Genomic DNA, 50277 nt, shown 5'->3' on the forward strand with positions numbered 1-50277 from the left:
ACTGGCGCGGAACTTGACGTTGGGCATGGCACTGTCTGGGTGAATGGCGATATTCGCTATATTGCCATGCAGTTCAGTAGGTTAGAAGCATTCCTGGGGGCCGGTCTCACGGATTCAGGTTGAATTGCAGTAAACAGTGCTAAAGCAGACACAATGCGTGCTTTTGGCAATGCCTCTTCAGCCTAGCTGGTTTAAATAGATTTACCGGGATAAGTGAGGTAGTGATTACAGCTCAGGAGGAATTTCCGTCGGTTCCATTTCCACATTTAACTCGAACAAACCGCTACCGGTAGCGCTAAAACCGCTTGCGCTTACTGTGTAAATACCAGGCAGTAATTGCTCTTGAAGACGGGAATCGGTGCCCCCTGCGCCATCGTCGTCGCTGGCTGCAACGCCTTGACCACTAATTTCAATCAATGTATCGAAATCAGCGGAGCGCATTTCTAGGGTAACCAACGAGCTCTCTTCCAGCTCCAACTGATAGATCAGTGGTTCACCGCTGTACCAACCACTGAGCGATCCATCGGCAGTGAGTGACCCATCGTTGCGCAGCTCGCCATCGCCCGGTAATTCGTGAGGCGCCACGAAAAGGGTATAAACACCATTGCCATCGTCATAAGCACTGCGCGCGGTCAGTGTGTATTCACCGGGCTCAAAGAAATCGGCAATGCGAGCGTCTAAATCACCGGCGCTGTCATCATCTTCACGGGTATAGCCATTGGGTCCTTCTATGGCTAAATAGGGGTCAAAATCATCAGAGCGCATTTCAAGCTGGTAAAGACCCGCCTCTTCTATGTTCAGCGCTATTTCATCGGCATCGCCCTGCAACCAGCTGTCGAATGGTTCGCCTATTGTTACCGTGTCAGCATCGGTGAGCTCTACGCTGCGGCTATCAATGGTAAATGGGCCATAGCTATAAGCATCGGCACCACTCACCACCACCACATAATCACCGCTTTCTTCGATACGGTGGCGCACCACAGGCGCATTATCGAGCAACTGGAGCTGGTCATCGTAAAGAGCCACGACGCCCTGCAAGGCACCGTCGAGAGAGATTTCGACAATCTCACCCGCATCTAAGGCGATGGCATAGCGCATAAAGCGGCTGCCATCGTTACCGTTCAGTTCGCTCGCCGAGGTTATTTCTCCGCGTGTGCGCTCCGCTAGAGCGAGCCTTTCCAAACCTACAATAGCCTCGGCGGCCGCTGGCTGATCAGTCGTTTCGGCGTTTTCGGTGGGCGCCTTTTCCGCCATCTCCTCAGTTAGAGGCAACGCCTGAGCGATGAAAAAGCCGACGGCAGCGCCCCCAAAAGCCACTAATATAAACGCTAGCGAAGCTGATTTAGCCATGAACGATCCCTTGTTAAGTTGTAATGACAATCATTAATAAATTAAGCAAACGTGATTATAAGATGCTTAACGAAATCAAGTGAGCGTTTGATAAAAAATACTGCATTGCAAAAAACTGACTTTTTACTAACTTAACCCTTGGGTTGATAAGTCACTGAAACGCAAGGGCACGAACATTGCGATTAAAAAATCTTGAAATTGAACCTAATTGCGTCGATCTTCTCAAAGCTTGCTGACCCGCAACGACAAGGGTACTATCGCAAGGCCTACTCGGCACCTCATCAAAGAATGCGGGATCCGTAATACGCAAAACTGAGGTACTCCTATGGGAGCCCAAAAACGACTGATCCGAACGATTTGTTTGGCAGCGGTAGTAGTTGGTAGCGCTGCTAATAGTGCTTTCGCACACGAAACAGATACACAGGAAGGCGTCGCCTCCTTTTACAGTGACCGCTTTCAAGGAGCCACCACAGCGAGTGGAGAGCCCTTTGACCAGCAGGCACTGACAGCCGCCCACCCTAGTTTGCCGTTTGGCACGAAGGTGTTGGTGACGCGCCCGGACACGGGGCAAGAGGTAGAAGTATTGATCAATGACCGCGGCCCCTTCGTTAAAGGGCGCATTATTGATTTATCCAAACGCGCGGCAGTGAAGCTTGGCATGCTACGCCGCGGTACAGCACCGGTTATGGTAACGCTGTTGGATTAACGGATAACACATTCTTGGTTGGTGTGTGATACCCCTTAGCCTAATTAATGCGACAGTAAACCAGTCAAAATAGTGCCACTCTATAAATACAGGGCGACCAGCAATGGTCGCCCTGTTTCTTTTGAGGTGCTTTATCTCTTACCGCTTTCTCATGCATGGCGAACTTGCAAGCAAGCTAATGGTCTCTATGCTGCAAGGAGTTTAACGCGCGTAGCTGAAACAGATAGCTCAAAGCGCCATTTATTCGCAGGAGGCATTTATGCAGTCACAGTTTTATACGCTCACCGATTATCCCCGCGGCCTACCCGATCGCGCTCTGTTTAAACTGGAGACGCAGACGCTGCCTGAGCTAGCCGACGGCGAAGTGCGAATTCGTAATCGCTGGCTCTCTGTAGACCCTTATATGCGGGGCCGCATGAATGGCGTTCGCACTTATGTAGACCCCTTTGAACTCGGCAAACCCATGGAAGGCGGTGCCATTGGTGAAGTGATCGAGTCCAATGATCCAAGCTTAAAAGTAGGTGACAACGTCAGCCACATGGGCGGCTGGCGTGATATTGCCCAACTGCCTGCCCAAGGGGTGACGCCATTACCCGACCTTGATGTTCCTGAACAGGCTTACCTGGGTGTGTTAGGCATGCCGGGCATGACCGCCTGGACCGGTCTTAATTTGATTGCAGAGTGCAAACCGGGCGATAACGTTCTGGTCAGTGCGGCCAGCGGTGCGGTTGGTTCGTTGGCGGTTCAGTTAGCCAAAGCAAAAGGATGTCATGTAGTGGGCATTGCGGGTGCTGCTCATAAGCTCGCTTGGCTTGAATCACTGGGTGTCGAACCGGTCAGCTATCGCGATCGCAATGCGCATGAATTAAGCGACGCCATTAAGCTCGCAAGCCCCAACGGTATTGATGTGTATTATGAAAATGTGGGTGGCATTTGCCTGGAAGCTGCCCTCAGCCAGTTAAATGAAGGCGCCAGAATCGCGGTGTGCGGTATGATCGACGATTACAACGCCGCAGAGCCCACTCCCGGCCCCAGCAACCTTTCGCAACTGGTGATACGAAAAGCCAAGATGCAGGGTTTTATCGTGGCAGATCACTGGTCGAGCTATCCCTACTTCCTAAACGAAGTGGCCCCGCAAGTCGCCGCTGGCAAACTGGCTTATAAAGAAACCGTGAAAGAGGGTTTAGAGAGCACCCCAGAGGCTTTCTTGGCACTGTTTGAGGGCGGTAATACCGGTAAGATGCTGGTCAAACTAGACAGCTAATCGTTGCGTTAGATTAAACTTACAGGTGCTCACTACCCCACACCCCAAAAGCCGCGCTACGTTGATAGTGCGGCTTTTTTATTGATCACTGTTCATGCTTACCTACCAGAAATCATTAGACCAAAAGCGAATTGATTATTAAAATCGATTAGCTGTTGAGATGTGTTTTAACCCATCGGCATTGCTGATGGGTTAAGGCTCACTGCTGAATCGCCGCTTAGCAGCCACTACTAAGCGGCATTAACTCGTTGTTAAATAGGGGTTACCTCATGGATGAACACTTACGTACGCACAGCAGATGGCCGCTATTACTGCTTGGCCTTTTGCTAGTGGCGGCGGGACTTGCCTTGGCCATTGGCGGCGGCAAGCTGCTTAGCGTAGGCGGCAGTGCTTATTACTTAATTACCGGCATAGGCGTTATCGCCAGCGGTGTTTTACTGGCAATACGCCGGGGAGCAGCGCTCTGGCTGTATGCGCTTATCTTGTTTGCGACGCTTGTATGGGCGTTATGGGAAGTCGGATTAGACTGGTGGCAGTTGGTGCCACGCGTTGCGATCCTCTGTCTAATCGGAATTATTCTACTGCTTCCCTGGTGGCGTAAACCGTTACATTCACGGGGCGGCAGCTTGGCATTGGTAGGTAGCATTATTGCTGCCATCTTGGTGGCTATTGCGAGCCAGTTAAGCGACCCAGGCAGAATCGAAGGGACGATTTCCAACCCCAACGAAGCGGCTAGCACCGTTAACCCTGCGCAAGTAGCGGGAGACGACTGGCCCGCCTATGGCGGCACCAACGCAGGCACTCACTACTCCTCGCTTGAACAGATTACGCCTGACAACATCGGCGAACTGGAAGAGGTATGGCGCATTCAAACCGGCGATGTGGCGGGGCCCAGCGCGCCGCCCGAAATCACCAACCAGAATACCCCGCTTAAAGTAAACGACAGCCTATATATTTGTACCTCGCACAGCCGCGCGATGGCGCTCTCCCCGGAAACAGGGGAAACATTGTGGGAGTTTGACCCCGAGGTGAGCACGCTGGGTGCCGAGGATTTCTCGCTCTGGGCGCATATGACCTGCCGCGGCCTCGCCTACTACGATGCGGCTAATTACGCCGCTGGTTCAGACACTAGCGAAACAGCGGATGACAGCGAGGCCGGCAACAATAGCGCCGCGACGAGTGACACAGCGCTCTCTTTCGACATCTTCGATAACAATGATATTTTCAGCCTCGACCTCTCTTTCCTATCCTTGATGTTTGGCGCTGAAAATGAAGGCAACTCGCAGCCCATGCTTAGCGAAACGGATGTCATGTGCCCACGCAGGCTTTACCTGCCCACCGCTGATGCGCGTTTAATTGCACTGAATGCTGACACCGGTGAACGGTGCGCCAACTTTGGCGAGAATGGTGAAGTCGACTTGACCAACAATATTGGCGACTTCGACCCTGGTGGTTACTACTCCACCTCGCCTGCGACAGTAACTGAAAATCTGGTTATTCTTGGTGGACACGTTACCGACAACAGCTCCACTGATGAGCCTTCTGGCGTCATTCGCGCTTTTGACGTGCATACCGGCGAGTTGGTGTGGAACTGGGATAGCGGTAACCCCGATGACACCGAACCACTAGCTGAAGGCGAAACCTACACCCGTAACTCGCCTAACGTATGGGCGCCGATTAGCGTAGATGAAGAACTCGGCATGGTTTACCTGCCCATGGGCAACGCGACGCCTGACCAGTATGGCGCTAACCGTAGCGAAAACGATGAAACCTATAGCGCAGGCTTGGTGGCACTTAACTTGGCAGATGGCCAAGTGGAATGGGTTTATCAGTTTGTCCATCACGACTTATGGGATATGGACACACCCGCCCAACCGGTGCTGATTGACCTGGCCACAAATGAAGGCACCCAGCCCGCGGTGATTCAGCCGACCAAGCAAGGCAGCCTTTACGTTTTGAACCGTGAAACCGGTGAGCCGATTGTGCCCATCGAAGAGGTGCCTGCTCCGCAAGGCGCTGTTGAAGGCGACTGGACAGCGGAAACACAGCCGCGCTCAGCGCTAAACCTGCTGCCTCCCCCGCTCACCGAACGCGATATGTGGGGTGCGTCACCGTTTGACCAAATGATGTGCCGCATTCAGTTCAACTCGTTGCGTTATGAAGGCCAGTACACGCCGCCTTCGCTGGAAGGCAGTATTGTTTATCCGGGCAATGTCGGGGTAATGAACTGGGGTGGCGTCGCTGTTGATCCTGAGCGTCAAGCGTTGTTTACCGGTGCTAAATACCTGGCATTCGTCTCCACCCTGGTACCTCGCGAAGAGGTAGAAGAAGGCCAAGGCTCGGCCAGCGAACAGGGGTTGCAGCCTAATGCAGGCGCCCCCTATGCCGTTGAGCTTGGCCCACTGCTTTCCGTGCTAGGGCTGCCCTGCCAAGCACCCTCCTGGGGTGATGTGGCCGGTATCGATCTACAAAGCGCAGAAGTGGTATGGAAACACCGTAATGGCACGACACGCGACAGCATGCCGTTCGACCTGCCGATTGGGCTGAATGTCGGTGTTCCCGCACTCGGCGGCCCGATCACCACTGCGGGCGGTGTATCGTTTCTGAGCGGCACGCTAGATCAGTACCTGCGTGGCTACGACATCACCTCTGGCGAGGAAGTGTATAAAGCGCGCCTGCCAGCAGGTGGTCAAGCCACACCCATGACCTACACCGGCGAAGATGGTCGTCAGTACGTCGTGGTCACGGCAGGGGGTCACGGCACCTTTGGCACCAAAATGGGTGACTATGTGATTGGCTACGCGCTGCCTGAATAACCGATCGAACTAATAGACCCACCAACGAAAACGGGCGACCCAATGGGCCGCCCGTTTTTATTTATGCAGCGTTTAGAAACGCACTTCTAATCCGCCATAAACGCTGCGTCCAGGAGCAGATTCATAGAAACGACCAAAAGTGCCGTTCAAGCGCACATTGGAATAATGCTCTTCATCTAATAGGTTGCGCACGCCCACATAGGCATTTAGCCGCGTATCGCTGCCCAACTGCCAACCATCTCCCACACGCAGATTGACCAGCCAGTAGCTATCGACCTCGGTTTCATTGGCATTGTCCGCCACCAAGTCACCCACGTATTGGGTTTCCAGGGTCGCAAAGCGTTCATCAACTCCTTCCCAGGTTAGCTGGTTGAACCAGGTCTGTTCAGGTAAGCCGGGGATGCGGTTGCCGCCAAAGCTTTCCGTTGGTGTGGCAAATTGATCAAATTCATAGCGCGCCAGCGTCAGGGCGCTATCCAACCGCCACTGGTCGGCTAACTGCCAACCGAGCGCCAACTCGATACCGTCACGATCAGTATCACCCGCGTTCTGGTAGAGCGTGCGCCCCCCATTTTCCTCTTCGTAAGGGACTAGCTCATCGCGCACGCGTACTGAAAACAGCGCCAAGTCATAATCCATTGCGAGTGGCCCCACATAGCCACGCAACCCCACCTCGCGGTTCCACGCTTTTTGTGGCTCAACCGCCGGGTTAAAACCGCCGCCCGCTGGGTTAGCAAACTCTGAGAACGTTGGGGTTTCAAAGGCGGTGCCGGTGTTGATATACGCCTGATGCTGTGGGCGATAGCGGTAGCTAAGCCCCGCCGAGCCGCTCCACTCATTAAAGGTTTGCTCGCCGCTTTGATCACCATCGCTCTGATAGCGATCATCTACTTCCAACTCCACCCGATCAAAGCGAGCGCCAAGCGAAAGCGTGACCTGCTCGGTTAAAGCCAAATCACCTTGAGCAAACACCCCAGCCGAGGTTGCCGTTTGGGTCTCTTCCGCCAGTTGCTCACCAACAACACCCTGCGGATTGACATCGTTCCTAAAGCGCTCGTCGTCTTGGCGAGCCACATCCACACCGGTGATATAGCTCAGCGGTAGGCTGCCCAGGCTGACCTCATGGTGATACTCGGCGCTCGCGCCCAGGTAATCACGCTGGTAGCCGATGCGGCTGTCACCTACGTAGGGCAGTTGCTGCTCAAAATCGCGTTGGGAGATAAAGCCTTTTAAGTAGAACTCGCCAGGGCCTGCGGACAAATCTTCGTACTGTAAGCCGAGGAGCTGTTGATCAACGTTCTGACCGGCATCCAGCGCCAGGGAGTTCGGCGCTGCCTGATCGCGGCCACTCGCCACCTCACTTGCATTCAGCGCACCGGGATCTTCAGAGCGGGGGTTATCGAGCAGATTGATAATCGCGGTTAACGCACGGTCGCTGCCTAACTCGCGGCGTAGTTTGGCATTCAACAGGTACTTTTCCGTGGAGCTCTGCTCTCGATAGCCATCGACATTAAGCGCTGAAAAGCTCACATGGTGCGACCAATCCCCTTGGGCGCCACCGGTTTGCACGACCGCCTTACGGTAGCCATCGCTTCCCACCTCGGTACGCACGCTCGAACCAGGGTTATCGCGCCCATTTGCGGTGGTGATATCAATCACCCCGCCCGCCGCATTGCCATAAAGCACCGAAGAAGGCCCACGGATGACTTCAATACGCTCAGCGCTGTCCAGATCAATGGCATCTAACTGCGCCTGACCGTCCGGCAGCGTGTAGGGAATACCATCGACCATCACGGTAATACCGCGCACGCCAAACGGCGCGCGAGCACCAAAACCGCGGATGGAAATGCGCTGGCCCTGGGCGAAGTTATCGCGGTTCTGCAGAAAAACACCCGGTACTCGCACCAGCGACTCATCCAATCGCGCGCGCTGCTGACCTTGCGCAATGGCTTCGCGGTCAATGGTGGAAACCGCCGCGGGCGTATCATATAGCTCACGCGCCAAACGAGGCGCGGTCACCTCCATGGTGGACAGGTTAGTGTTATTCGCTGGGCTCTCTTGAGCCCAGCTTTGACTTGCTACAAAGCAGCTCAACACCCCTAAAGATGCGGTGGTGAATTTTAATATTATGTTGGGCATGGGGTCCCTCCCAGATAGTGTTAGTGGAAATTAAAAGTGTAAATGAACGATTTTCTATTGGGTTAGTCTCAGCTTGTTCACCAAGGCCTGGATAAAACTTCCGACAGTGCCTACACTTGTACAAGTTACACCCCTGAAAGCAAAGGAGGCTTCATGGCGTTTACAGCGACTGATCCAATTAAGATGATTTTTGCCGTTATACTTCCCCCACTCGGCGTATTTTTTGAGGTCGGTTTTAAAGGGCATTTCTGGCTGAACATTATCCTAACGCTATTTGGCTTCATTCCGGGCATCATTCATGCGTTTTATGTGATATTGAAGCACTAGCATTTAATGAAGCTGTTTGTTGAGTATGACGCCGCCTAAGCTAACGCTTAGGCGGCTTTTTTGTGACATTAACTAAGGCGTGTCGACGCTGATGCAATGCATGCACGCTCTCATCAAGCTCTGGAATAGGGCCTTCTACCTTCAGCCCGGGTACCACCTTTTGAATAGGCAAAGTGGCAACAGGTGGCGGCCCAACCCCTAAATCCGCTAGCCATTCACTTAGCTGCTCTGATGAGCTCGCATAAACAATGCGCCCCAGCCCTACCCAGCCATGAGCAGCAGCGCACATGGGGCAATGTTCGCCTGAAGTATAGACAGACGCCGCTGCTCGCGCTTCTGGCGTCATATGCTGTGCTGCCCAGCGTGCCAGAGCAAACTCCGGGTGTTGGGTGGAGTCACCACCGGCAATGCGGTTACGGTCCTCTGCCAACACGTCACCGTCAGCACTTACTAGCACACTCCCAAAGGGCTCATCGCCCGCCTCAAGGGCCTCTTCAGCCAGTTCAATGGCACGTCTCAGATAGATGAGTTCTCGATCATTCATCGCGAGTTCTCCTTTAAATCAACAGCGCTGACTTACTACCCCTTTCTTACTACACCTTTGCCGTTGCAGGCGTATCTTCCAGAGGCGTCTCTTTCAACGCTTCGCCTTCGCTTTGAGCGATAACGGAGGTACCCACTAAATCGCCTGTCACGTTAAGCGCCGTAGCTCCCATTCCCACCAGTGCATCGATAGCGGTAAGCAGCGCAACCGTCTCTATTGGCAGCCCCACTTGAGCAAACACCGTGGCGATCATAATGATTCCCGCGCCTGGCACGCCTGCGGTACCCACCGACACCAACGTGCCAATCAGCACTATCTGCACCATGCTAATGAAATCCAGCGGTGCGCCAATCACATTGGCCGCAAAGACCGCCGAAATGGCGATACGAATCGCCGCACCATCCATATTTAACGTAGCGCCTAATGGCAGACTGAAGCCGTAGATACTTTTGGAAATCCCTAAACGGTGGGCCGCATTAATGGTGAGTGGTAATGTTCCCGAACTACTTTGGGTCGCAAATGCTGTCGCCATCGGCGTGCGGGCCTCACGAAAGAAAGTGCGTAACTTCACACCAAACAGCCGCATGATGCCGCAATAAATCAGCAAATGAGCGGCGAGTGCGATATACAGCACCACCACCATATCGCCCAACGATAGCAACGTTTCCAACCCCTGCTGGCTTACCGTTTCGGCGACAATCGCAAACACGCCGATGGGCACGTAGTGCAAGACGCCAGACATCACTTTTAAGGTGACCTCATTGAGCGCTTCAATCACCTCATACAAACGTTCGCCCATCGCCTGCTGGTGTTCCGATTGACGCATTTTTAACAAGGCGATGCCGAACACCAGCGCCGTAAAAATAATACCCAGCATATTGAGCTCGGCGAATGCACCAATGATGTTATTAGGCACGATATTAAGTAGCGTATCGACCACACCGGGGTTGTCGGGCACCGAGAAACTAGCCTGTTCGTCCAGCCTCATTCCGCTACCTGGGTTAAACAGGGTAGCGATGATTAAACCCACCGTGATCGCTAATGCTGATGACGCTAAATAGTAGCCGAATACCTTGCCGCCAATACGTCCTGCACTGCCTTCCCTTGACTGATTCACCCCCACCATCAGCGTAAACAGCACAATCGGAACAATCAGAAAAGTAAGCAGCCGAAGTAGTATATCGCCCAGTGGCGCCAACCAGACCGCTACCGGCTCACCACCCATCAACCCGACCAAAACGCCCAGCACCAGTGCGATGGTGACGCGTAAAATCAACGACGCCTGTGAATAGGCTTTCCATATGCGAGTCATTTAAGTCCCTATAGGTTTGCATGTGTGAGCAGGTCTAATTTGAGAAGCATGTACCCCACTTATACATCTCATTCTATTAGTGTGGCACAGCGATATCGACAAGAGAGGAAGGCGGGAGAAACAGCCCCTATCACTGTCGAAGGCCCGTTGGCTTTTTATAGAGTGCAGCCTCCTCAAACACGCACAGCCTTGTGCATGTTTGTTAATTTAGCGATTACTTTATGGAAACCGATGGCGTTAAATACCCTCATTCAAGCATTGAGGTATTGCTGGCACTAATGAAGCCCTTTGCAACTAACGTATCAAGTCAGATTATCTTTACAAGAAAAGGAGTTTTCGCATGCGATTTTCTATCACCTGTTTAACGGTATCCACATTGGCGCTAATGACAGCGGGCTGCGCGCAACATTCCGCCACGACCAGCGAAAATAGCCTAGCTGAAATCCGTTATGAAGTAGGCCCTTGCTACGGTACCTGCCCTGTCTATAGCGTTACGGTTGAGGCGGATGGTACAACCCGCTACACAGGTGGACGTCACACTGCCGTGGAAGGTGAGCACACTCAGGCAGGCAATATGACTGTTTTTCATTCGCTACAAGAGCGACTAGCTGCCATGCAACCCGACATGGGCACAACGCAGCAAACTCTTGATTGCGAACCCCGCGCCTCCGACCTGCCACACTACACAGTGACCTGGGTTAACCAGGATGGCGCACAAGCGGTGCTTGAACACGATACGGGCTGTCACTCTGAAAACGGTCGCGAACGAACTGAGATTCTAAGGAGCCTCAATGCAGAGCTTGGCATTGAAAATTGGGTACAACAGTAAGTGTAATAGTCAGTGCATAATCACTGATGGCAGCTAACACGCGATATCTTTGTCAAGGAGCGCCAATGCATACGATCAATCCGAGTAAGCTACACCACAGCAAATGGACGGCTGCACAGCCAAGCAATAAAGAGAAGCACTTTATGGTTACCCAGTTGCTGCGCGATGAAGAAGAGAACGTAGTAGAGGTCGTGCTTGAGGCTATTTATACTCATCGCGAGCTCATTGTGCCGTGGCAAAGCTTAAAAGATGACAGCGTGTGGAAAGTGGGCTGGCAATAGAGGCATTATAGTAAGCGCAAAGGTAAGATAATCAACAAAGGGTTTGACACGAGCTACAATTCATGACACTGTAGCGACAGTTGGTTAGCAAGCAAGCATGGTTTCAGAAGTGTACGAAAAAGATTTAGAAATGTACGAGATAGACGTGTACAAAATCTTTCGGCAAGACTGTAATTGTATTCCTTGTTTTATCCGCTATTAATCTGGGTGATACCAGGAACTTTACAAAGCGCATTGCGCGAAAGGATTTTTACTATGTCTACTGGCACAGTTAAGTGGTTCAACGATACTAAAGGCTTCGGTTTTATTGCTCCTTCTGACGGCGGCGATGACCTGTTTGCCCATTTCTCTGAAATTCAAGCAGACGGCTTCAAAACCCTGCAAGAAGGCGCTAACGTTTCTTTTGACGTTACCCAGGGCAAGAAAGGCCTTCAAGCTTCAAACATCAAGCAAATTTCCTAAGTCCAAGCCTCTCAAGGCTTAACGCTTTAGAATTTGCTCGAACCTTCCAAGGTTCGGATAACAGGGCCCGCTTATGCGGGCCTTGTTGCGTTTGGGCATATTAAAACTGAGCGTTTAGAGCAGACGACGTCACCCCATCTTCAGATGCATCCGGGTTTAGAGTCTGAAGTTACTCTATCGTTTTTTAACGCAAGTTGCGCAGCATAGGCGGAAGGCGTTAACCCTCCCAGTCCCTTCTTCGGTCCTTCCTCGTTGTATTCCCGTCGCCACGCCTCGATGATGACCCTCGCGTGATGAAGGTTGGTGAACCAATGCTTATTTAGACATTCATCCCGAAAGCGCCCATTGAACGATTCGATGTAGGCGTTTTGGTTGGGTTTTCCAGGTTCGATTAAAAACAGGACAACGCCACGTAGATGTGCCCATGTCAGCATGGCACGCCCGCAGAATTCCTTGCCATAGTACGAATGGCGCTAGGTAGGCCACGTTGTATAGCCAGATGATCCAGTATCCGTGTTAACGACAGTCCGCCAATGGCACGGTCAGGCACGATAGCCACAGCTTCATGGGTAGCGTCGTCGATAACGGTGAGGTTCTTGATAACGCGCCCTTCCGCCGTACGGTCAAACACAAAATCCATTGACCAGACTTGATTGGCGGCACCAGGGCGGCCTAGTGGCTTACGCTCAGACGTGGGAACCGTCTTACGCTTGCGGCGTTTTACCTGCAACCGAGTAGCTGCGTAGAGGCGCTCGACGCGCTTATAACTGACCTGTTCACCGGCTTGACGCAGCTTCAGATAGATCATGCCAGCGCCGTAGCGACGATGTCGATTTGCCAAGGCAACAATGCGTTCACGCAATGGCCCATTGCGGTCAGGCGCCGATTGATAGCGCAATGCACTGGCACTCATACGAAGGACACGGAGCGCTCGGCGCTCACTCAGACCACGTGTCACCATGAAACGCACCTCATCTCGGCGTGCAGGGGCGCTCACCACTTTTTTCTCAGCGCCTCGCGTGTGACCTCCATTTCCAGTAGTAATTCGGCGAGCAGCTTTTTTAATCGCGTATTTTCAGTTTCGAGTTCTTTAAGTCGCTTGGCCTCAGGGACTCTCATGCCGCCAAACTTGCTGCGCCATAAATAGTAACTGGCTTCTGAGAAGCCGTGTCGACGGGATAGATCCTTAATGGGCAGTCCCGCTTCTGCTTCGCCCAGGAAACCAATGGTCTGCTCTTCGCTGAAACGCTTCTTCATATCCAATCTCCTTACGCATAGGATCAGACTCTAAAGTGTAGCGCTACTCAATCTGGGGGTGACGTCGGCCCTACTACCGTTACTCGGAATGCCGGCACGCGCTGTGTAATTCGCACCACGTCGCGCAACCTGCTGGAACGCCTCCAGGCTTATGAGGATGACGTGTTGCGCTTCCTCGACGCCCCTGTAGCTCCCTTCACCAACAACCTGGGGGAGCGTGATCTGCGAATGACCAAGGTTCAGCATAAAATCTCGTGCTGTTTTCGCGCCCGGGAGGCCGCCGAGATTTTATGCCGGATGCGCAGCGTCCTCTCGACTGCGGTCAAGCAAGGGGTGGCGGCGCATACCGCACTGGAGCAGCTATTTGCTGGTGAAGTGCCGGACTTCATGCGACAGGACACCCTGAATCAGGCTGCGTGAGCTGAATAGTTACGCCCTGGACAACGTTATCAATAACCCACAGCGCCCGTTGGTGGCAGTTTTCGGCGGCGCCAAAATAGCGGACAAGCTCGAAGCTATCAATGCCCTCATCGGCCGCGCCGAGCAGGTTTTGATTGGCGGTGCGATGGCCTATACGTTCCTGCGGGCCTGTGAGATTCTCGAGAAGGCCGGTGACAAACTGCTTCTGCCCACAGACCATGTCATGGGTATGGAGAAAGAGACACGTACAGGCAGAGAAATCATCGGCAACTGGATGAGGATGGACATCGGGCCGGATGGCGACTTCGACGGCAAGGTGGCCGCCATCGAGAAACTGGACCGCGCAATTCCCCGGATGATGGAACTGCAACTGGATGTCATTGTGGTAACGGGAGATCACAGCACTCCCAGCGCCATGGCATGCCACAGCTGGCATCCGGTACCGGTTCTGATCCGCGCGAACACCTGCCGGGTGGACAGCGTCGAGGTCTTCGACGAAACTGCCTGTGCTGGCGGCGGGCTTGGTCACCTGCCGGTAAAACATCTTATTACCCTGGCGCTGGCCCACGCCGGCCACTACAAAAATACGGGGCCTGAAGGCCAGCACCGAACTAGACCGGTCTTTAGAGGAAGTTTCCAGTGGGTTCGAAAAGCGGAAAGAGAAGGGACTCTCCCGAAAAAAACTCGTGGCACGCCGTCGACGTCGAAGACGCTCTGGCGGAATTCGGCGTCCGGAAGAAAAATGGATTGACGGAGGATGAGGCCCAGGAGCGATTGAAGCGCTACGGCCCGAATCAGCTACGGGTGGCCCAAAGCCAGCCCTGGTGGCGGATTCTTCTGGGACAGTTTCAGAGTATCGTTATCTACCTGCTGGGCGGCGCCGCCGTTCTGGCGTTTGCCACCGGCCGCCTGCCGGAAGGATTTGCCGTCCTGGCGGTGCTGCTGGTCAATACCACTATTGGCTTTGTAAGCGAATGGAAGGCGGTACGATCCATGGCCGCCCTGCGCCGATTGGGAGAACACATGACCCGGGTGCGCCGGGAAGGCAGCGAGCGGGAGACTGCCGCATCGGAAATCGTGCCAGGCGATATTGTACTGCTGGAGGCCGGCGACCTGGTCCCCGCCGATCTGCGGTTGCTGGAAGCGGAACACCTGAGAGTCAACGAAGCACCGCTTACCGGTGAGTCAGTTGCGGTGAGCAAACTGACCGATACCCTGGCCTCGGATACTGACCTCGCCGATCGCAACAACATGCTCTACAAGGGCACCAGCATCGCCGACGGTACTGCAGTGGGTGTTGCAGCGGCAACTGGCTCGGAGACGGAACTGGGCCGGGTGTCGGCGCTTGCGGAATCGGCTGAGGGAACCGTTACACCATTGCAGCAGCGGCTGGATCAACTGGGGCGCCGCCTCGCCATATTAACCGTTCTTATTGCCATCGTGGTCGCCGCGATAGGTTTTCTGGTGCGGGAGCAACAGGCCGCGCTGGTGATCGAGACGGCGTTGGCCCTTGGTGTGGCTGCCATTCCTGAAGGCCTTCCTATCGTCGCCACCATTGCCCTCGCCCGCGGCATGTACCTGATGGCGGCCCGCAACGCGCTGGTAAACCAACTCACTGCGGTGGAAACGCTGGGGGCAACCCGGGTGATCTTTTCGGACAAGACCGGCACGCTGACGGAAAACCGGATGTGGCTACACAAAATCGTCACCCCCAATGGCGATCTCGTGCTGGAGGAAACCGGCACTGGCGAGGCGCTGGAAGACAAGGAGGGGATTCGCCGTGTCCTGGAGGTGGGCCTGCTCTGTAATGGTGCCTCCCTCGATCAGCAACAGGGAGAGGACAATCCCCGCGGCGATCCCACTGAAGTCGCGCTGCTGGCGGGAGGAAAAGACCTGGGGCTGGAACGGGAATCGTTGCTGGAAGAGCGACCCGAGGCCCGGGTGGAACAATTCGAGCCCCGGCTCAAGAAGATGGCCACCTTTCACCGCGATGAGGGCCAGTATTACGTGGCGGTGAAAGGCGCTCCCGAGGCGGTGCTGGATGTCTGCACCGACATCATGACAGATGACGGCACCAAGCCATTGGATGACGAGACACGCAGCCAATGGGTAGAACGCGCCAGCCAACTGGCAAGCGAGGGTATGCGACTTCTGGCAATGGCCGAGAAAAGGGCGGAAACCAAGGATTCCGATCCCTATGAAGATCTGTGCTTCCTCGGCCTTACCGGGTTGCTTGACCCACCCCGCGAAAACGTCAAAAAGGCGATAGACACCTGTCAAGCGGCGGGTATCCGGGTGGAGATGGTGACCGGCGATCAAATAGAGACCGCCACAGCGATCGCCCGGGCCGTGGGGATTGTCGGGGGCAAGGATGACCCGGAGACCATCGGCATGCTGGGACGCGATATCGGTTCCCCCGACGATATCGACGAGGACCAGCAGGAGAAGATCTACCGTGCCAACATCTTTGCGAGGGTGAGCCCTGAGCAGAAGCTCGATCTGGTGACTATTTATCAGAATCGGGGCGAGATCGTGGCAATGACCGGTGACGGCGTCAATGACGCCCCCGCTCTGAAAAAGGCGGACATCGGCATTGCCATGGGCAAACGGGGCACTGAGGCGGCCAGGCAGGTCGCTGACATGGTGCTGAAAGATGACGCCTTTGAAACTATCGTGGCGGCGGTGCGACAGGGAAGGGTCATTTTCGGCAACATCCGCAAATCCGTCATATTCATGCTCACCACCAATGTGGCCGAAGTGCTGGCGGTTGCCATAGCCATCGGCGCCGGGTGGCCTCTGCCGCTGCTTCCTCTGCAGATTCTTTATCTCAATGTGCTCACCGATGTGTTTCCGGCTCTCGCTCTGGGGCTGGGGCCGGCCAGCGGAAATGAGATGGAAGACCCACCCCGCAGCCCCCGGGAATCCGTGCTGACCCGGGCCCACTGGACTGAAATCACGGGATTTGCTGCCTTGATGGCAGCGTGTGTGCTGGTCGCTCTGCTGCTGGCAGACCACTGGCTGGGGTTGACGGAACTGGAAGCGGTAACGGTTTCTTTTCTGACTCTGGCCTTCGGCAAGCTCTGGTTTACATTCGTTCTGCGGAGCCCGAAATCCCCTATTCTGCGCAATGAGATAACGCGCAATCCTTGGGTATGGGGAGCGCTGGCAATGTGCGTCGTGTTGCTGGCGGCCGCGGTATACCTACCGTTGCTATCTGGCCTGCTCCGAACCCAGCCCCTAGGCTGGCAGCCCTGGCTTCTGATTCTGGCAATGAGTGTCATTCCCCTGCTGGTGGGACAAACAGTTCGGGAGATACAGCGGCGCCGGATGTCTGGATAAAAGGTTCTTCGTCACTTCATATGGATTCCTGATTACGCATAAGGCTCAGCCATCTTCGGGAGCCGGTACGGCATCGGCAGCGTTCTCACCGCCACCGTGAGGAAGCGCGGGATCGTGGCCTTGAGGTCATAGCGCCGATTGAAGCGGTACTCGAACTCGGCTAGGTAGCGTGGGGCATGCTGCCCGCGGATGGCATGGTAAGTGCCAGTGATGGCGTTCTTGACGTTACCCAGCAGGGTGTTAACCCAGTTGAATTGCCGAGTTCTCAACATGTCGCTGACGCCGAGCTCGCGCGACATCTGCAGCGCCGAGATGCCAGTCTTGCGCTGAGTGAACAGGTAGATCGCCAGAAAGTTGACTATGATCAACATAATCTCGGCCTTGCTGAACCATACTGATCAAGAGATTTTCCGGGTACCGCTGCGTCGCGGCATGCATCAAGCGGCTGACTCCCTGCTGCCTTTTTGATGTAAAGGAACTTGCGCCGGACCGGCTGTCATTTTTTTGGCAAAGGGGTGGGCATGCAATGGCTATTCAGAGCGAGCGCAGGAATGTCTTTGTACTGGGATTCGACGAACGGCACGGCGCTGATGTGCAGAAGATTCCCGATTCAGACCAGTTTACCTTCTACCCGCTGTTGCGATCGGAAGAGCTGGTTCATCAAAAACACTATGCAATCGAAGAAATGCTGGCAAAGGCACGCGGCATTCTGCGTGACTTCGATGGTTCCATTGATGCCATCGTATGCCACTGGGATTTCCCGGCGACTCCAATAGCGGCCGTACTGTGCGAGGAATTGGGGTTGCCAGGACCGTCGTTAGAGGCCGTGCTCAAGTGTTCGCACAAGTACTGGAGCCGGCTCGAACAACAAAAGACGGCACCCGAACACACCCCTCGCTTCTGCGCTGTTGACCCCTTCGACGACGACCCATTGGAAAAGGTATCGCTCGACTATCCTTTTTGGATCAAGCCCATAAAAGGCTACGGATCCATGCTGGGGTTCCGCATCAACAATGCCCACGATTTCGAGCATGCCATCGGCATCATCCGCGAGAAGATCAGCCGTATTGGAGATTCGTTCAACACGATATTGAGCTGGATCACCCTGCCCGAAGAGGTGAGGGGCATCACCGGCAACCACCTAATAGCGGAAGAATGCATAAGCGGCCTAGAGATCGCACCGGAAGGCAGCGTCCAGCACGGTGTCTATCGTGCACATGGGATGATCGATATGGTGCGAGATCATAACCACAAGAGTTTTCTTCGCTACGAATACCCTTCGAAATCTCCCCGAAATATCCAGCAGCGAGCTATCGACCTAGCAGAGAAAATACTCAAGAAGATCGGCTTCGACAACGGCTGTTTCAATATGGAGTTCTTCTGGAATCAGGATACCGATGACCTCTGGATCATTGAGATCAATCCACGCATTTCACAATCGCATTCCTATCAGTTCGAGATGGTTGATGGCATGTCGAACCACGAGATTGCCATCCATGTCGCTCTCGGCGACCAGCCCCATTTCGAACACGGCCAAGGTCCTTATAAACACGCTGCCAAGTGCTTGCTGCGCCATTATTCACAGGACGATGCCGTGGCAACTCGAGTGCCCACCGAGCGTGACCTCCTCAAGATCAAGTCCGCACAGCCCGACACTGACGTGGTGATAACGCTGAAAAAAGGTGGCTGTCTATCAGAGTTGTTAGATCAGGATGCCTACAGCTATCTCCTGGCAGAAGTGTACGTGGCAGGCAACACAGTCCACGAGATGCTGGACAAGTATCACCAAGTGGTCGAGATGCTGCCCTTTGAATACAGGCCATTGGCCGGGGAGAAACAGGCATAGACATGCGTCATAGCACCCTGGAATCGCTACCCTGCGAGATCGAGGTCATCGAGAATGAATGGATACCGCTTGCCGACGGCGAGCGGCTCGCCGCTCGGATTTGGCGCCCGAAAGCGGCCGGGCAGTCTCCTGTGCCGGCCATTCTCGAATACATTCCCTATCGCAAGCGTGACATGACACGGGCACGTGATGCCATTACCCACCCCTATCTGGCGGCACATGGTTATGCCTGCATCCGGGTGGATCTTCGTGGTAGCGGCGAGTCTGACGGGGTCATGGTAGATCAATACCGCGAGCAAGAGCTAGATGACGGCGTACATGTCATCCGCTGGCTGGCCGAGCAGCCTTGGTGTGATGGCAATGTGGGGATGATGGGGATTTCCTGGGGCGGCTTCAACGCCCTTCAGATTGCTTCTCGCCGTCCAGCAGCGCTGAAAGCCATCATCACAGCCTGTTCGACCGATGATCTCTATGCCGACAACATGCACTACATGGGCGGCTGCCTGCTCACCGATAACCTGTCGGAATCGACCACTATGTTTTCCGCCAATAGCTGTCCGCCCGATCCGGCGCTCGTTGGCAAACGCTGGCGCGAGATGTGGCTCGCGCGGCTCTCCGGCAGCGGGCTCTGGCTGGATACCTGGCTGCGCCACCAGCGCCGCGACGCCTACTGGCGCCACGGATCAGTAGGCGAGGACTACGCGGCCATCCAGTGTCCCGTGATGGCGGTTGGTGGCTGGGCGGACGGCTACACCAACGCCATTTTCGGGCTGCTTGAGTATCTTCGGGTTCCTCGCCTGGGGATGATCGGTCCCTGGGGGCACAAATACCCCCACCAGGGGATTCCCGGACCCGCGATCGGTTTCCTTCAGGAGGCGCTACGCTGGTGGGATCACTGGCTGAAGCAACGGGATACCGGCATCATGGACGAGCCAATGCTGCGGGCCTGGATGCAAGACAGCGTGCCTCCAACGACCTATTATCACGAACGTCCCGGTCGGTGGGTGGGAGAAGCCGAATGGCCATCGTCGCGGATCCAGACGCAGCGGTTTCGACTGGGAGCTTATCGGCTCGAGAAGGATACTGGACAGGATGTCTCCCCGCCGCTACGTGACATGATCATTCAGTCGCCTCTGAGTGTCGGCTTGTTCGCCGGCAAATGGTGTTCCTACACTGCGGCGCCCGACCTGCCTCACGATCAACGCGAAGAGGACGGCGGCGCTCTGGTTTTCGAGAGCGACCCGCTCGCCACCGATGTCGAGATCCTCGGTGCGCCGACAATGGACCTTGAAATTGCCAGCAACCAGCCAGTGGCCATGGTGGCAGTGCGACTCTCTGACGTGGCAGCCGATAATAAGGCGACCCGCGTCACCTACGGGATCTTCAATCTCACCCACCGTAACGGAAACGACCGCCCCGAGGCACTGACGCCAGGAGAGTTCTTCCGCGCGCAGGTACCGCTGAACCACGTGGCACAAGTCTTCCCCAAGGGGCATCGCCTGCGCGTGAGTCTCTCCACCTCCTATTGGCCGCTTGCTTGGCCGTCTCCGGAGCCAGTGAAGTTGACTCTCCGGACGACCGGGTCGGCACTAGGACTGCCGGTACGTCCAGGACGGGAGGAGGATGTCACCATTCACTTCCAGTCACCGGAAGGTGCACCGCCGCTGACCATGACCCAACTGGAGCCACCGCATCACAACTGGCTGGTCCATCGTGACCTGGCAGAGGACACCTCCATCCTGGAAGTCATCCAGAACCAGGGAGTGTACCGCATCGATGAGATCGACCTGGTAGTCAGTAATTGCACGCGCAATTGGTATACCTACCGTGACGATGACTTTACCTCCCCCAAAGGCGAGACGAAGACGGAGCGCAACTTCCGACGCGGTGACTGGTCGGTACGTACAAGTACGCACACGACCATGACCGCTGACGTCGAGAACTTCTACATCTGGGCGGAACTTGATGCCTGGGAAGGGGAAAAACGCGTGTTTTCCCGGAATTGGGATCTGCAAATCCCTCGCGATTTCCTGTGAAGGTGCAGGCTCTCGCGGCCGTCGTCACCCCCTCGCCGCCGATTCCACCATGTAGCCGCAGTCGCAGATAGGCTCCCCCGGGCTCGGCTGCTTGGTCTTGATGTACTTGATGTAGTAGGTGCTGGGAGGGCGCCCGGCGTCCTCGAGCACGCAGGTCTTCCTTCGCGCCTCGAGCCATGTCGCCACAGCCTGCTCCCGGGGCGTCACCGGCGGCGGCGATCTCGTTGAAGATCGGCCAGATATCATCTACATCGTCTCGCATGGCTTCGCGGATAGCGGGGGCTTCGCGGTTATTCGATGAATTCAGGCATGACACCTCGCAAGACGGCTTGGCTGTGTCGGCAAAGAGCCGATTGAATTGGCAACTGCCCTTACTCATCTTCTTCACTGGACAGCTCCCTGCTGGGATGCACGAGGTCCATCGAACACTGTTCACAGTTTTTTGGCCCATTTGTCCGCCTGACGCTCGGCTTCCTCACGCGCCAAGCCATATTTCTGCTGTAACATCCCGATCAGTTGCTCACGTTTGCCAGCGATCTGGACCAACTCATTGTCCGTGAATTCGCCCCAGCTAGCGCGAGCCTTTCCGCTCAGCTCTTTCCACTTACCTTCGATCTGATCCCATTTCATGACATTACTCCTTCGATCAAGTAGAAAAAATACCTGATTACTCATGTTGATCAGCCACTATCCCGTCGCGTCAGTCTCTCCTAGACTGATGTTATCTCCAGTAGAGGAGGTGACGTCATGGCACGCAACCCTATCCAGTTCCAGTCCGGCCTGTCCTTGCCGGCATTTCTCGAGCAGTTCGGCACGGAAGCGCAATGCCAAGCAGCCCTCTTCCAGCATCGCTGTCCCGGGAGCTCGGCGTCAGCGACAACGCCGCCTGGAAGCTCAAGCACAAGCGGCTGCAGGTCATGCACAAACGCAACCAGAAAGAGAGGCTCGCCGGACGCATCGAGCTGGATGTTACCTACCTGGATGGGGAACGGCCGGGAAAGCGCGGGCGTAGCACTGAGCACAAGTTTCCGTTCGTGCCGCCGTGCAGACCGATGACGACAGCCATCCACAGCGTGTCCAGCTGCGTCGCGGTCGCTATGCGCAGCAGGCTTTGGCGCCTGGCAGCCAGGTCATCAGTGGTGGCCTGGGAGGTTTCCGAGCCTTCGACACTCCGCTCTACGTCCATTACCGACACATCACAGGGGGCGGGCCAGTGGGGGGAACCCCGAGTTCAACTGGGTCAACACCCGTCAAGAACGCGATCACCGGCACTTACCAAGCCATCCGCGGGCAGCATGCCCCACGCTACCTGGCCGAGTTCGAGTATCGGTTCAATCGACGCTATGACCTCAAGGCCATGATCCCGCGCTTTCTGACGGTGGCGGCGAGAACGCCGCCGATGCCATACCGGTTCCTGAAGTTGGCTGAGCCTTATGCGTAATCAGGAAAGACTTTGGGTGGCAGTCGGCGCACTCTGCGCCAGGCGCCATGCCAAGACGAACCGATCGTCCAGCTGCACCATACACCGGCGGGGACGCCCTATGTGCGGATTCGAGACATCCCGGAAGCGCTCCAGGATGACTTTATGCGCTATCTACGCGGTGCGACCATGCCCGTAGTCGACGGCGAGGCGGGGCCGGTAGTGTTCAAGACAGATTGGCTCGATTGGCTCCACCATCGCCGTCCAGACCGCGAGGCCGCACAACGCAGGTGAGGTTCTATGGATTCGACGGCGCGCTTTGCATGGTCCTAGCTGAACTCGCCGTGACGAATTTTCTGCAGCACTTGCCTAACCTTTTTCGTCCCGATTCTGTCTCAATCAAATCGACGGTACAGGCCGAGAGCGCGAGAATCGTAGAGCGAAACCAGCTAATAGCGGCAATAGCGGCTTTTCTATCACCGAAAATGGTTATCGCCTCGGCAATCACATCGCGGGCAAGCGGCTGGACGGCTTGTTCGGCGCGGTGGGGGGGGGTCCTTACACCTATCAAGTCATGGAGTACCGCGATGAGGTCTTCTGGCGACTACTAGACGACTATCGCGTGTTAGTCGTCTTCGACGAAATCCATCACTGCGCCGGTCATGATCCCTTGCTGAGCAACGCTTGGGGGCAACAGATCCTGCAGAGAATCCAGGATCGGGCCGTGTTCACCTTGGCGCTATCCGGCACGCCGTGGCGCTCTGACGACCGCGCCATTGCCCTGGCGCGCTACCTCTCCCCCGAGGGGCAGCTGATCTGTGACTATCGCTATGGTCTCAAGGAAGCCATCGCGGACGGGGTGTGCCGCTCGCCACGCATCCTGCTCCTGGACAACCAGCAAGTAGCGCTCACGGAAGCCGTCGAAACCGAGAACACCGTTAGGTTGTTCCCCAGTATCGTCAAGCTACTGGGGGAGTCACCTGTGACTTACGAAGATTTGCTGCGTCATGACGAGGTGATCGAACAACTGCTCGCGCGAGGAAGCGACAAGCTGGATGAGCTTAATCTGACCCAGCCAGAGACGGCAGGCCTAGTGGTCGCCACCGATATCGAGCATGCCCAGCAGATTGCCCGGGCGCTAGATGCCAGAGGGGAAGGTTGGTGCGTCGTGACCAACCGAACCCCGAATGCCCAGCAGGTCATCAATGCGTTCCGACACAGCGATTGCCGCTGGATCATCGCGGTTGGGATGATCAGCTAGGGAACCGACATCCCCCGCCTGCAGGTGTGCTGCTTTCTCAGCCGCATCCGTACCAAGCTACACTACCGGCAGGTACTGGGGAGGATACTGCGGCGCATGGGAGGAGCCGATGATCAAGCCAAGCTGTTCATGCTCGCGGAGGCGACACTACGGCGATTCGCCGAACGCATTGCCGACGACCTGCCGGAGGATCTGGCGGTGCTGAGCCAGTTACCGCTGCCTGCTGCTGCCTCTGATTCGGTGTCGAGCGGCAACGGGGCTGACAACGATGCGGATGGCAGCAATGAGGGTGAGTCTGAACAGAACCTGGAGGCTGCTTCGCCGAGCACCTACTCGCTGGGCGAGTTTACCGCTGAACCGAGCTATCACGTCAGCTTTTCGCAGCACTACCGGCAGCTTTTGCTGATTTGCTTATGAAAGGCGGCCGCATGGCAAAAGGATCATTAAAAGTAAGAATGACACTTTATGCCCAATCAGCTCGGAGACCGCCATGCCTAAAAAAAAGAAACTGGTAATTATTGCCCACGCGCCTTCCGAGAGCACCAAAAAAATGTTCGAGGCTGTAATCAATGGCGCCTCTGATTCCGAAATAGAGAATGTAGAAGTGCAGTCTCTTTCCCTGCTTGAAACTCAACCCGAAGACATTAATTCAGCCAACGCCATTATTCTAGGCACGACTGAAAACTTGGGGTACAAAGCAGGTTTAGTTAAGGACATGTTAGATAGATGCTACTACGCGTGCCTCGATAAAAATGAAGGGCTACCTTTCACCTTTTATGTTCGAGCTGGTAACGATGGCACAGGCACCTGCCGAGCGATTGAGAGTATGACCAAGGGGTTGAGTTGGAGATTAGTGCAAGCCCCTCTGATCTGCAGAGGAGACTTCCAGGCAGAATTCATCGACCAGTGTGAGAAGCTAGGATTGTCGATGGCCGCAAGCCTGGAGGCAGGAATCATCTGAGATGGTGGGTCGAGAAAATGTTGTCCACTGGTACGAATCCCTGAGTTGCGATCTTTAGAAAATTGTTGCCAGTTTGTCCACTCAACAGTCTTTTTGCTCAGGCTAACTCGCTCAGCAACATATATCGCATATTCCGTATTCGTATAACAGTCGCATTGGAAGTGAACATTGGTCTAGCAGATCTGAATGTGACCTCTTTCCTACACCAAGTTACCAATTAAGCTTTTCCCACCATTATCGACAAGTTCTTGTCGTCTTTGTATAGGACTCACTAGAGCCCGCCCTTTTTGTTTGACAGATTTTGCATCAACGTCCACCGCCACTGTCAACATTTGCATTTTTTTGGATGTCATGCACCCCCATAACCAGAGACTCACAAGCATTTGAAAATGCAGGACAATATGGCTTGTCAACATTGCTCAATCGTAGTGTGACATGCAAGGAAAGCTGCGTTTGCACTACCCTTCTATATTCGCATGTACATCACTATTCGCACATCCACCGTCACCACCAGCACCTCAAGTGCCGCTGCGCGATCACGCCCCTCAGGGCTGGCTCGGTAAAGATGCGGCGTCATCGCCAACAGATCGGCAGTTTCCTCACTTCCGTTTAGTGCAATTGAGTAGCTTACCCTCTCGCTGCCATGGTGAATAAAGCCATCGGGCACTACCGTCTTACTCGCACGTTCAGCTTTTAACGTGGGGTAGATAATCTCCCGCAGCTCCCTCAAGTGATTAGGCCCCGCTTCAACCTGCAGTAGTACGCCACCGGTTTTCAACACACGAGCAAACTCGATTAATACCGGAAAGCCAAACATACACAGCACGCTATCCAGCGTTTCCGTCTGCACCGGTATGTGCGCATTACTACCCACGACCCAGCTGCTTAGCGGTGCCTGTTTATTATCCTGTTTGGCTGCGGCCAATACCGCCCATTTAGAGATATCCAGCCCCATCAGCGAAAGTGGCTGTGTGTTAGTCACCGCATCAGCTAATTGGCGAAGGTAGTAACCTTCACCGCAGCCCGCATCCAGGCAGCTAAAAGGCTGGCTGGCTGCCTTTTGAACCTCGGCATGGCCCAACACAGCATGACTGACTGCCTCCGCAATGGGTTGGTAATGCCCAGCGTCAAGAAAGCGCTGGCGAGCGGCCACCATCGCCTTACTATCCCCCGGATCGTGAGAACGCTTTTGCTGCACTGGCAGTAAATTAACGTAGCCCTGCTTAGCAATATCAAAGCTGTGACCATCAGAGCATCGCCAAACGTTATCCGACCAACTGAGTGGTTTTCCGTCTAGCGGGCACGCCAGTGCTTGAAAAGGGGTGATGCTCATATCGGTGTCTTCGCAAAGGTAGATGGGTGCATGCGTTTAGCGAGTCACCAGAATGATGCCAACTAAAATAACGCCACCGCCGATTATAAAATTAATACTCAGCGGCTCATTGAGCAGCAGTGTACCAAACAGAATACCGAAAAGCGGCGCCAAGAAAGAAAACACGCCTAACTGCGAAGCGCGGTAGCGGCGCAGCAAGGTAAACCATAACAGCAGCGCAGCAAACGAAATGATCAGCGTCTGAAAGCCAAGGCTGGCTAACGCCATTGGGGTAAACTGCGCGCTCATTAGCTGCCCGGATATAGCCGCCACCGGCAGGAGCAACAACGCCGTCACGCTCAGTTGATAGCTCAGAGTGAGCTCTGCTGGCGCCTCAGAAAGCGAAGTCTTGCGGATCACGACGGTCGTGGCCGCCCATGAGAGGCCAGCGAGCAAGCCCAGCGTATCCCCAATAAGAATCTCGGTGCTGTAAGCACCGCTTGGCGCCATGGCAACCACCATTCCCAGAAATGCCAAGCCAACGCCCCACCACTGGCGAATGGAGAGCTGCTCGCCAGGTACCCAAAGATGCAAACCCAGGGCAGCGAAGATGGGCGCAGTATACAGAAACACCGACATGTGGGACGCCAAGGTATAGGTTAATCCCCAGGCGATAAAAGCGAACTCAGCCGCAAACCCCAGGCCCACCAGCAACCCAGGGCCCCAATGATGACCCACATCCGCCCAGCGAATACCGCGCCAAGAAGCCAGCCCGCCGACCAGACACACCGCCAAAGCTGAGCGCAGGGCCATCTGCACCACGGGTGAGATATCCTCAGCCACACCCTTGATCGCCACCTGCTGAAAACCCAACACCAGGCAAAATAGCAGCATCAACGATGCTGCCGTTGCGTCCACTGACTTTCGCTGCGATCGACCAACCATGCAGACAGTGTGGTTGTTGGAGGCTATTCTTTGATTACTCATTGCGGGCTCCTATAACATATAGGTGCCCATTGCAGCAGTAAGCGTCATTGCATACAAACGATTACTTATCGACCCTAGGCTTATGAAAACTCACTCTATGAGAATAGAAAGGCTACCGCTGAATGCATTGCGCGCGTTTGCCGAGGCCGTGCGAGAAAATAGCTTCAAAGCCGCCGCTTATCGCCTCGGGGTGACGCCTGGCGCCGTTAGCCGACAGGTCAAACAGTTGGAAGGCCACTTAGGCGTGGTGCTGTTTGAGCGTCATGCCAATGGGGTATGCGTTACCGAAGCAGGCCGGGTACTGGCTGAAGATGTGCAGGCAGGCCTTTTGCGCATCGCCAGCGGCGTACAAAACGTCACCGAGCGCTCAGAAGAGGCCTTTCGATTGTTACTGAGTGCACCGCCCTCCTTTCTACAACTCTGGCTACTCCCCCGCTTACCCCGCTTTGAAGCTAATGAACGGCAAATAGAAATCTCTCTGGATGCCGAGGCGCGCTTAACGCCACCGCTATGGTTGCCCAACAGAGCACGTTTATCATTGCGCTACGGCCAGGGCCCTTGGCCCGGTGTCACCAGCCTGCGCCTGTTTGAAGACACGTTATTTCCGGTTTGTTCGCCTTCGCTATTAGCGCAGGCAAGCATACAAACCCCCGACGATTTGCTGACACAGACACTGCTCACCGTGGATTGGTGCAGCCACGCAGGCCACCCCATTCCAAGCTGGAGCGATTGGTTTAAAAGCGCCGGGGTAGAGCTAAACAAGATGCCCAACCAGCGGCAATACTCGCTTTACAGCTTGGCTCTCGATCAGGCCATTGCCGGGCAAGGCGTGGTACTCGCCAGCTACCCATTGGTGGCTGACCGGCTAGCGAGCGGTGTTCTGGTACGCCCTTTTGCGGAGCAATACCCACTCTCTTCTCCATTCGCCTATGAACTGATTCTACCTAGTAATGGAGAAGCGCCACCGGCGGTAGCTAGATTCACGGAGTGGCTTGAATACGAAGCAGCCAGCTTTCGTGATACATCACTATAGCGGTGGCAGTCTCAACCTTTATTTCATCTACCTTCTTGTTTAACTCTCGCGCTTATAGCCTTGGAACAGTCCGTACTGCCACTGCCGTACCGCCAGCACCGAGGTCGTGCCAAACCGCTGATGGATGGGTAGCCCGCTCTCCCGTTCGCATAGCGCATGAAACTCTTTCGCCAAGCGCTGCATGGTCTGCTGCCATTCGGCATTACCCGCTGGGGATAGCAGGCCATTGAGCACTACGAGCTTTTCACGGTCACTATCAAAACGGGAACGGAAAAACTCATTGGCAATATGTTGTTGAAAGAAGCGTTGGATCGGCCCGTCCGCCCGCCAGCGGAAATTGGCGGCTACCCGCCGCCTGATGCGGTTGCCGGGAAGTAGCTCAATAAGCTTAAGCCGCTCAAGCTTGAGTAGCTGCCGGGTACACTCCGGTTCACTTAGCTGGTATTGGTGATGAATTTCGTCGAAGCTATAGCCATTGATAACGCACACAGCTACCAGAAACAGCTCTCGGTCATCGACAATGCTTTGCTCCTGGGCCTGGGTCAGCTCCTGCAGACGCTGCTCCTCTGCCTGCATGGCCTGCACCAGTTCAGCAAACTCAAGATTAAGCTGATCACAGATGCACTCTAGCCGCGCCAAGGTAAAGTGCTTTTCAGCGAACAGGCGCTTCACCGAGGCCTCGCTCAGCGCCAACCACTGAGCAACATCGACATAGGTTTTACCCTGAGCGCGAAGCTGGCGTTTTAGCATTTCAATCAGCGAATCGGCTTGGGACATAAAAACCTCATTAGGCAACGTGAAAGGGCACGACGCATAAAAGCAGCAAATACTACTACCAATCAGCACCCATGACACAACTTCGCGCATCAGAGTTGCATCCAGCGAGCCTCATGTAGAAAGTGCTACGACTTCCAGGAATTGATAAGGCAACACCACCATGCATCGACTGCTGCACTTGAAGGGCGCCTGGCCCTACCTGATCGCTATTTTTCTCAATGCCTTTGTGGATCTAGGCCACAAGATCGTCATTCAGAACACGATCTTCAAAAGTTACGATGGCGAAGCACAGGTCGTGCTCACCGCACTGGTCAACGGGCTTATCCTGCTGCCGTTTATTTTACTGTTTAGCCCGGCGGGCCATGTGGCTGACAGCTACCCCAAGGTGCGCGTTCTGCGCATATCGGCCTGGGCCGCCGTGGCCGTTTCACTGGGCATCACCGCCGCCTACTACCAAGGCTGGTTTTGGCTGGCGTTTGCCATGACGCTATTGCTGGCGATTCAATCGGCCTTTTACTCCCCGGCCAAATACGGCTTAGTAAAAGGGTTGTTCGGCAAGCCGCGTTTGGCGGAAGCCAACGGGTTAATTCAGGCAGTAACCATTGGCGCCATTCTCGCGGGCACCGTGGCGTTTACCGCGCTATTTGAGACCTGGGTGTCACCTGAAGATCAAACCCCAGCACAGCTGTTGCGCCAAATAGCCCCCCTGGGCTGGCTGCTGGTCCTCAATAGCGCTCTCCAGGCGGTGGCGCTTTACCGCCTGCCGCTGGATAACACCACACGACCGGATACCCCGCTTACCTGGCAGCGCTACATCAAGGGCACTGCCCTAAAAGACAACCTGCGGATTATCGCTCGCCAGCCTGTCATCAGGCTCTCCATTATCGGCCTTGCCACCTTTTGGTCAGTGGGCCAAGTGCTGCTGGCGGCCTTTCCTGCTTATGCCAAAGATGCCCTGAGTATCGATAACACCTTAGTGCTTCAGGGAATTCTCGCCGCTAGCGGCATCGGAATTGCGCTTGGCTCGCTATTCGCCAGCAAACTTTCCCACAACCGTATTGAAACCGGCTTGATCCCCGTAGGCGCTATTGGGGTGGCCGTGGGTTTATGGTGCTTGCCGCTGTTGACCACGCCCGTAAGCCAAGCGCTGAACTTTGTGTTCATCGGCATCATGGGTGGGCTGTTCATCGTGCCGCTCAATGCGCTGATTCAGTTTCACGCCGCCGACAACGAGCTAGGCACCGTACTGGCCGCCAACAACTGGATTCAAAACATCGCCATGCTGGGCTTTTTGGTGCTCACGGCGCTGTTCGCGTTGGCGGGAGTGAATAGCCACTACCTGCTGCTACTTATCGCTACCGTGGCCATGGTGGGCGGTGGTTACACCATTGTTAAGCTACCCCAAAGCTTGGTGCGCTTTCTGTTGAGCTTCCTGCTGACACGCCGCTATCGCGTAGACGTCCATGGCTTGCAGAACCTGCCCGCCCAGGGCGGCGTGCTGCTATTGGGCAACCATATCAGCTGGGTGGATTGGGCCATGGTACAGATCGCCAGCCCTCGACCGGTGCGTTTCGTGATGCTCAGATCGGTTTACCAGCGTTGGTACCTGCGCTGGTTCTTCAAAGCCTTGGGCTGTATTCCCATCGAGCGTGGCAGCGGTGCCGAAAAGGCCCTAGCCGGTGTTGCTGAACAGCTCAACGCAGGCGAAGTGGTGTGCCTGTTTCCTGAAGGGGCGATCAGCCGCACTGGTCAACTGGGCGAATTCCGCCGCGGTTACGAGCGTGCCTGTGACATGGCAAATCCAGACGTCAAAATTGTGCCCTTCTACCTGCGAGGCCTGTGGGGCAGCCAGTTCTCCCGATCTTCCAGCAAGCTTAAAGAGCTGCGTAATGCGCCTCTGCATCGCTCGGTAGTGGTCGCCTTTGGCAAGCCGCTGCCCAAGGACACCCCCGCCGATGTGCTCAAACGACGTATTTTTGAGCAGGCTACCCGCTCTTGGCAGCGGGCCATGGGCGAGCTCCCGAGCCTGCCTAACGCCTGGATTCAAAGCGTTAAGCGCCGCCCTAGCGACCTTGCCCTGGCCGATACGCTGGGCCGCTCACTCAGCGCAAGCCAAGCGCTCACTGCCAGCCTGCTGATGGCAAAACGACTTCGCAAGCTCAACCCAGGGCAGAACGTTGGCTTACTGCTACCTACCAGCAGTGCCGGGGTTATCGCCAATATGGCCACGCTGCTAGCGGGTAAAACGGTGGTGAATCTTAATTACACCGCCGACCACGAGGCGCTGACCTCTGCCCTTTCCCAGGCGGAAATCGCTACCGTCTTCACCTCACAGCGCTTTGTGAAGAAGCTCGAGCAGCGCGGGCTCGACGTTAGCCAATTGCTTCGCGCGAAGCAGGTGGTTCTTTTAGAAGACCTGCAGGCCACGATTGGCCGTGGCGAACGTTTGAGTACCTGGCTGGCGGTGAGAATACTGCCGACTTGGCTACTACAGCGCTGCTTCTGCCACGGCCACGATGCCGACGCCACCGCCGCCATCCTGTTCTCCAGCGGAAGTGAAGGCGAACCCAAGGGCGTGATGTTGAGCCACCGCAACCTGATGGCCAATATCAAGCAGACCTCTGACGTGCTCAACACCCAGAGCAACGACGTTGTAATGGGCTCACTGCCGCTGTTCCACGCCTTTGGCCTTACAGTGACTCAACTGCTACCGCTGATTGAAGGGCTGCCACTGGTGTGCCACGCCGACCCCACCGATGCCCCCGGCATTGCAGGCGCTATTGCCAAGCACAAAGCCACTATCATGTTCGGCACCTCCAGCTTTTTAAGGCTGTTTGTGCGCAGCTCAAAAGTGCATCCGTTAATGCTGGAAAGCTTGAGGGTGGTGGTTGCCGGAGCTGAAAAGCTCGACGAAAACGTGCGTAATAGCTTTGCGCTGAAATTCCACAAGCCTATTTATGAAGGCTACGGTGCCACGGAAATCGCCCCAGTCGCCTCAGTGAATCTGCCCGACGCCATGGGCGTTCACTATCAACAGGTGCAGCGGGGCAGCAAAGCAGGCACCGTCGGTATGCCGTTACCCGGCACCAGCTTCAAAATCGTCGACCCTGACAGCTTTGAAGAGCTGCCGACCGGTGAGGCCGGTATGATATTGATTAGCGGCCCGCAAATAATGCAGGGCTATCTCAATGACCCCAACCGCACAGCCAAGGCGCTCCATGTGATCGATGGCCACCGCTGGTACATAACGGGGGATAAAGGCTTTATCGATGAAGATGGCTTCTTAACCCTGATTGACCGCTACGCCCGCTTTGCCAAAATAGGCGGTGAAATGATCAGTCTCAGCGCCGTTGAGGCAGCAGTTAAAGCGGCTCTGGAGGATACAGACACATCGCTGATGGCGGTGAATATTCCCGATAGCCGCAAGGGCGAGCGCATTGTGCTGCTTTCAGAAACAGCGTTAGACGCCAAAACCGTCAAAGCCACTATGCTCGCTAACGGTACGCCACCCATGATGATCCCCAGCCATTGGTTTACGGTAGAGACCATCCCTCACCTTGGCTCTGGAAAAGCGGACTTTGCAGGGGCGAAACGTTTGGCCCAAGCACTAATAGAGGAAGAACTGAAGCATTAAAAGCTAGTGTTGGAGTGAGATACTGTACAGCAAAGCCCAAACTCAATATGCGCTGTGCAGTATCGAGCTCTTCTTAATAAATCAGTTCTAAAATCAGCAGGCCGCTTAGCTTAGCCATTGCTCAATCAGCAGCATGACTTCATACCTGATATTACATCTTCAGCGCCACTTGACCTCAAGTTAACTTTAGGTTTTAGGCTACCTTAGTCGGAAAAAAACCACTGGAGCTCTTATGCGCTTATTCAGAGTCGTTAGTAAAACTATTTGGGATCAAACTCAGCAACTTGGCTATGTACCCCGCTGCGGAAACGATCATAAGCTCGACTGCGTTCATTTGAATGTTGAAGAAGCTGTTCTTTTTATCGCCAACAAATACTTCGTCTATGCAGAAGCACCGTTGGTGTTAGAGATTGATGATGCGCTATTTAACGACCGTATTGAGTGGTTGCCACCCAGTGATGAGCAGCCCTGGCTGCAACCGAGAGCGCATATCGACAACCTGCCCCAAGCAGCCATCATCACCGCCATACCTCTTAGCTACCGAGATGGGCTTTTTGGATGGAAAAATGAGGAACAGTGACTTACAGGTGTTTTGAAAAGAAATCTAGCAGCAGCCCATAGTGCTTATTCTGCCCTGAGCTACTAGGTATATGATCTTCACCTTCGTAGTAGTGAACTTCTGGGGAGCGGCCATGCTCGCGCAGGCGTTGTTCCAGGCGTTTGGTCATTTCCACCGACCACATTCGGTCTTTGGTGCCATGGGAAAGTAGTAGCGGCCCAGGGTAGCGTTCGATTTCGATCGGCGTGGTCGGTAGCAAGCTTTCGTGACTGTCACGCCATGTCCAGGCGCGTTTGCTGACGTCCCAGGCTTGCCAGCCTGGATCCCCTACATCGCGAAAACTACGTGCATCAAAGGCCCCGCACACAACATCCGGAGGGCTATGCGCAGCGATGGCATCAGGTGCGCCCTTGATCTTATCTCTTGCCATTAGGGAAGCGAGCAATAACGCATGCTCGGCACCGCGTGAAATACCATAAAGCCCTACCCGCTCATCAGCGAACTGGAATTCTCGTAGGGCTTTAAATGCCTCCACGCTGCGATCCAGTGGGTAATCGATAATATGCCCCGCATTCCATGCATTACCGCCGCTTGAGTAGCCATAAGGGAACGCCAGGAAGCCATGGGCGGCGAATAGCATCGCGTCACGATGACTCCACCCCGCCCATGCACCTTCAGAACCATGCAGCAGCATGACAGCTGGAAAAGGCCCATCGCCCGGTGGGCCGTAAGTAACGCCCCAGCCGGGTAACAAACGCTGCACGATAGTTAAAGGCATTTAGACAACCACTCCTTCCTTGTTTTCTGATTCATCCAAACTAAATCTTTGTCAAACCCTTATTTTTTATCGAACCCTGGCCGGGGAGCCGTTCACTAAGCAGGACAAGGCAGCACGCCGTGGTGGAGAAAATCATCGAGGTGGTAGGTATAAACGCCTGATGCGTCTTTGCGTTTAAATGACACTTGAGCGGCACTTGTAACGCAAAGCCAAGGGCGCATATCGGCGGGTTCATGCTGGGTAAGCGCTTCTGGCGTATAAAGCCCCACGCACTTACCACCCTGAGGATCTCTTGCCGAGGCGTACTCGAATGCTTCAATTCCCGCGTGGCGCATTGCGCTTCCCAATTGCTGACACGGGGCGTAATCAACTGGATGCTTCAGTACCGCAAGGTGGTCGGCAAAGAAGCCTGCGTATAGCCTCACTCCCTGTTTAACGGCATAGTCTACAGAAAAGAGTGTGTGCTCTGAGCGCAGTGAGGCGGTAACGGGATCACCTTCCATGGAGTACCAGAAAACCAGTCGGTAGTAGGCAGATTCAGCGAGAGTGGTAGCAATGCCCTTACCACCGTAGAAAATGCTCGGTTCAAACACGCGCCCAAAACGCGACCCCCATTTGAGAGGCGGGTAACGGAAAGGCGTTTTAAGCAGGTAGTGCAAGTTGCGCTCCTGCTCTGGATAAGGTGGTTTAGCAGTTTCAAGCAGTGCTTCAAGCATCTCCTGCTCTTCTAACGTGTCAACATAGCTAAGCGTTGCGACTTGCTCCTGACTCTCCACCAGTCGATAAAGGGTGCCGGAAATAGATTCGATATTTCGCTCGCCGCCACAGGCTTCCCACACACTCACACTTTACCCCGCATACCATCCACGAATCTCAGTACCGCAAACAGCCCCTCCAAACGTGTTACCTGCTCGGCCGGGATGCCACCAGTAACACGGTTGGATGTTCGCATAAAATGCTGAATCCATGTTTGGTCGCCGCCGGTAAGAGCGAATAATGCTCGAGCCAAGCGAATAAGCAGCAGAGCTAGTTCACCCTGCTTAGAGTTCGGGTCAAGCTTCAGGCTTTTTTTAAGTTGGGTAATAGTCGTGCGGTGCACACCTAGCACCTCCGCCAAATCAGACTGCGATAACCCCAATTGCTCAGCAGCACGCAGAACTGCTTTAGCTAGCACCATTTCCGGGGTGGGCTTTGTTTGAGTAAGGGCTGGCATGGCGCGCCTCATAAAGATGTATTTCCATCAATAATAGCAAAAAAGCTGGTTATTCACACACCCGTATTATCTTCACTTGTTCAACGAGTGGGCGCATAGTCACGTCTGTTTCATTTACCCTTGTCTTATCCAGGACTCTATCGGCTGACTACCCATGCAAAGGCGCTTGCCGCTGCCTAAGCGTTGGCTACTCAGATGGTTTCACCTCAACACTATCCACTTCCCCCGAGCTTTTCCCTTGCGCCCCGCGGGCGATATCGTTGTGACTGATAACCACAATTTCACGTGGCCACCACTCTGGATGATTATCGCGGATAAAGGTCAGCAGCTTCTCGCGCAAGTTCATTTCCGCTGTCCAACCCGCCAAAGGGTCTGAGGTCATGAGGTAGCAGGTGACGGTTTGCGCCGTTCCTGTTTGTGCCGTTACGTAACAGAGCAGCTTATGGTGTTCGATAACGCTGTCCTCTTCTTTGGCGAATTCGAGGAATTTATCTCTTAGCAGCCCAATATTGGCACTCAGGTGAAGCGTCAGCGTCAATGACCGGTACATCTTGGTACTTTTTACCGACAAATTGTCGAAAGGTTTAGAGGTGAAGTAGGTAACGGGCACAATCAAACGCCGCTCGTCCCACGACCGCAGCCGAATAAAGGTATAAAAGATGCCTTCGACATAGCACCACTCGCCTTCAAAGATCACCAAATCGCCAATACGAATGGGCTTAGCAAACGATAACTGAAATGAGGCGAGGATATTGCCAAGTACTGTTTGGCCCGCCACACCGACTAATACGGCCAATACGCTGGCAGACGCCAGGATTGATAAGCCAAGGGTTTCAAAGAGCTGAACCTGACCCAGTATATAAATTGATACGGCTGTCACCGTGATCAGAATGATCCCCCGACGCAGCGCATAGAGTGAGGTTAGCAGTCTGCGTTCGTCTCTAGGCTTAGTATCATCGATTTCGCCTACGATACGCCGCGTCAAACGTAGCATGATGGTATCCACCAAGCGCAACGCAATGGTGCCTACTCCCCAGGCCATAATACTGATTAAAAGTACCCGAAAGGTTGTGGTGGCAACCGCAGAAAACGACACCACGTAATCCAGTACCATCTGAGTGACTAGCGACATCGCAATCAGCGCTGCTGGCATACCAATTTGACTGGCAAAGATGCTGGATACCCCGGAAGGCAGCCATTTCGACATCAAGCCAATCAAGCGGTGAACTCCCCACCCTACGAGCCCGCTAAACAGTACAAACAAGGGAATTGCAATCCATTCCCAAATTCTCAGGATGCCAAACGAGGCCTGCAAGCGTTTGGGGATATAGCTTTCCAACGCTGAGGGGCCGTACTGCTCATAAAGCGCCGGAATGTAGGACACGCTGATGGGCATGATCAGCCAGACTGGCTCCTGGTCACCCGCACGGTATCGACCCAACCGGATATCGTAGGTTTCTCCGTCGGCTTTTAAAGAGGAGACTTCAACGTTGCGGCGGGTCTCGCCAACGCGGGGGTTTTGACCTGCGGGATCTTCAATCACCGCATCTTCGCGACCGGGCAGATCGGAAACGCTCAACCACTCGCCGCGTTGGAAAACCTCTGCCAGTTGCCGGGCGAGTTCACTCCCCTGCTCGCGTTGTTCATCTTCCGAGAGTTCGGCAAGGTTGAGCATATGGGCAGCGGCCGCATACTCTTCCTGCCCAGTCAGATCCAGAAAACTCCTTATTGATTCTCTTGGCGTTACTCGGTTTGCCTCTTCGGGAGGTTCACCAAGCCCCGTATTTAACGCATCGACGGTAAACCACCGCTCACTTTCGCTCTCTCCTCCCTGAGTTTGTGCCGCGCATAGGTTGGAAAATGTCAGTGCCATCACCAACAAACCCCATGCGAGCCACGAGCTGTTTGCTTTCATAAATGCCTTATTCATTGAAGTGGGTGAGTTTGACTACCCACCGACCGGCCCTGTCGAGCCAGTCCAGCGTCATTACTGGACTATCCATGTCAGTGGAGGAACAAAGTACAGCCTACCTTACTGGATGAAGCAAGACAGAATGCAATAGTGAGAAATGGAGTGAGAACAGCTCGCCATATAAAATAAATCTTACTTAACACTTTCTCCTAACTTAGTTAACTCGGCATCGTACAACGCCACCAGTAAGGGCTTGCCTTCGGCATTCACCTTCAACTGTCCATAACGCGCTGGCTCAAAGCGTTGACCGTGACCTTCCTGAAAGAAGAACGCATCGGTGGTAAAGCGTACTTGACCATTGCGCAAACGGTAGCGAAGGCGCCGTTCGTCGTCGCGTAAAGAGGAACCATCATCCAGCCCCTGGAAGTGGGCAATACGCTGTTCATCCAAACGCACCACTACATAACCGTTACGAGCTTTCAGCGAGTCTTCATAACGCTCACTCTGATGAAGCGCGCTTTGAATTTGATTACTCAGTGCAAAATTTAGCGTCATATAGTCGCCCTGCATCAATGAGCGCGGGTCGACAGGCGCCAGCTCCAGGTAAACAATTTCTCCCTCGGATAAATGACGCTCTTTCTGCCAAACGGCCCAGTTCACCGCCATTAGCACAACGACGGTGGTTAACACTATGATCCAGCGATTTCGCTTGGCTTTCAGCATCATTTCCCGTGTCCTCCCACAGAGGTCGACGGACTATTTTCCGCGTCGCTCAACCACTTATGCAGCGCCCAGCGCAGCGCCAACAGCCCACCCCCCAACACCAACAGCGTGAGTGCCTTGGTTAACAGCGTTGCCTCCAGCCAGTAGTAATAGCTGCCAATACCCGTCAGTAGAGAAAACACGCCAAGTCCTATCACTAGACGATGCCCGATCGCGAAACCTAACAGTACGACGACTAAGCCTTGACCCACACCCGGTACATAAAATGAGATCAGCAACAGTGCCAAAGGGCTAAGATATAAGCCCCAATGGGTTTTGGAATGAGGAATTTTATAGAGCAGCACCGCCAAAGAGAAGGCTACTAATACGGCGTTCAACCAGGGCGCTGACCATGCAAAAGCGTTAGTACTCTGTGCGTCAAACCAGAAGGCAAAGGAGTGGCCGCTATGCGCGAAGCCCTGGATCACCAAGAGGCCTATCAACAGGCCGTAGCCCCATGCTTGCATATCCTGAATACGGCCAGGCCAGCGAAACTCATTCAGCCAGAGCAGCGCCAAAGCCAACAGCATCAATCCCCCCGCTGCAGGCGCCATAGCATTCACTGCCAAAGCCATATAGAGCGCCAAGCTGGCGGCAAAGGCTGAAAACGTACGATGAACCTGGCTCGGCATCACCAACGCCAATGCGCACTGCAAGGCCAGCAGCGACCACCACAAATAAGTGGACGAATTCCAGAACTCGACCAGCGCCCACGCTATTAGCAGCTGCCCGGCTAAGCTAACCGCAAGCGCCAATTGTTCGAGCACATCACCACGAGCTTTGCATAACAACCCAAAAGCCGCGCCGATCATCACAAGTCCCAGGCCTAACGACGCCGCGGGGCTCTCCACCAGAAACACCACGCCCATGGCGATAAAGCCGAGCAGAAACAGCGCCGCCAACCAGCCTGAAAAGGCCTGCAGCGCACGTACAAACCAAGGCGTTTGCAGCTGCGCTGGCGTAGTAGGCTCGCTTAATGGAATGCCTGCTTGGCTCAGCCTAACGCTTAAATCATTAACGTTGTTCGTCACTGGGCAAGCTCCCGATGTAGCCGCTTTAGCCATACTACGGCCCCGGCGCCCATCGCCAGCACCACGATGGTGATCAACAGCAGGCTTCCCTCCTGCCAATCACCTTCCCAGAGTAACAGCCTGGCAAGCAGCAGCGTGGTCACCGTTAACGCCGAGACACAGCCACCCGCAATCATGAACAGGTCAGGCCGCCAATAGCGGTAAATGCCATACAGCACCGCCAGCCAGAGTGAGTAAATCACCAGCACTGGTGACCATACGAGGCCTGCATCGGCTATCAACGTCATCGTTAACAGCGTCATTGGCCCCCCGCTACCCACTGCCAGCAAGCGTACCGCCCACTGCCGTGGCCAACTACAAAAACAAGCCCCCCACTCCCAGGTTATTAATGCCAGGGTGTTTAGCCCGAACAGCCCCCAAAGCGCGGCATCGCTACTGACCAAAACGCCAAATGGCCCGCCCCAGGCACGAAAATAGAGCCCGACGGCCAAATTGAGTAACCCCAGCCACAGCACCCAGAGCAGCTCAAAGCGCGCCACCCAGACCCAGGGCAGAGCAAGCAGTGCCCAGGTAAAAAACAGCTGCCAGGGGTCGGCACCGGTTTGGTACACCTGCCCGAACAGCGCCAACAGCACGCCCACCAACAAAGTGGCCGAGGTTAGCGCCACACGCTGAACCATCGGGCTGGCCTTGGGCCAAATGGCGATGCCTACCGCCAGCACCATCGCTGCCTGCACCACGCCAAAGCGCAGCCAACGGCCCATCTCGGCCCAGTTATAAGCGACGAAAAACAGCACCGCAAAAGCCAGCGCCAGCCCGCCTAGCCACAGCAGTAAGCGATCAATAAACAGCGCCCAAGCGCGAGGCGAAGGGTGCAATCCAGAAGCTTGCACTGCGCGCGTCACCTGTTCAGGCGGTATAACGTCCTGCTCAATCAGTGATATCAGTTCACGGCGGGTAGAGGCCATGGGGCTCCCTTCTAAACGGCGTAGTGGAAACACAGGAATCTAAGCTAAACGCCACGATCACTCCAACTTAGTAAAGCGCAGCCGAGCAACCTGCGCAGGCGGCTGGAAGGAGTCGGCTCGGGCATTTTCCCAATAGTGCTTGAATACCGTGTGCTCGCACTTTGCATTGAGCAGTTCATTGGGTTTTAAGAAAGTGAATATCTGATCGTAGGACTGAATCTCGTTTTCCGAGACACGTCGGATAATGTGCTCGGGCCCCAGTTCACTAGGGTGGCTAAGCCCTGCGGCCCCCAGCATTTCCGCCAGCGCTTTTAAGGTATTGCGGTGGAAGTGGTAGACCCGCGCTGTTTTATCGACAATATCCAGATGGCGGCTGCGGTTAGGGTCTTGAGTAGCCACGCCGCTGGGGCACTTGTCGGAGTGGCAGTTAAGGGCCTGAATACACCCCAATGAAAACATAAAGCCCCTGGCCGAATTGCACCAATCAGCCCCTAGTGCCATGATTCGGGCAATGTGAAAACCGGACATAATCTTACCCGCCGCGCCGATACGAATTTCCTCGCGCAGCCCAGCCCCCACCAGGGTGTTATGCACTAGCGTAACGGCTTCTGTTAAAGGCACACCTATACGATTGATAAACTCCAGCGGTGCCGCACCGGTTCCTCCTTCGCCACCGTCCACCACTATAAAATCAGGACGCTCGCCGGTTTCTAGCATTGCCTTAACGATCGCAAACCACTCCCAGGGATGGCCAATCGCCAGCTTGAAGCCGATCGGTTTACCCCCAGAAAGCGAACGCAGGCGGGCAATGAATGCCATCAGTTCCAGCGGCGTCGAGAAAGCTGAATGGGCAGCGGGTGAAATCACTTCCTGGCCCATGGGGACTTCTCGCGCTTCGGCAATTTCGGCAGTTACCTTAGCCGCTGGCAATATACCGCCATGGCCCGGTTTGGCGCCCTGGGAAAGTTTGATTTCGATCATTTTCACCTGATCGGCACTGGCGTTAGCTGCAAAGCGCTCCGCATTAAACGAGCCATCGTCGTTGCGGCAGCCAAAGTAACCAGAGCCTATTTCCCAGACGAGATCACCTCCATGCTTTCGGTGATAGCCGGAAATAGAGCCTTCACCAGTATCGTGATAGAAACCACCTTTACCAGCGCCCGCATTGAGCGCCTCGATAGCGTTGCCCGAAAGCGAACCGAAACTCATTGCCGAAATATTGAAAACACTCGCCAGGTAGGGTTGGCTGCAGCGGCTACCGCCCACCCGAATCCTGAAGTCACTGTTTTCGATAGCCCGGGGAAGTAGCGAGTGGTTGATCCACTCATGCCCCGGCTGATACATATCCAGCAGGGAGCCAAAAGGCTTTTTATCACTCTCATTTTTAGAACGCTGATAGACCACAGCGCGCTGCTCGCGGGAAAATGGTCGTTCGTCAAGATCGGACTGGATAAAATACTGACGTATTTCCGGCCCAATAGACTCTAGAACATAGCGAAAATGGGCCAGAACAGGATAGTTACGGCTCACCGTTCGCCGTGTTTGGCGTAGATCATAAAGCCCCAGCCCAGCGAGCATGCCAAAAATCGCCACGCCCCAAAGCCATGCTAAAGAAAACACCACCCCCACCAGCGAAACCAACAGCAGAATCAGGCAGGCAACAAAGACGGCATTACGCAGAGGAATACGGGTCAATCCCCGGGCTTCGATCATCTGAACACGAACTCCTTATCAACAGTTCACCACAGGGGCGACCAGCTACCCCGACAGGCTCAATTTAAATCGTAAGGGTTTTGTGTAAGTTTTGGCGAACTTACTACACCCATTAATATCGAATGCTGCACTCACCTCGTATGCTACCCACAAAGGCCTTAGTGGAGACACCCAATGCTAATAAAGATTGCCAAACCGAGTGATTTACACGAATCCGATGTCACGCCGGAATCTATCTACCTCTCCCGGCGGCGCTTTATGGGCGGCATGGCAGGCCTAGGCGCAGGACTCGCCCTATCCGGCCACGTCCGCGCCAATGAAGACTACTCCGATGTACCCGAAGGCGATGCACCCGCGTGGCTAAAGGAGAAAATCAGCGAGACCGAGTGGCGCGCCATCACTCCTAGTAACCCTGACAAGGACAAAATCGCCCCCTTTGACGACGCCAGTGGCTACAACAACTTTTTCGAGTTTGGCACCGATAAGCGAGACCCCGCCCGCCATGCTGGCAGTCTGCAAACCGAACCCTGGAGCGTGGTGGTGGATGGCGAAGTCAATAACGGTGGCCGCTTTGCCCTGGAGGACTTCGCCAAGCCCTCGCAGTTTGAAGAGCGCATTTACCGCTTGCGCTGTGTAGAGGCTTGGTCAATGGTGATTCCCTGGCTGGGTATTCCACTGGCGGACATCATCAAACGCGCCGACCCCACCAGCAAAGCCAAGTATGTACGTTTTGAAACCCTGGTCGACCCAGAGCAAATGCGCGGTCAGCGCTCCTCGTTCTCGGTCATTGACTGGCCCTACGTAGAAGGCCTACGTTTAGACGAAGCCATGCACCCGCTCACGATATTGGCCATGGGCATGTATGGCCGTGAGCTGCCCAACCAAAACGGCGCCCCCCTCCGGCTGGTGGTGCCCTGGAAGTACGGCTTTAAGAGCATCAAATCGATTGTGCGTATCTCGCTGGTGGAAGAGCAGCCGGTTAACTCCTGGCAGGAAATTGCTGCCAACGAGTACGGCTTCTATGCCAACGTTAACCCAGAGGTCGATCACCCGCGCTGGAGCCAAGCCACCGAGCGCCGTCTACCCAATACGCTTTTTAACCCCAATACCATCGATACCCTGATGTTTAACGGCTACGCCGATGAAGTCGCCGAGCTCTATGCGGGTATGGATTTGAAGGAAAATTACTAATGGCCAGCCCACGTATCTGGTTAGCATGGCGCGTGGGCGTGTTTCTGGCCGCGCTAGCCCCGCTGCTGTTCTGGAGCTGGCAGGTGGCGATTAACGCCGCTGGCCCCGAGCCAGGAAATTACCTGCTGCTGAATATCGGTATTGGCGCTCTATGGATGCTGTTACTCACCCTAAGCCTTACCCCACTCACTAAGCTTACCCGCTGGAAGGGCTTTGCCCTAATCCGGCGGCAGCTGGGTCTCTGGACACTCGCTTACGCCACCCTGCATATGCTCTGTTATGCGCTATTTATCCTGGGGCTTAACTGGGCACTGCTGGGTAGCGAGATCGTCAAGCGGCCCTACATTATCGTTGGCATGATCGCACTGATCGGTCTTGCCGTACTGGGTGCTACCTCTAACCGCTGGGCGATGAAACGCCTGGGTAAACGCTGGAAACCGCTGCACAAATTCTCCTACGTTATTCTGGCCCTGGTACTGCTGCACTTCTTCTGGGTGGTGCGTGCGGATATGCAGGAGTGGGCCATGTATGCGGCTATTGCCGCGCTGATCATGAGCACTCGCCTACCGCCAGTCGCTCGCACGCTGCCTAAACTGCGCTATCGGTTTAGCCGTTAAGAAGGAAAACTTTCCTACTCATCAAAATCGGGTTCATGTTCCGTTCAGCCAATGCGGTTATGCTACGCACCATTAACCAACTACCGTTTGGAGTAAACGCATGGCGGTCACCTATGGGGGCGTCGGTCGCTTGGCAACAGCGCTGGCATTGATGTGGATAACCACAGGCGCAGTGGCCGAACAACCTTTGCGCATCGAACAACTGCAGCGCTGCGGCGGCCTGCTGCAGATGGATATTCAAGAATTTTGCCTTCAGGCCAGTGGGCTTGATGAGGGCGAATTTCAGGTAACGCTGAACGGCACGCCCCTCCCAGCAGAGGCGATCGACCATGATAGCGACCGGCTTCGTATCCGCCTCAATAGCGCTGATGCGCAAAGCGGCCCGCTGTGGCTTTCACAGCACGAGCAGGCCAGCAATCCAGTCTGGGTCAGCCTCAAGGGCAGCAATGTGGTAGCAGCCACCGAGCAAGAGGTGGCGAAGAACATGGATGGCATCACTACCTATGTGGACTTGGTCAGCCTGATTATTGAAGAGAGCCACGATGGTGCCCAAGAAGCCCAGCGTTTAGCAGACAAGTACGGTGCCGAAGTGGTCGGCATGATTCCACCCCTCAACACCTATCAGTTGCGCTTGCCTGTCAGCGACCTGGATGAACGCGACGCACTGGTACTCAGGCTGGGTAACGAAGTCAGTGTGGATGCCGTAGTGACCGAGGAGTCAGGGGCAGAGGAAAGCATCGAGAGCGAGACAAGCAGCCCGCCCGATGCGGATGACCAGGAGTGGGCGTCGAATCGTTTTCTGGACGCCGTTAACTTTTACCAGCGCCGACTATCGCTTGAGGGGCTGGACGGTGATATTGAGACACAGCCAATCCGCATTGGCGTTATCGAACGCGAGGTCGATTTCGACGCTCCCGATTTTGCGGATTACCTGGGGGAGTGCCGCGCCGAAGCGACAAGAACCTGCGTTTATGCCCGCGATGCCGCCAAACCCGACGGGCATGGTACGACCGTCACCGGCGTATTGGCCGCGGCCTGGAATGAAGGCGGCAACAGCGGCTTTCTGCGTGGGCTGGATGAGGTAGGCCCTGGCTTCGATGTGATTGTGGACCGCAACTCGGATGCGGGCATCACCGCCAATGTCGCCGCCTCGGTCAATCTGGTCGAGGACGGGGTACGCGTGCTCAACTGGAGCTGGGGTATTCATCGCGTTGGGGCCATCGACATCAACGGCAAGGAAATCGATTCACTGGTGCGTTCGGGCATCGCCATGAGCGGTTATGAAGAGCTGCTTGAAGAGTTCTTCCTGTGGCTACGCGAGGCGCACCCCGATGTCGTGGTCGTCAATTCAGCGGGCAACGCGTCCTCCTATTCGGGAAGAGACGAGTATCGTCTGCCCTCCTCTTTCGTGACCGATCAGCTGTTCGTGGTGGGTGGCCATCAGCGCAGCGATGAGGATGTCCAGGTCGAGGATCCCCGCTACGTGATCAAACGCAACGCTTCGAATATCGATATGCGTGTGGATATCACCGCCGCCGCCTGTGTGCGAGGCTCTTCACTACTAGAAGGTGAGCAAGGCGAGGCGCACTGCGGCACTTCCTACGCGACGCCGCTGGTAGCTGGCCTGTTAGCAGCCATGATGTCGATCGAGCCCGAGCTTACTCCCGCGCAGCTACGCATGCTGCTGCGCCGTAGCGCCATGACCATCGGTGAAGAGTACGATTTCGAACCAACGGACGCTGATGACCTGACAGCCCCGATACTGCCCTCCGAACGCGCCAATGAGCTTAACCACCCGGATATCGGCCTCTCAGCCCGGCTCAACATGTACAAGGCACTGGACCTAACCGTACAAAGCCTAAACCGGGAACGCTAAGCTCACCACCAGCAAACGAAAACGCCCACCTGCCAGGTGGGCGCTTTTCGAACAGAGACTTAAGCTAATGACATTAGCCTAAGACTTTACGCAAATGGTCACGGTAATCGGCTTTGTTACGATCGACCTGTGGCACTTTCATCACATCGTTGGCGATGAACGTTGGCAGTGCCTCAAGGCCAATAAACTCCTGCGACTTATGGAACGGGAAATAAACACCCTCCACCCCACGCCCTTCAAAGAAGTTACCCGGCTCATCGAAGGCTTCTAAAGGTGCATTCCAGGTCAGCGACAGCATATAGCGACGGCCTTGCAGCAAACCACCGCTGCCGTACTGTTTGGTTGGGTCTTGGCGGCTACGGCCATCACTGGCATACAGAGAACCGTGGCCTTCGGTGAACACTTCATCGATGTAGCGCTTCACGATCCAGGGCGCACCCATCCACCAGCCAGGCATCTGGTACACAATAGTGTCTGCCCATAGGTAGTGTTGCACCTCGGTTTCAAGATCGTAGCCTTGATCAATGACCGTCTCACGAATCTCGTAGCCCATCTCCTTGAGCGTACTCACCGCCACGCCGTGTAGCGTATTATTGAGTTCACCGCCAGAGTGCGCAAAGGCCTTACCACCGTTAATTAGCAGAATCTTCATCTAACACTTTCTCCCCAAGAGGTTGATCATCAGCGCTAACAGAAGTAGACGTGACGTTCTTGGCGCATATTGTGGGAGTTACGATGAGAAAAAAGAAGCGATGCTGAGGCAAGACACTTTTGATTTAAAGTCAACAATACTCAGCGTAGAGTACGTCAATATTCGCTTCTTTATGGAAAGCCTTCAATGAAAAGTACCCTTGAAGAGCAACAAGCCTTTGTCACCGTCGTGGATAGTGGCTCGATCACCAGTGCCGCTGAACGGCTGGGCATTAGCGTTTCTGGCGTAAGCCGCGCGCTGAACCGGCTAGAGCAAAAACTGGGCGCCACCCTGCTGCGCAGAACCACACGCCGCTTGGAGCTTACCGAAGAGGGCGAAACACTCCTTGAGCACTGCCGCCGTATCCTGGCCGCCGTGGAAGAAGCCGAAGAGGCGATGCTAGATCGCCACAATCAGCCTCAAGGTCGGCTGCGTATTAACGCCGCCCCCAGCTTTATGCAGTTCGTGATTGTGCCATTGATTGGCGAGTTCCGCGCCAGCTATCCAGGCATCACACTAGAATTAGATACCCATGACCGCTTTGTCGACCTTTTAGAACAGCGGGTCGATCTAGCCATTCGCATCGGCGAACTGGAGGATTCATCACTACACGCCCGGCTACTTGGCTACAGCCCCTTGCGCCTTCTGGCCAGCCCCGCGTATCTCGAACGCGCCGGCGTACCGCAAAGCATTGAAGACCTCCAAGCTCACAGCCTGCTGGGTTTCAGCCAGCTCGATCACCTTAATCAATGGCCGCTCATCCTCGCAGACGGCAAACGTTTACACATCACGCCCACGCTATCCGCCTCCAGCGGCAGCACCTTAATAGAGCTCGCCATAGCGGGGGAAGGAGTTGTTTGCCTGGCCGACTTCATGACCATCGCACCCCGCCAGAATGGCGTGTTGGTAGATGTATTACCCGACTGCACCACGCTACAAACCCAAGCCGTCAACGCCGTTTACTACCGACAAGCCACGCTTTCTCAACGTACCCGGCTATTTATGGAGTTTCTGGCCGAACGACTACCAGGTAAGTATTTGAGTGCTTAAATCCCTCGGTCAGCCGCCTCGAGTGCCCAGAAGCTGCTTGAGGACACGTGACTCCAGCACAAAGGGGACGGACATATGATCTTCACCCTCCACTTTATGGAAACTGCTGCGCAAACCGTATGCCGACAGATCTTCAAGCCGCTGATACAGCTGACTAGCATCCTGCTGGTTCTGGAGTGAGTCGTTGTCGGCCACGGCCAATGACAAGCTGTGATGGATGACATTTACCTCTTCGGCCTCAACCTGTTGCCTGAAGTCGCGTTCATGCTTCAACAAGTAGCTATCGTTCCACCAGAGGCTGGGGCTGGCGGCGACGATGTGGTCAAACAGATCCGGCCGGGTAAATAAGGCATAAATCGCAAACATACCGCCAAAAGAGTGACCATAAAGACTCTGGTGATTAGCATCCACAGTGAAGCGCTCGGCAATAGCAGGCATTAAGCTGTGCTCGATAAAATCCAGCAACTCATCCTGCCCGCCCTGCGGTGGCGTGTTCTGCTCTTCTGCCACCGGCGGTGATAAGTCGTAAGAGCGGCGCAAGAAGTTATGCGGCGCTTCACCCGGATAAGCAATACCAACGATAATGGCTTGGCGGAACTGTTCCTGTGCCCGCTTGGCCTCATGTAAGGAAGCGAAATAAGCGTTGCCATCCAACACATAGATCACCGGGTAACCGCCGCTGTCAGGCACCGCGCCTTCCGGTTTGCTGATCAGGATACGATAGGTGGCGCCTTGTTGGTTTTGCATCTTCCACTCCAGCGTCTGATCCAGCGTCACCTGACGCTCGTCCATGGCTGGCGACGCCTGAGCCTGCGATTTGGATACTGATACAGTCAACAAGACCAGCCCGGCAAACATTAAATTATTAACGAGCAGTTTCAAAAATCGTTTCCTCCACGATACTGGCATCTCATCACCACTGGTAAGCGATACTGCCAATCAGGCTGCGGCCGGCACCACGATAGCAATAGATGCCCTCACAGGAGATATGCTCTTCGTCCGTCACGTTAGTGGCATTGAGGCTGGCACGAACCCCCTGCAAAGAGCCCGCGAAATCATAGTGAGCCGCCATATCAATCAGGCTGTATGCACTATTTTTATTGCTGTTGGCATTATCAATGTACTCACTACCGATGTAGCGCACTCCTCCGGCAAGATGCAGTCGTTCCAACGCAGGTACGCGATAATCCACCCAAAGGGACGCCAGATGGCGCGGGGTGTTCGCCAGGTCACTCCCTTCATTGCCATCATTATCTGCGGTGATTTCGCTGCGGTTGTAGTTGTAGCTTGCGGTCATGCGTAGGTCGTCGGTGACATTTCCAACGGCCTCAAGCTCCAACCCACGGGTGCGCACTTCTCCGGTTTGTACTTGAAATAGCGGGTTCTCGATATCGGTGGTTTTACGATTGGTTTCATCGATCTGATAGATCGCCGCCGTCAGCATCGTCTCTCTGCCTACTGGCTGGTATTTCAGCCCCAGCTCAAACTGCTCACCTTCGGTAGGATCGAAGTCATTACCGCTCACATCGGTACCGCTCTCAGGCAGGAACGATTGCGCATAGCTGAAGTACGGCGACAGCCCCGAATCAAATGCGTAGAGTGCGCCCAAGCGCCAAGTATTTTTCTCATCCCGGCTTTCGCTGACAGTACCGGTGAGGTTGTTGCGAGTCTCGTCGCGCGCCCAGTCGCGACGTATGCCTGCGGTCAAACGCCAGTTATCGAGCTTGACCTGATCCTGTAAGTAAAGGCCTCTGCGGTGGGTTTCCCCACTGTCGTTTGTCCAAACGTTATTCGGCTGGGCTACAGGCTGACTGTAATCCGGATTGTCGATATCGATCGACGGTGCGCTACCACCCGCATAAATAACATCGTTCTCAAGATAAGCGTAGTCAGCGCCTAACATTACTTGGTGTTCCACCTTGCCCTGATCAAAAGTCGCCATCAGCCTAGTATCAGCACTAAGAGACTCCATCTCTTCGTAAAGACCGACACTGCTCCGGCTCAGCGTTGTACCGGATAAGGTGCCTGCTGAGAGGTACTGGTTGGTGGTATCCACCTGACCGTAGCGTACATTTTGCTGCAGCTGTAGCTGGTCACTCCAACGGTGATTAAATTCATAGCCCAGTGCCCACTGCTCTTGATCCAGCTTATCGAAGTCTTCATCGCCAGACCAAAAATGGGTCAGGTTATCACCGTCTTGGTAAGGACGCGGTGATGCAGAGGTCTGGCGCTCCTGATACTGGGTAATAAAGGTAATGTCAGTACGCTCGCTCATCTGCCAATGAAGGGTTGGCGCCAGCAGGGTGACGTCATTATCGACCTGTTCAATATCCGTTTGTGCGTCGCGCATAACGCCCACCAAACGGTACTGCACATCACTGCCCATTTCCCCGCCGACATCGAACTGGCCTTGCAGATGGTTATGGCTTCCCACCTGCAGTTGCACTTCCTGGGGCGCATCAGCACTTGGACGTTTGCTAACCCGGTTCACCAGCCCACCCGGTGATAGCTGACCATAGCGCATCGAATCGGGGCCTTTGACTACCTCAATGCGTTCCAGGTTATAGGGCACGGTGGAGTAGTAGGAGAGCCAGCCACTATTGGGTTGGCGCAAACCATCCAGGAAATCGCCATGATATACCGTCGGATAACCCCTCACCGAGATCAAGTCAAAGCGCGGGTCCATCCCCGCTGCTTCAACCCGAACCCCAGCCGTATAAGCCACTGCCTGCTCTACTGACGACGGCTGGCGGTCACGTAGCTGCTCTTCGGTGACCACGCTGATACTTTGCGCAAGCTCTATCAGCGGTGTATCGGTTTTACTACCCGCCGAGGTGCTAAAGGCCAAATAGCCATCACTACTGATTCGGCTGCCCACCACTGCTACGGTATCCAACACCATGTTTTCTGCAGTACCTGTTTTTTCCATTACATAGTCCGCAGGCCCCCGCTTGACCACTTTCAAACCACTGCCCTGAAGCAACTGGGCAAACCCCTCCTCCACGCTATAACGCCCATTCAATCCAGCGCTTTGCAGGTCATCAGTGAGATTAGCGGGGAAGGACAACACAATGCCCGCATGGCTGGCGAATTGACTCAATACACTGCCCAACGATCCTGGTTCGATGCTGTATGCCTGCTGGCTAGCAGCCTGTTGCGCCTGCCCGTCCGCTGTTTGCACCTGCGCTGCCTGTAGGGGCAAAAGCGACATCGAACTCATCAGGGCACAGCCCAGGGCGATACCGCCAAACGCGCACGAGGATTTGCAATGGTGATATCGAAGGGATATGAGTGTCTGCTTGGGGTTAAAGGATGTGGTCATCTTTATCTCGTTAATTCCAGGATCGGTTGCTTTATCTCTGGGTCGAACGAGATCGGAAAAGGGACAATAAATAATCCAACTTTTTATTCGCTAGCTTTGAGGGTTACCCAATATTGCGTCAGTCGGTCGACGCTAACCGGCAACGCATTGGCAATGGCTTGTAAGTACCTGATATAAAGTTTTCGTGTAATATCCATGCCAGGATTTCTGACACGGACAGAACCATGGAAAAACGCTTCGTTGCCCCTCTCACTGAACCTGAACAACAGACGCTGACCTCC

At 54.8% G+C, this 50277-nt stretch carries 42 protein-coding genes and 4 pseudogenes; 24 read left to right on the forward strand and 22 right to left on the reverse strand.

Annotation, left to right across the window (positions count from 1 at the left end):
- Nucleotides 1-225: 225 nt before the first annotated feature.
- Entirely contained in the window at nt 226-1350 is a 1125-nt protein-coding gene (locus HZS80_RS19610) for a hypothetical protein (RefSeq protein WP_179917047.1), read from the reverse strand.
- Nucleotides 1351-1675: 325 nt separating this feature from the next.
- Here HZS80_RS19610 and HZS80_RS19615 point away from each other — a divergent pair, with 325 nt between their 5' ends.
- The 3 genes from HZS80_RS19615 to HZS80_RS19625 all read left to right on the forward strand — a co-directional run bounded on the left by HZS80_RS19615 (nt 1676) and on the right by HZS80_RS19625 (nt 6136).
- Entirely contained in the window at nt 1676-2056 is a 381-nt protein-coding gene (locus tag HZS80_RS19615; protein ID WP_176303323.1) for a septal ring lytic transglycosylase RlpA family protein, read from the forward strand.
- Between the two features lie 259 nt (nt 2057-2315).
- On the forward strand, nt 2316-3320 hold the full coding sequence (locus HZS80_RS19620) for an NADP-dependent oxidoreductase (RefSeq protein WP_179917048.1): 1005 nt from the start codon (nt 2316-2318) through the stop codon (nt 3318-3320).
- Between the two features lie 269 nt (nt 3321-3589).
- The gene (locus tag HZS80_RS19625; RefSeq protein ID WP_179917049.1) at nt 3590-6136 is read left to right on the forward strand and encodes a glucose/quinate/shikimate family membrane-bound PQQ-dependent dehydrogenase; all 2547 of its coding nucleotides are present in this window, start codon (nt 3590-3592) and stop codon (nt 6134-6136) included.
- 72 nt (nt 6137-6208) lie between these two features.
- Here the strand turns inward: HZS80_RS19625 and HZS80_RS19630 are convergent, their stop codons facing one another.
- On the reverse strand, nt 6209-8275 hold the full coding sequence (locus HZS80_RS19630; protein ID WP_179917050.1) for a TonB-dependent receptor family protein: 2067 nt from the start codon (nt 8273-8275) through the stop codon (nt 6209-6211).
- Between the two features lie 153 nt (nt 8276-8428).
- Between HZS80_RS19630 and HZS80_RS19635 the strand changes: the two genes are divergently transcribed.
- On the forward strand, nt 8429-8602 hold the full coding sequence (locus tag HZS80_RS19635; protein ID WP_035538925.1) for a YqaE/Pmp3 family membrane protein: 174 nt from the start codon (nt 8429-8431) through the stop codon (nt 8600-8602).
- 40 nt (nt 8603-8642) lie between these two features.
- On the opposite strand, the gene HZS80_RS19640 is transcribed toward HZS80_RS19635, so the two are convergent.
- The gene (locus tag HZS80_RS19640; RefSeq protein ID WP_179917051.1) at nt 8643-9146 is read right to left on the reverse strand and encodes a nucleoside deaminase; all 504 of its coding nucleotides are present in this window, start codon (nt 9144-9146) and stop codon (nt 8643-8645) included.
- A gap of 49 nt (nt 9147-9195) precedes the next feature.
- Nucleotides 9196-10458: a dicarboxylate/amino acid:cation symporter gene (locus HZS80_RS19645; RefSeq protein ID WP_179917052.1), complete on the reverse strand. Its 1263-nt coding sequence runs from the start codon at nt 10456-10458 to the stop codon at nt 9196-9198.
- Nucleotides 10459-10798: 340 nt separating this feature from the next.
- On the opposite strand from HZS80_RS19645, the gene HZS80_RS19650 reads away from it, so the two are divergent.
- From HZS80_RS19650 to HZS80_RS19660, 3 genes are all read left to right on the forward strand, one after another.
- Complete coding sequence (locus HZS80_RS19650; RefSeq protein ID WP_179917053.1) at nt 10799-11287, forward strand: DUF6438 domain-containing protein; 489 nt, start codon at nt 10799-10801, stop codon at nt 11285-11287.
- A 65-nt stretch (nt 11288-11352) separates the two neighbouring features.
- Nucleotides 11353-11568, forward strand: a complete 216-nt coding sequence (locus tag HZS80_RS19655) for a TIGR02450 family Trp-rich protein (RefSeq protein ID WP_035563866.1) — start codon at nt 11353-11355, stop codon at nt 11566-11568.
- A gap of 255 nt (nt 11569-11823) precedes the next feature.
- The gene (locus tag HZS80_RS19660) at nt 11824-12030 is read left to right on the forward strand and encodes a cold-shock protein (RefSeq protein ID WP_007111402.1); all 207 of its coding nucleotides are present in this window, start codon (nt 11824-11826) and stop codon (nt 12028-12030) included.
- 140 nt (nt 12031-12170) lie between these two features.
- Here the strand turns inward: HZS80_RS19660 and HZS80_RS19665 are convergent.
- Nucleotides 12171-13287 (reverse strand): annotated as a pseudogene (locus tag HZS80_RS19665) (IS3 family transposase).
- 111 nt (nt 13288-13398) lie between these two features.
- Between HZS80_RS19665 and HZS80_RS19670 the strand changes: the two are divergent.
- The 3 genes and pseudogenes from HZS80_RS19670 to HZS80_RS19680 form a co-directional block, all read left to right on the forward strand.
- Nucleotides 13399-13707, forward strand: a pseudogene (locus HZS80_RS19670) (IS66 family transposase); the annotation flags it as partial.
- A 16-nt stretch (nt 13708-13723) separates the two neighbouring features.
- The gene (gene pgk, locus HZS80_RS19675) at nt 13724-14458 is read left to right on the forward strand and encodes a phosphoglycerate kinase (protein WP_281372625.1); all 735 of its coding nucleotides are present in this window, start codon (nt 13724-13726) and stop codon (nt 14456-14458) included.
- A complete protein-coding gene (locus tag HZS80_RS19680) occupies nt 14347-17046 on the forward strand; it encodes a cation-translocating P-type ATPase (RefSeq protein WP_179917055.1) in 2700 nt (899 codons plus the stop codon). Before pgk ends, HZS80_RS19680 begins: the two co-directional genes overlap by 112 nt.
- A gap of 32 nt (nt 17047-17078) precedes the next feature.
- On the opposite strand, the pseudogene HZS80_RS19685 reads toward HZS80_RS19680, so the two are convergent.
- Nucleotides 17079-17303: pseudogene (locus tag HZS80_RS19685) on the reverse strand (transposase); the annotation flags it as partial.
- Between the two features lie 269 nt (nt 17304-17572).
- Here HZS80_RS19685 and HZS80_RS19690 point away from each other — a divergent pair.
- The gene (locus tag HZS80_RS19690) at nt 17573-18892 is read left to right on the forward strand and encodes an ATP-grasp domain-containing protein (protein ID WP_179917056.1); all 1320 of its coding nucleotides are present in this window, start codon (nt 17573-17575) and stop codon (nt 18890-18892) included.
- 2 nt (nt 18893-18894) lie between these two features.
- Nucleotides 18895-20928 (forward strand): CocE/NonD family hydrolase, encoded by a 2034-nt coding sequence (locus tag HZS80_RS19695; protein WP_179917057.1) that lies wholly within the window; start codon nt 18895-18897, stop codon nt 20926-20928.
- Between the two features lie 432 nt (nt 20929-21360).
- Here HZS80_RS19695 and HZS80_RS19700 read toward each other — a convergent pair whose 3' ends face one another.
- Nucleotides 21361-21558, reverse strand: coding sequence for a CsbD family protein (locus HZS80_RS19700; RefSeq protein ID WP_179917058.1), 198 nt, complete (start codon nt 21556-21558; stop codon nt 21361-21363).
- 117 nt (nt 21559-21675) lie between these two features.
- Between HZS80_RS19700 and HZS80_RS19705 the strand changes: the two are divergent.
- The 5 genes and pseudogenes from HZS80_RS19705 to HZS80_RS19720 all read left to right on the forward strand — a co-directional run bounded on the left by HZS80_RS19705 (nt 21676) and on the right by HZS80_RS19720 (nt 24570).
- Nucleotides 21676-22369 (forward strand): annotated as a pseudogene (locus HZS80_RS19705) (IS1595 family transposase).
- Between the two features lie 12 nt (nt 22370-22381).
- Complete coding sequence (locus tag HZS80_RS19710) at nt 22382-22642, forward strand: hypothetical protein (protein WP_179917059.1); 261 nt, start codon at nt 22382-22384, stop codon at nt 22640-22642.
- Nucleotides 22643-22892: 250 nt separating this feature from the next.
- On the forward strand, nt 22893-23609 hold the full coding sequence (locus HZS80_RS23295; RefSeq protein ID WP_218927790.1) for a DEAD/DEAH box helicase: 717 nt from the start codon (nt 22893-22895) through the stop codon (nt 23607-23609).
- A 96-nt stretch (nt 23610-23705) separates the two neighbouring features.
- Complete coding sequence (locus HZS80_RS23300) at nt 23706-24026, forward strand: hypothetical protein (protein WP_218927791.1); 321 nt, start codon at nt 23706-23708, stop codon at nt 24024-24026.
- Nucleotides 24027-24099: 73 nt separating this feature from the next.
- Nucleotides 24100-24570: a flavodoxin family protein gene (locus tag HZS80_RS19720; RefSeq protein ID WP_179917060.1), complete on the forward strand. Its 471-nt coding sequence runs from the start codon at nt 24100-24102 to the stop codon at nt 24568-24570.
- A 466-nt stretch (nt 24571-25036) separates the two neighbouring features.
- Here the strand turns inward: HZS80_RS19720 and HZS80_RS19725 are convergent, their stop codons facing one another.
- Entirely contained in the window at nt 25037-25903 is an 867-nt protein-coding gene (locus HZS80_RS19725) for a putative RNA methyltransferase (protein ID WP_179917061.1), read from the reverse strand.
- Nucleotides 25904-25939: 36 nt separating this feature from the next.
- Nucleotides 25940-26869, reverse strand: a complete 930-nt coding sequence (locus HZS80_RS19730) for a DMT family transporter (protein WP_052475520.1) — start codon at nt 26867-26869, stop codon at nt 25940-25942.
- A 97-nt stretch (nt 26870-26966) separates the two neighbouring features.
- Here HZS80_RS19730 and HZS80_RS19735 point away from each other — a divergent pair, with 97 nt between their 5' ends.
- Nucleotides 26967-27902: a LysR substrate-binding domain-containing protein gene (locus HZS80_RS19735; protein ID WP_179917073.1), complete on the forward strand. Its 936-nt coding sequence runs from the start codon at nt 26967-26969 to the stop codon at nt 27900-27902.
- 39 nt (nt 27903-27941) lie between these two features.
- On the opposite strand, the gene HZS80_RS19740 is transcribed toward HZS80_RS19735, so the two are convergent.
- A complete protein-coding gene (locus HZS80_RS19740) occupies nt 27942-28679 on the reverse strand; it encodes a helix-turn-helix transcriptional regulator (protein ID WP_179917062.1) in 738 nt (245 codons plus the stop codon).
- A 160-nt stretch (nt 28680-28839) separates the two neighbouring features.
- Here HZS80_RS19740 and HZS80_RS19745 point away from each other — a divergent pair, with 160 nt between their 5' ends.
- Nucleotides 28840-32313 carry an acyl-[ACP]--phospholipid O-acyltransferase gene (locus HZS80_RS19745; protein ID WP_179917063.1) on the forward strand — a complete coding sequence of 1158 codons (3474 nt, stop codon included), beginning with the start codon at nt 28840-28842 and terminating at the stop codon, nt 32311-32313.
- Nucleotides 32314-32545: 232 nt separating this feature from the next.
- Nucleotides 32546-32893 carry a DUF952 domain-containing protein gene (locus HZS80_RS19750; protein ID WP_039858901.1) on the forward strand — a complete coding sequence of 116 codons (348 nt, stop codon included), beginning with the start codon at nt 32546-32548 and terminating at the stop codon, nt 32891-32893.
- Between the two features lies 1 nt (nt 32894).
- Here the strand turns inward: HZS80_RS19750 and HZS80_RS19755 are convergent, their stop codons facing one another.
- The 8 genes from HZS80_RS19755 to HZS80_RS19790 form a co-directional block, all read right to left on the reverse strand.
- Complete coding sequence (locus tag HZS80_RS19755; RefSeq protein WP_179917064.1) at nt 32895-33650, reverse strand: alpha/beta hydrolase family protein; 756 nt, start codon at nt 33648-33650, stop codon at nt 32895-32897.
- 95 nt (nt 33651-33745) lie between these two features.
- On the reverse strand, nt 33746-34495 hold the full coding sequence (locus HZS80_RS19760; RefSeq protein WP_179917065.1) for an RES family NAD+ phosphorylase: 750 nt from the start codon (nt 34493-34495) through the stop codon (nt 33746-33748).
- Nucleotides 34492-34863, reverse strand: a complete 372-nt coding sequence (locus HZS80_RS19765) for an antitoxin Xre-like helix-turn-helix domain-containing protein (protein WP_022519610.1) — start codon at nt 34861-34863, stop codon at nt 34492-34494. The genes HZS80_RS19760 and HZS80_RS19765 overlap by 4 nt, the downstream gene beginning before the upstream one ends.
- A 187-nt stretch (nt 34864-35050) precedes the next feature.
- Nucleotides 35051-36778 carry a mechanosensitive ion channel family protein gene (locus HZS80_RS19770; RefSeq protein WP_179917066.1) on the reverse strand — a complete coding sequence of 576 codons (1728 nt, stop codon included), beginning with the start codon at nt 36776-36778 and terminating at the stop codon, nt 35051-35053.
- 189 nt (nt 36779-36967) lie between these two features.
- Nucleotides 36968-37501, reverse strand: coding sequence for a GDYXXLXY domain-containing protein (locus tag HZS80_RS19775; RefSeq protein WP_179917067.1), 534 nt, complete (start codon nt 37499-37501; stop codon nt 36968-36970).
- Complete coding sequence (locus HZS80_RS19780; protein WP_179917068.1) at nt 37498-38568, reverse strand: DUF4401 domain-containing protein; 1071 nt, start codon at nt 38566-38568, stop codon at nt 37498-37500. The genes HZS80_RS19775 and HZS80_RS19780 overlap by 4 nt, the downstream gene beginning before the upstream one ends.
- A complete protein-coding gene (locus tag HZS80_RS19785) occupies nt 38565-39536 on the reverse strand; it encodes a DUF2157 domain-containing protein (protein WP_179917069.1) in 972 nt (323 codons plus the stop codon). Before HZS80_RS19785 ends, HZS80_RS19780 begins: the two co-directional genes overlap by 4 nt.
- 57 nt (nt 39537-39593) lie before the next feature.
- Entirely contained in the window at nt 39594-41249 is a 1656-nt protein-coding gene (locus HZS80_RS19790) for an FMN-binding glutamate synthase family protein (protein ID WP_179917070.1), read from the reverse strand.
- A 174-nt stretch (nt 41250-41423) separates the two neighbouring features.
- On the opposite strand from HZS80_RS19790, the gene msrP reads away from it, so the two are divergent.
- The 3 genes from msrP to HZS80_RS19805 all read left to right on the forward strand — a co-directional run bounded on the left by msrP (nt 41424) and on the right by HZS80_RS19805 (nt 44933).
- The gene (gene msrP / locus HZS80_RS19795; protein WP_179917071.1) at nt 41424-42440 is read left to right on the forward strand and encodes a protein-methionine-sulfoxide reductase catalytic subunit MsrP; all 1017 of its coding nucleotides are present in this window, start codon (nt 41424-41426) and stop codon (nt 42438-42440) included.
- Complete coding sequence (msrQ, locus tag HZS80_RS19800; RefSeq protein WP_179917072.1) at nt 42440-43057, forward strand: protein-methionine-sulfoxide reductase heme-binding subunit MsrQ; 618 nt, start codon at nt 42440-42442, stop codon at nt 43055-43057. Before msrP ends, msrQ begins: the two co-directional genes overlap by 1 nt.
- A 100-nt stretch (nt 43058-43157) precedes the next feature.
- On the forward strand, nt 43158-44933 hold the full coding sequence (locus HZS80_RS19805; protein ID WP_052703794.1) for a S8/S53 family peptidase: 1776 nt from the start codon (nt 43158-43160) through the stop codon (nt 44931-44933).
- A 73-nt stretch (nt 44934-45006) separates the two neighbouring features.
- Here the strand turns inward: HZS80_RS19805 and HZS80_RS19810 are convergent, their stop codons facing one another.
- Complete coding sequence (locus tag HZS80_RS19810) at nt 45007-45585, reverse strand: NAD(P)H-dependent oxidoreductase (RefSeq protein ID WP_035563835.1); 579 nt, start codon at nt 45583-45585, stop codon at nt 45007-45009.
- A gap of 186 nt (nt 45586-45771) precedes the next feature.
- Between HZS80_RS19810 and HZS80_RS19815 the strand changes: the two genes are divergently transcribed.
- Entirely contained in the window at nt 45772-46674 is a 903-nt protein-coding gene (locus HZS80_RS19815; RefSeq protein WP_035563832.1) for a LysR substrate-binding domain-containing protein, read from the forward strand.
- A gap of 9 nt (nt 46675-46683) precedes the next feature.
- Here the strand turns inward: HZS80_RS19815 and HZS80_RS19820 are convergent, their stop codons facing one another.
- From HZS80_RS19820 to HZS80_RS23305, 3 genes are all read right to left on the reverse strand, one after another.
- Nucleotides 46684-47556 (reverse strand): alpha/beta hydrolase, encoded by an 873-nt coding sequence (locus HZS80_RS19820; protein ID WP_082072629.1) that lies wholly within the window; start codon nt 47554-47556, stop codon nt 46684-46686.
- Between the two features lie 31 nt (nt 47557-47587).
- Nucleotides 47588-49996, reverse strand: coding sequence for a TonB-dependent siderophore receptor (locus HZS80_RS19825; RefSeq protein ID WP_246362339.1), 2409 nt, complete (start codon nt 49994-49996; stop codon nt 47588-47590).
- Between the two features lie 83 nt (nt 49997-50079).
- Nucleotides 50080-50277: hypothetical protein (locus HZS80_RS23305; RefSeq protein ID WP_218927793.1), on the reverse strand; the 198-nt coding region annotated here is incomplete at its 5' end.

The sequence above is a fragment of the Vreelandella glaciei genome (genome assembly GCF_013415125.1).
Taxonomy (GTDB): domain Bacteria; phylum Pseudomonadota; class Gammaproteobacteria; order Pseudomonadales; family Halomonadaceae; genus Vreelandella; species Vreelandella glaciei.

Bases quoted from the DNA above. Each gene is read 5' to 3' on its own strand.
- HZS80_RS19610 (WP_179917047.1), bottom strand. From the start codon at position 1,350: ATGGCTAAATCAGCTTCGCTAGCGTTTATATTAGTGGCTTTTGGGGGC.
- HZS80_RS19615 (WP_176303323.1), top strand. From the start codon at position 1,676: ATGGGAGCCCAAAAACGACTGATCCGAACGATTTGTTTGGCAGCGGTA.
- HZS80_RS19620 (WP_179917048.1), top strand. From the start codon at position 2,316: ATGCAGTCACAGTTTTATACGCTCACCGATTATCCCCGCGGCCTACCC.
- HZS80_RS19625 (WP_179917049.1), top strand. From the start codon at position 3,590: ATGGATGAACACTTACGTACGCACAGCAGATGGCCGCTATTACTGCTT.
- HZS80_RS19630 (WP_179917050.1), bottom strand. From the start codon at position 8,275: ATGCCCAACATAATATTAAAATTCACCACCGCATCTTTAGGGGTGTTG.
- HZS80_RS19635 (WP_035538925.1), top strand. From the start codon at position 8,429: ATGGCGTTTACAGCGACTGATCCAATTAAGATGATTTTTGCCGTTATA.
- HZS80_RS19640 (WP_179917051.1), bottom strand. From the start codon at position 9,146: ATGAATGATCGAGAACTCATCTATCTGAGACGTGCCATTGAACTGGCT.
- HZS80_RS19645 (WP_179917052.1), bottom strand. From the start codon at position 10,458: ATGACTCGCATATGGAAAGCCTATTCACAGGCGTCGTTGATTTTACGC.
- HZS80_RS19650 (WP_179917053.1), top strand. From the start codon at position 10,799: ATGCGATTTTCTATCACCTGTTTAACGGTATCCACATTGGCGCTAATG.
- HZS80_RS19655 (WP_035563866.1), top strand. From the start codon at position 11,353: ATGCATACGATCAATCCGAGTAAGCTACACCACAGCAAATGGACGGCT.
- HZS80_RS19660 (WP_007111402.1), top strand. From the start codon at position 11,824: ATGTCTACTGGCACAGTTAAGTGGTTCAACGATACTAAAGGCTTCGGT.
- HZS80_RS19690 (WP_179917056.1), top strand. From the start codon at position 17,573: ATGGCTATTCAGAGCGAGCGCAGGAATGTCTTTGTACTGGGATTCGAC.
- HZS80_RS19695 (WP_179917057.1), top strand. From the start codon at position 18,895: ATGCGTCATAGCACCCTGGAATCGCTACCCTGCGAGATCGAGGTCATC.
- HZS80_RS19700 (WP_179917058.1), bottom strand. From the start codon at position 21,558: ATGAAATGGGATCAGATCGAAGGTAAGTGGAAAGAGCTGAGCGGAAAG.
- HZS80_RS23300 (WP_218927791.1), top strand. From the start codon at position 23,706: ATGGGAGGAGCCGATGATCAAGCCAAGCTGTTCATGCTCGCGGAGGCG.
- HZS80_RS19720 (WP_179917060.1), top strand. From the start codon at position 24,100: ATGCCTAAAAAAAAGAAACTGGTAATTATTGCCCACGCGCCTTCCGAG.
- HZS80_RS19725 (WP_179917061.1), bottom strand. From the start codon at position 25,903: ATGAGCATCACCCCTTTTCAAGCACTGGCGTGCCCGCTAGACGGAAAA.
- HZS80_RS19730 (WP_052475520.1), bottom strand. From the start codon at position 26,869: ATGAGTAATCAAAGAATAGCCTCCAACAACCACACTGTCTGCATGGTT.
- HZS80_RS19735 (WP_179917073.1), top strand. From the start codon at position 26,967: ATGAGAATAGAAAGGCTACCGCTGAATGCATTGCGCGCGTTTGCCGAG.
- HZS80_RS19740 (WP_179917062.1), bottom strand. From the start codon at position 28,679: ATGTCCCAAGCCGATTCGCTGATTGAAATGCTAAAACGCCAGCTTCGC.
- HZS80_RS19745 (WP_179917063.1), top strand. From the start codon at position 28,840: ATGCATCGACTGCTGCACTTGAAGGGCGCCTGGCCCTACCTGATCGCT.
- HZS80_RS19750 (WP_039858901.1), top strand. From the start codon at position 32,546: ATGCGCTTATTCAGAGTCGTTAGTAAAACTATTTGGGATCAAACTCAG.
- HZS80_RS19755 (WP_179917064.1), bottom strand. From the start codon at position 33,650: ATGCCTTTAACTATCGTGCAGCGTTTGTTACCCGGCTGGGGCGTTACT.
- HZS80_RS19765 (WP_022519610.1), bottom strand. From the start codon at position 34,863: ATGCCAGCCCTTACTCAAACAAAGCCCACCCCGGAAATGGTGCTAGCT.
- HZS80_RS19770 (WP_179917066.1), bottom strand. From the start codon at position 36,778: ATGAAAGCAAACAGCTCGTGGCTCGCATGGGGTTTGTTGGTGATGGCA.
- HZS80_RS19775 (WP_179917067.1), bottom strand. From the start codon at position 37,501: ATGATGCTGAAAGCCAAGCGAAATCGCTGGATCATAGTGTTAACCACC.
- HZS80_RS19785 (WP_179917069.1), bottom strand. From the start codon at position 39,536: ATGGCCTCTACCCGCCGTGAACTGATATCACTGATTGAGCAGGACGTT.
- HZS80_RS19790 (WP_179917070.1), bottom strand. From the start codon at position 41,249: ATGATCGAAGCCCGGGGATTGACCCGTATTCCTCTGCGTAATGCCGTC.
- msrP (WP_179917071.1), top strand. From the start codon at position 41,424: ATGCTAATAAAGATTGCCAAACCGAGTGATTTACACGAATCCGATGTC.
- msrQ (WP_179917072.1), top strand. From the start codon at position 42,440: ATGGCCAGCCCACGTATCTGGTTAGCATGGCGCGTGGGCGTGTTTCTG.
- HZS80_RS19805 (WP_052703794.1), top strand. From the start codon at position 43,158: ATGGCGGTCACCTATGGGGGCGTCGGTCGCTTGGCAACAGCGCTGGCA.
- HZS80_RS19810 (WP_035563835.1), bottom strand. From the start codon at position 45,585: ATGAAGATTCTGCTAATTAACGGTGGTAAGGCCTTTGCGCACTCTGGC.
- HZS80_RS19815 (WP_035563832.1), top strand. From the start codon at position 45,772: ATGAAAAGTACCCTTGAAGAGCAACAAGCCTTTGTCACCGTCGTGGAT.
- HZS80_RS19825 (WP_246362339.1), bottom strand. From the start codon at position 49,996: ATGACCACATCCTTTAACCCCAAGCAGACACTCATATCCCTTCGATAT.